This is a genomic window from Actinomadura graeca (assembly GCF_019175365.1).
GTDB classification, from domain to species: domain Bacteria; phylum Actinomycetota; class Actinomycetes; order Streptosporangiales; family Streptosporangiaceae; genus Spirillospora; species Spirillospora graeca.
Genome location: NZ_CP059572.1, coordinates 3,755,335 through 3,811,153, shown reverse-complemented (window position 1 = coordinate 3,811,153; position 55,819 = coordinate 3,755,335). Strand labels below are relative to the sequence as shown.

Here is a 55,819-nt window from a genome sequence, read left to right as displayed (position 1 = left end):
CCGGAACCTGCCCATGGTGCTCATGCAGGCGAAATGCGCCGCGAGCGAGCCCGCCATCGGCGAGGCGATCCGCGCCTGCTACGCCGAGGCGGTGGAGTACGTGCGGGAGGTGTCCGGCGCGTCCGAGGGCCAGATCCAGATGTACTTCCTGCGCGGCTTCTGGTGCGACGCCGTGACCGCCATGGCCATCGACCAGGTCGACGCCCCCTGGGCCCGCACCCTGGCCCGCGGCCTGGCCCACTACCCACCCCAAGAACACTGACCCCCGGTCCCCACCCCTCCGGGTACACCGCCCGACCGGCGGGTGCGCCGCGTCAGCCTTCGGCGCGGAGTCGTTCGAAGAGTTCCCGCAACTGGCTCCGGGTGAAGGCCAGCATGCCGCCGCCGACGTTCCGGGAGTCACGGATGAAGACCATCGTGTCGAGGACGGAGAGCTCCACGCATTCGTCGGCGCCCTGACTCGCCCTGCTCTTTCGCCAGAGCAGGGGCTCCGGGCCGGAGTGGTCCATGCGCGGCCTTCCGTCGACACGCCGACCCGGGTCCGGCCCGGATCGATGTTCCCGAGACGGCCGTCGGGCGTCGGGGTGGTCGGGGTCCAGCGGTCATGTCCATCTTAGGAGGCGTCTGACGGAGTCTCCAGGAGCGGATCGGCGCGACCCCGCCAGCGGGACAGCCCTTCGCGCGTGACGGCGATGGTGGGGTGGCCGGGGCCGAGGATCCTCAGGCGGTCCTCCAGCAGCCGCTCGAACGCCTCCACCGCCCCTGCGGCGTCGCCGTTCTCGCCGGTGAGCCGGGCGAGGTTCGCCCGTGCCGTCAGCGTCCGCGGATGATCGGCCCCGAGGATCCGGAGCTCGTCGTCCAGCAGGGCCTGGAACGCCTCCAGCGCGCCGTTCACATCTCCCGCCTTGCCCGTCCAGAAGGCGAGGTTGTTCCGTGTCGTGAGCGTCTCCACATGGTTCGGGCCCAGGATCCGCAAATGGTCCTCCAGAACGGACGCGAATGCGCGGACGGCGGTGTCCACGTCCCCCGCGCGGCCCTGCCAGCGCGCGAGGTTGCCCCGGGCTGAGAGCACCTCCGGGTGGTCGGCGTCGAAGACCCCGCGCTGGTCCTCCAGCAGTTCCTCGAAGGCCGCGACGGCGTCCGCGTGCTCTCCGGCCTCCCCCTGGTAGCGGGCGAGGTTGCAGCGGGTGGCGAGCGTCTCCGGGGCGGCGGGCCCGAGGATGCGCGTCTGATCGGCGATGAGCTCGCGGAACAGCGACAGGGCCGCGTCCGGCTCTCCCGCCTCGGCGAGGCTCCGGGCGAGGCACCTGCGCGTGGCCAGCGTTTCCGGGTGGTCGGGCCCCATGACGCCGAGTTGCTCTTCGAGGAGCAGCCGCAGCGCGGTGACGGCCTCCCGTGGACGTCCGGCCTCGCTCCTGCACCAGGACAGGTGCCGGGCGGCGATGAGCGTGTCGGGATGGCGCGGCCCGAGCGTGGCGAGAGCCGTCGAAAAGAGGTCCTCCAGGTAGCCGATGGCCGATGAGGAGCCACTGTCGCCCAGGCTCACGCCCATGCGGAACAGCACCGGGTGGGCGCCCTCGTGGAACAGGTCCCGGTGGGCGTGGGAGATCAGGGCCTCGGCGTTCGCGCGCAGCACCGAGGAGAGGTCCCCGTTCCGCTCGGTCTCGGGCCAGACCGCGAGCAGGGCGTCGGCCGCCGCGCGCACCGCCGTCCGTGTGAGGTCGTCCGGCAGCGGTTCGCGGGTGGCCCGCTGGATGAGGCCGTGCACGCGGACCGACCGCTGGCCGGATCGAGGGTCGTGGTCGGCCAGGCTCAGCCGGTGCAGGGTGCGCAGCGTGTCCCGCGCGTCCTCGGGGCTGACAGGAGCGGTGCCCCGGCGCCGCTCCAGGTAGGCGAGGGTGGCCGGGCTGCTCAGCGCGGCGGCGGGGACGCCTCCGGCGTCCAGCATGCTGACCAGTTCGAGCAGGGGCCGCGCCAGCCCGGCGGGGCGGATCCGGTCGGCGCGCTCGACGGACAGCGACCAGGTCGCCGCCACGGTCGCGTGGTGGTCGTCGGGAAGCGCGCCGACGTCCGGGACCAGGTCGAGGAGGGTTCGCCGGCGGTCTCTCAGCCGCTCCCGGTAGGCGGCGCAGTCCAGCTCCGCGTCGATCATGAACGCCGCGGCCTGGGCGAGGGCGAGGGGCAGGTGGCCGAGGTCCCCGGCCAGCCCGTCGATCTGAGCGGGCTCGTCCTCGCGTCCGTGCTGTGCGAGCTTCGCGGTCAGGTAGGCGGACGCCTCGTCGGCGGTGAACAACTCGACCTCCAGCAGTCGGCGGCCCTGACCGGTGAACGCCGCGTCACGGCGGCGGGTGGTGACCACCGTCCGGCCGCGGGACGGATGCGGGGGCCACAAGCCGCGCAGGGACGAGGGCTCCTCTACGTCGTCCAGCACCACCAGCCAGTTCTCCTCGGTCGTCTCGCACCAGGCGAGGAACCTTTCCGCCGCGCGGTCGGGATCGCCCGGACTCGCGTCCGCGAGGGCCACCCCCGCCTGGGCGTAGCCCGCGATCACCGCCTCCCTGGTGATGACCGGGATCCAGACGAGGACGCTGACGCCTCCCGTCCGCCAGGCTTCCCGGGCGAAGTGGGCGGCGATCTGCGTCTTCCCGACACCGCCGGTCCCGGTGAGGACGTGGCATCCGCCCGTGCCGTCTTCGTCGAGCATCCGGACGGCCGAGGGACGCGCCTGGTAGCAGTCGGCCTGCCGGGGGACGACACCGGACCAGAACCGCCGTGCTTCGCTGCCTGACAAGGGCGCCGCCGCCTCGGCCGCTGCTCCGGGACGTGTCCGCCGGCGGCCGCCGCGGTTCGCGTGCCGCTCCTCCCAGGCGGAGGCCCTCAACTCCTCCCACCATCCGGGTGGGCGCGGACCCGGCCCCGGGGGCACCGGCACACGCGCCTGGAGGTAGGAGACGAGGAAGCCCACCGCCCGCGGATCCGAGGGGACGCTGATCCCCGCCATCCAGTCGCTGAGCGAGCTCGGGTTCAGCCGGATCGGGGGCCGCTGCGCCCGGGCCTGGGAGATCAGGATCCGGGGGAGCGGCCGTCCGGCGGCCTCGTAGAGGGCCCGCAGCGCGCTCGCGAACCCGCCCGCCGCGTCGCCGTCGCGCCCGGTCGTCACGCCCGCCTCCGGATCCGGTCCGGACGGCCTCCGAAAGGCTCGCGTGGGGGCATCCCATCAGCCTAGACAGGGGCACCGGCCGCGCACACAGATCGCCGGAAACCGGCCACGGCACGGGAATGGGCGGACACGGCCCGGCGGTGTCGCGCGGGCCCGGTCTTGGGAGTCATCTTGGACGACATGCTCACTCTGGCGCAGGCCCTCTCCGCCGTTCTGGGCGCCGCCGGGTCCGTCTGCTCTGCGGTTATTGGGCTTCTGGGAGGGTTCGGGCGTTCTTCTGGACGGCGGGGCGAGGCGCGGGGGGATTCGCGAGTCTTGTGCGATTCCCCCCGCCCCCGCGGGCGCCGGTCCGGATGCGGCCGGTGCAGGCGGAACCACGGGACCAGGGGCTTCCGGATGCGCCCGCCCCGCCGGGGGAGGGGCCGCTGACCTCGGGTCAGCAGGTCCGCAGCAGTTCGCCCAGCGCGTCCTTCTCGGCCTGGTCGACGGTCAGGCCGTAGCGGTGCTTCACGTCGATCCAGGACCGGGCGTAGGTGCAGTAGAAGGAGGTCAGCGGCGGCTTCCACCGGGCGGGGTCCTTGTCGCCCTTGGCCTGGTTGACGTTGTCGGTGACGGTCCAGAGCTGCGAGCTGTCCAGGTCGTTGGCGAAGCGGCGCCTGCGCTCGGTCGTCCACCGGTCGGCGCCGGAGCGCCATGCCTGGGCGAGCGGGACCATGTGGTCGATGTCGAGGTCGGACGCCTTCGTCCACCGGGCGCCGTCGTAGGGGCTGGTCCACTCGCCCTCGACGGCGGCGCACTGGGCGTCGGTCCGGACGTTCTCGCCATCGCGCTTGAGGACGGTCTCGCGGGTGTTGCACGTCCCGGAGACGGTCGTCCAGTGCGGGAACTTCTGGCGGCTGTAGCCGGTCATGGAGCCCTCCTCGGCGACGATGAGGGCGGCGAGGTGCTCGGCGGCCTCGGTCGCACCGGGAGGCGCGGGCGGGTCCGCGGCGGCCGCCGGGGCGGTGAGGACGGCGCCGAGGGCGGCGGCCGCGGCGATGGGCACGAAGCGGTAGCGCATGCGGGATCTCCCAGGTCAGGGTCATGATCACCGCTAGCTTCGGGTCCGGGGCGCGGGCGCCGGGCACCGACACGGTCGGGCTTCGTGATCACTTGACCCGGCGCTGGGCCCGGGCATGCCAAGATCGCTCAGGTGCGGACCGGCCGGTCCGCGGGTGTCACCTGCGGGGCACGTAGAGGCGGATGTCGTCGATGTAGGCGGAGCCCTCGTAGTAGTTCAGGTGCGGATCGCCGATGATGAAGGAGTCGGGGTAGGCGGAGCCCTTCGGCCAGGAGTGCCCGGTGGTGTACGTCCCGGCGGGGCCCTTGTGGAGGAGCCTGCGGTCGAAGCGGCCGTCGTACTCGCCGGGCGTCTGGTTGTAGTGCCAGATCGGACGGCCGTTCTCCACGAAGTCGTGGTGGACGCGCAGTGTCGTCTGGCCGGTGTGCAGGAACGGGCCGCTCATCTCCAGCGTGTATCCGGTGCGGTCGCGTTCCACGGCGAAGCGGTAGGCGGCCTTGGGCAGGAGATGGGGTTGCAGTTCGGCGCTGGTGAGGTGGCCCTGGAACTTGCCGCCCGGCCCGTAGGGCTTGTCCATGGAGACGTTCCCGCAGGCGGACTTGATGTAGTACTCGTTGCTGATGTTGTTGTTGGCGGCCTCGCGGAACAGGTCGCCGCGCGGGAACAGCGCGTTGACGCCGTTGAAGGTGCCGTCGAAGGTGCGGTAGATCCTGCCCGTCTTCGGGTTGCAGGTCCCGGCGTTCTTCCAGCGTTCGTCGTCGCTGTAGTAGCCGTCCATGATGGCCTTGCGCCGGTAGTGGATGCCGGGGTTGCCGTGGGGCGCGGGCGTCGCGTAGTCGAGGATCGTCATGTAGTAGAAGCCGTTCTCGCGCGTCACGTTCGGGTAGTCGCAACGCGACGCTCCGGGCAGCGCGCCTTGGAACGTCCACGGGAAACGGGTCTTGCAGGGTTCCCTGGTGTAGCCGTTGTGCCTGCCGTTGTAGTCGAAGGTGCCGTGGCGTTTGCCGCCGAACTCGATGCCCCGCAGCGTCATCTCCACGCGGTAGTGGCGCGGCAGCGGGCGGGTGGGGCGGATCAGGACCCCGGCGTCCCAGCTGGGCTCGGACAGCCGTGCGGCCTTCTGGCCGTGGGGGAGACGCGCGGTCGACAGGCCGGGACGCGAGTCGGGACGGCCGTCGCGGTCCTTGTCGACGGCGGCGACCTCGGCGGTCAGCCAGCCCTTGTGCCCGAAGGCGACGCGCTTGCGGAACACGTTGAGGGTGGCGAGCTGCTTGTCGAACAGGGGCCCGCTGATCCTCTTCCACGCCTCGCCGTCGTCGTCGAACGCGTCGACGTGCCAGGGGCTGCGCGGTCCCTGCGGGTCGAGGCGCCACTTGGCCGCGTCGACGCGCAGCGGCTCGTCGAAGCCCTCGTGGTCCAGCAGGATCCAGCCCTTCGGACCGGCCCCGGCGGCGCCGGACGCGGATCCGGCGGGCCAGGCCGCGACGGCGGCCACGGTGGCGGCCGCTCCGGCGGCTGCGACGGCGGCCTTCCAGTTGGTCCTCACGACGTCCCCCTCTGCGTGGAGGCGCGCCGCACTCCGGATCGGCCCGGCCGCGCCTGCGGGACCCTACGGCCGGGGGGCGGCGCGGCACGCGGCGATGCGCCGCCGCACGCGGTGTCTTGGCCGTCGCTTGAAAGATCCTGGACGCGCGGACGTCAGGAGTCGGCGGGGACGGTGCTGATGACCTTGCCCTTGGTGTTCACGGCCAGGTAGCCGCCGTCGTACTCGTCCGTGAAGTAGATCATCATGGTGGGCCGGTCGCCGTTGAACGTCCACGCGGCCCGGACGATGACGTACCTCATCGTCGGCTTCGGCACCTTGAGCGTGCGCGCGGCCCGCTGCATCAGCGCGGGCAGGGCGTCCCAATTGAAGGAGTTGAGGTCCACTTTCGCGTCGCCCGTGGTGATGGCGATGCTCGGGCCCTTGCGGACGGCGGCGTCCGCGCCCTTCTCATAGGTGTAGTTGTCGAAGGCGGCGCGGCGCCCGGCGACGGGGGCGTCGGCGTCCGCGCGCTCCTCGTACACCGTGAACTCGGCGAACCGCCTGCTGCGCGACGCCTCCTCGAACTTCTTGATCACGCCGCGGATGGCGGCGGGCGTCAGCAGCGTCTTGGTCTCGGTGGTGCCGCCGCCACCGCCGCGCGGCCCGCCCGTGCCGCCGGTGCCGCCCGCGGGGGTCGTGCCGTTCGGACGGCCACTGGCCGCCACCCGTCCGGGCACGTCCAGGACCTTCGGCAGGACGACGATGAAGGTCGTCAGGACCGCCGCGACCGCCCCGGCGGCCAGGGTGGCGATCAGGACGGTCGTCAGCGGCGACCGGCGCCGCGGCCGCAGCGCCGGGTCGGTGATCCGGATCGGCGGCGGGAACGCGTTCGGGTTCGTCCCCGGGCCGCCGGGGAACGAGAAGCCGGGCGGTGGCGGCGGCGGGCCCTGCATCGACGGCAGGGACGGGTTCGACGGCAGGGGCGCCGACATCGACCCCGGCACAGGCGTCGGCCCCGGCATGGGCGACGCCGCGCCCTTTCCCGTGGCGGTCCCCGGGCCTGCCGCCGCGGCGGCCTGGGAGAGCAGGTGGTCGAGGTGGTCGCCCGCCGGGCGGGCGGCGGGTTCCCGCACCAGCAGCGCCTGGAGGACGGGCCCCAGCGGCCCGGCGCGGTGCGCCGGGGGGATCGGCGCCGTCATGACCGCGGCCAGCGTCGCGGCCGTGGTGGGGCGGCGCAGCGGGTTGCGGCCCTCCACGGCCACGTACAGCAGCACGCCGAGCGACCACAGGTCCGAGGCCGGGTTGCCCTCGTGCCCGTGCAGCCGCTCGGGCGCGATGTACTCCGGCGAGCCGACGAGCCCGCCGGTGGCGGTGACGCGGGACGCCTCCTCCAGCACCGCGATGCCGAAGTCGGTGAGGACGGGCGTCCCGTCCGTCCGCAGGAGGACGTTCGCGGGCTTGACGTCGCGGTGGCAGATCCCGGCGGCGTGGGCGGCCCGCAGCGCCGCGAGGATCCCGCGCCCTGCGGCGGCGGCCTCGGCGGGCGGCATCGGCCCCTGTTCCAGGCGGTCGTGCAGGGACTCCCCGCGGACGAGCTCCATGACCAGCCATGGGTGCGGCATGTCCGGCGAGTCCACGATGTGGTGGATGGTCACGACGTTGGGGTGGTGGATGCGGGCGAGGGCGCGGGCCTCGCGCATCACCCGCTCCCGCAGCATCGTCACGACGTCCGGGTCGAGCCGGGAGGTCTCGGTGTCGGCGAGCCGCACCTCCTTCAGCGCGACCTCGCGCTCCAGGGCGAGGTCGAACGCGCGCCAGACCGTGCCCATCCCACCGCTGCCGAGCCGTCCCCGCAGCTCGAAGCGGCCGTCGATCACCATCTGCCCTGAGGTCACGGGCGACAGCCTAGAACGATGGCCTGCTGGAATGCCTCATAACCACCCCAACCGGTCTTATGGCGCGCTCCAATCCGAGATTCCCGCGGAGCCCCGGACGGCACCGGAGTCACCGCGTCACGCGGCCGGGTCGATGGGCAGGCGGCGGCCCAGCGCGGTGATCAGCTCCGAGTTCAGCCGGTAGGCGGTCTTCACCTCGGCGATGATGCGCGCGCGCTCCGCCTCGTCCCACGGCGCGGTGTCGAGCAGGACCCGGTACCGGTCCTTCAGCGCCTTCGGCCGTCCCGTGAACTGGTAGAAGCGCAGGCCCTCGCCGTCGTCGAGCCCATAGGCGCCCTTGAGCCGCCGGGCGATGACCTGCCCGCCGGACAGGTCGCCGAGGTAGCGGGTGTAGTGGTGGGCGACGAAGCCCCCCGCCCAGTCGAAGCACACCTCGCGGAGCCGGTCGCAGTAGCGGCGGGTCGCCTCGTCGGCCCGGACGTGCTCGCGCCAGTCCGGCCCGTGGAAGAACTCCAGGTCGGCGTGCAGGGCGTCCAGGCGGCGGAAACCGGCGAAGTCGAACGCGCCGGCGACCTCGTCGTCGCGCATCGCGTCGGCCGCCTGTTCCAGGACGTCGTAGACGAAGGAGAGCTGCCCGACCAGCAGCGCGTACTCGTCCCTGGAGAGCCGCCCCTCGACGAGCGCGTCCATGTAGGGGGAGTGCTCGGTGTCCCGGTGGTCGGGCTGGGTGGCGGTGCGCAACCTGACCGAGAACCGCAGGCCCTCGCGGGCCTTCTCGTACATGCGCACCACCTCGGCGCGCACCTGCGCCCGCTCCGTCAGCCGCTCGCCGAAGGGGATGCGGACCGGCACCGGACGCCCGTCCACCTGGACGGAGAAGTCGATCCCGTCGGCGTCCATCCCGGTCATCACCGCGGCCGTGGCCGCCGGCTGCCCGCCGAGCGCCCGCACGATCAGCACCGAGTCCTCGGCGTGGTCGTCGTTCATGTGGCGGGCTATCGCCGCGACCACCTCGGCGGTGAACGGTTCCTGCTCCATGGCTCTCCTTCTCTAGGCGGACGGGCCGGCGGCGGGCGCCCGCCCCGAACCGACGACCGGGGCGGCGGGAGGCGCGATCTCGTAGCCGGACGGCGGGAGCAGGAGCGCCGGCAGCGGGACGTCGAGGGCGCGGCTGAGCGCCAGCAGCTCGTCGGCGTCGAACCGCCGGGGCGGGACGAAGGTCTCCGCGCGCTCGACGTCGCGGTCCGTCCACGCCGCCCCGGTGAGCGGGGTGAGCGCCTCGGCCAGCGCGGACCTCGACAGGTTGCGCAGCCGCCGCCACTGCCCGACGTTCAGGGCGACGATCTCGTTCATGGCGACGGCGCGCGGCGGCGCGGCGGGCCCGCGTCCGGCGCGGCCGCGGGGACGGCGGAACTCCCTGACGGCGGCGAGGGGTGCCGCGAGCACGATCAGGGCGGGCAGCGCCCACGGGTAGGACGAGGTCCGCGCGGTGAACCGCGCGGGCCGGTCGACGCCGGTCAGCTCCCCGGCGACCGTGTACCGGCCGAACGCGGGGCCCGGCAGCCGGGCGCGCACGGAGAACGTCCGCTCCTGCCCGGGCGCCAGCGTCCCGATCTTCGGCGCGTCCAGGATCCCGGTGGGCTCGGCGCCGCGTCCGGCCGCCAGTGTGAGCGGCGGGTCGGTGACGGGCGCGGCGCCGGTGTTGCGCACGGTGAAGGTGACCGTCCGCGTCGCGGGTCCGCCGAGCCAGGCGGGCCACGGGCCGCCGCCGGTCACCCGGATCCCCGAGACGGCGAGGTCGCGCACGGGCGCGGCGGACACGGCGCGGCGCTGCGCGGACGACAGGGACGGAACGCCCTTGACCGCCAGCGGGACCGTCCGCGCACGCCCCCCGGCGACCGGGCGCACGGAGATCACGCACGGGCAGCCGATCGGCGGCCTGACGACCGTGACCATCGCCGTGCCGCGCCCCTTGGCGTCGACGAACGTGGTCGCCGCCGCCGCGACGGCGCAGTCGGCCGAGCCGCGCGTCCCGCCGTTGCCGCACAGCTCGATCAGCACGTTGCCGGACGGCCACGCCGCCAGGTCCACGGTGACGGTGTCGCCCACGCGCGCCTCGGCGCGGTCGATCTCGACGGCCGGGCCGGGCGCCGCGAGGGAGAGCGGCGGGACGGCCAGCGCCGCCGCCAGCAGCGTCCTCATGCCCTGGCCCTGCGGCGGCGCCGCACCAGGTACGCGGCGAGGACGACGGCGAACACGACCCCCGCGAGCGGCGCCCACGGCGTCGCCCACCACCCGGTGGTCCGGACGGTCGGCCGCGCTCCCGCCGGGGAGCCGCCGGACGGGCCGTCCGCCGCGGCCGCGGGCGTCAGACGCAGCGTCGCGGTCAGCGGACCCGCCGGGTACACGCCGCGGACCCGGTCGGTGAAGGTGTAGACGTTGCCGGGCAGCAGCTCGGGGACCCGCCGCGTGGCCGGGCTGCCGAGGCCCGTGCCGAACGGGCCGCTGACACCGGCCCGCGCGGTCGCGGCGAGCCGCACGTTCCCCGTGTTGCGGATCCGGTAGGTGACGTCCACGTCACCGCCGCCGAACAGGGGCCGGTCGTGCGCGGCCTTCAGGCCCTCCACCCGCAGGGACGAGGTGAGAGCGCCGTCCACCCGCGCGTACACGCGGGCGGCGATCCGGCGGTCGACGTTGACGCGCTGCCCCTGGCCGCCGGTGGTCTGCTCGGTGACGGCGGCGATCACGCCGCCGGAGTGGTCGCCCGGCGTGGCGCCGGGCGGGACGGTCAGCGTGAACGGCAGCCCGGCGGAGCGGCCGGGCGCGACGGTGCGCGCGGGCGCGCCCGCGACGCTGATCCAGGTGCCGACGTCGGTGGCCGTGCGGTCCGCGGCGAGCAGCGCGAACGAGCCGTCCGCGGTGTTGAACGCGTCGGTGGCGTACACGCGGAAGGTCAGCTTCCGCGTGCTCATGTTCGTGACGACCACCTTGTCGCGCACCTGCTGGCCGGGCGAGACCGCGTAGACGAAGAAGTCGCGCCGCGACTGCCCCTTGGCACCGGCGGGCTTGACCGACCAGGCGAACCCGTCCGGCGAGGGCGCGGCGCCACGAGCGGCGCCACGAGGGATGCCCCCGGCGGCGACCGGCGCGGCCCCGGCGTGGGCGGAGGCCGGTACCGGGACGGCCGTGGACGCGGCCAGTGCGGTCACCGCGGCCACGACGGCGGCTCCGCGCTTTGCGTTCATCAGGAAATGACTCCGCGTACTCTCTGCGATTGAAGGGGTGGGGATGCTTCGACCATCCCCACCCCTTCCTTTGCGGCCCCGGCCCGGCGGGCTCGCCTGGCGGCTCGCCCTCAGGTCCCGGGCTTAGGACAGGGTCAGGGTGAGGGTGGCCGTGTAGTCGCCGGGCGCGGTGCCCGCCGGGACGCTGAGGTCCAGTCCGGCGCCGGCCTCGAACACGCCGCCGCTGGATCCGGCGGCCGACGACGCGAGCGTACGGGGCGCCCCGAGGGTGCCCGCCGCGCCGGGGGTGACCGTGCCCTGCGAGCCGTCGTCCACGACACGCGCGGTCGGGGACCAGGCGAGCCCGGCCGCCGGGATCGTCCCGCCCGCCGCGCGGCCGAAGTCGGTGACCTCGCCGACGAGGCTCCAGCCCGCCTGGGTGCCGCGTGCGTCGGTGACGGTCGCGGCGCGTAGCGCGCCGGTGGAGTGCTTGCCGGGCGCCACCGCGCTCAGCTCGGCGCTGTCACCGGCCAGGGCGAGGGTGAGCGCCCCGTTGGCGACCTTGGTGGACAGCTTCTGCTGTCCCGTCCCCGCGGGGGTGCCGGGGCCGGGGCCCGGGCCGGGATTCTCCCCGCCGGTGAACGTGACGGGGGTGAAGCTGTCCTGGCTGCGGTCGGGCAGGCCGTGCGCCGCCATCGTGATGACGTAGCACTGCGTCTTCAGGCAGTCGACCTGCTTGCCGTCGCCGTCGGTGTACGTGGCCTTGATGCCGGTGAAGGTGAGGTCGAAGGTGCCGTCGGCGTTCATGACGGCCTGCCCGGCGCTGGGAGTGGCCCCTTTGTGCACCCACTTGGACGCCTGGTAGGCGTTCGCGTTGGTGGCGTAGTCGGGGCCCTTCGGCCCGAACACGGCGTAGACGCCGAGGCCGTTGTTGGCGTTGGCGTTGAACCCGCTGCCGTGGACGGTGAGGGTCGCGCCCTCGGGGTCGGCCCCGGTCGCGGGGGTGACGGTGGTCGCGGGACCGGCCGCGAGCGCCGGGGCGGCGCCGAGCCCGATCGTGGTCAGCCCGGCGGCGGCGAGCAGGGCCGCGCCGCGGGCGAGCCGCACGGTCGCCCTCGTCTTGCGTCTGGACATCGGTTCCTCTCGAAAACTTAGGTAAGGCTTACCTAAGATCGGGACTGTACAGGAGTGCCGCCGCAGATCAAGAGGGGTGTCCCGGTCATGACGGGTTCCGCCGGTGGGCCCCACGGCGGCGGGCGACGTGCCGGGCGGCCGGCACGGCGAGGACGGCGGCTCCGGTCACGGCCCAGAACGGCCACGGCGATCCGGCCCGCCCGCCGGAGGGCGTCTGCTCGAACGCGCCCGCGGGGGACAGGCCGTCCGGGGACACCGCGCCCGGCGCCGCCACCGCTGAGGGCGCGCCGGACGCGGTGCTGGACGGGCCGCCGGCCGGAGCGGACCCGCCCGCCCCGCCCTGTGCGCCCGTCCCCGACCCGGAGGACGTCCCACCGCCCGTACCGGTGCCGGACGAGCCGCCCGTCCCCGCCCCGCCGCCGGAACCCGTCCCGCCCCCCGATCCGGGGCCGGAGCCCGTGAAGCGGATCGGGGTGGCGGTATCCTGGCTGCGGTCGGGGACGCCGTGCGCCGCCATGGTCATGACGTAGCACTGGGTCTTCAGGCAGTCGACCTTCCTGCCGCTGCCGTCGGTGTACTTGGCCTTCACCGAGAGGCTGACCGAGAAGCCTCCGGAGGAGCTCATCGGCGCCTGCCCGCCGCTTCCGGACGCGCCGCGGTGCACCCATCGGGCCGCGAGGTAGGCGTTGGAGTCGGTCACCCAGTCGGCGCGCCGGGGCCCGAACACGACGTAGACGCCGAAGCCGTTGTTGCGGTCGGCGTCGAAGCCGGAACCACTCACCGTGACCGTCTGCCCGGCGGGGTTCACGCCGGACGTGGGGGACACCCGCACGGCGGCGGCGTGGGCGGGTGTGGCCGCGAGCGCGAACGCGGCGAGGGCGGCGGCCGTGACAGAGGCGGGGATCGCCGCGCGCCGGAGCACCGGGGAGTTAGGCAAGTCTCACCTCTTGAAGTTAGGTAAGCCTAAGCTAATCTACATCCGGGATCCCGGTAAAGCCCCTGGTGGGCCGCACAGCTCGAAAGTTGGAAAGCCCCATGCACGTTCCTCCCCTCACCACACGCCGCGTGGCGGCGCTCGCACTGACCGCCGCCGCGGGCGCGGTGCTCGTCCCGCCCGCGGCCGCGCACGCCGCGTCCGCGCCCGCCAAGGAGGGCCGCGGCACCGGCCCGTCCGGGCAGACCCTCACCGTCTCGCGGGCGGACGGCCTGCCCGCCAAGGGCGCCACCGTCCGTGTTCGCGGGACGGGCTACAACACCGGCAAGGGCGTCTACGTCGCCCTGTGCAGGGACAACGGCGCGGGCAAGGCGCCCTCCCCCTGCGGCGGCGGCGCCGACACCACCGGGAAGGCCGGCGCGTCGCAGTGGGTCTCGTCCAACCCGCCCCCGTACGGCAAGGGCCTGGCCGTCCCGTACGGGCCCGGCGGCACCTTCGACGTGACGCTCCGGATCGGCGCCGCCCTCTCCGCCGGCGCGGACTGCGCCGAGGTGCGCTGCGCCGTCGTCACCCGCGCCGACCACACCCGCACGTCCGACCGCTCGCAGGACGTGCGGGTCCCGGTGACGTTCGGGGACGGCGGCACGCCCGCCTGGGTATGGGCGGCGTCCGGCGCGGGCGCCGTCGTGGTCGTCGCGGGCGCGGCGTTCGTGCTGCTGCGCCGCCGCAGGACGCCCGCGGGAACCGGCTCGTGACCCGTCCGTCCCGCGCCCTGGCCGCGACCCTCGCCCTGGCGTGCGCGCTGCCGCTGGCCGCCTGCGGCACCGGCACGGCCGCGGGGCCCGGCGCCGCACCCGCCGCCGGGCGCTCCGCCCGCGGCTGCGCCGCCACGGTCGCGGCGCCCAAGGGCGACCCCGTCCCCGTCAAGGACGCGCCGGAGCCGAAACTGCCGGTCACCGTGCGCTCCGCCGACGGCACCGGCGTCACCGTCCGCGACGCGCGCCGCGTCCTCGCGGTCAACCTCTACGGCTCGCTCGCCGAGATCGTGCACGGCCTCGGCCTCGGCGGCCGGCTCGTCGGCCGGGACGTCTCCACCACCTTCCCCGCCGCCCGGAGGCTGCCGCTGGTGACCGCGCAGGGCCACGACCTGTCCGCCGAGGCGATCCTGAAGCTCGACCCGTCCGTGGTGATCACGGATAGGAGCATCGGCCCGCCCGAGGTGCTCGCCCAGCTCCGCCGCTCGGGCATCCCCGTCGTGCTCGTGGACGACGAGGAGACGCTCACCGCGATCGGCCCGCACATCACCGCCGTCGCCGCCGCGCTCGGCGTGCCCGCCGCGGGACGCGAGCTGGCCGCGCGCGTGGACCGCGAGATCAGGGCCGCCGCGCGCCCGGCGTCCGGCGACCGGCCGAAGGTCGCGTTCCTGTACGTCCGGGGCAACGCGGGCGTGTACCTCGTCGGCGGGAAGGGCGCGGGGCCGGACGCCATGATCGAGGCCGCCGGCGGAGCCGACGCGGGCAGCGCCCTCGGCCTGTCCGGCTTCCGCCCGCTCACCAGCGAAGGGATGATCAACGCGGCCCCGGACGTGCTGCTCGTCCTGTCGGCCGGACTCCGGTCCGTCGGCGGGGTGGACGGGCTGCTGAGGCTGCCGGGCGTCGCGCAGACCCCCGCCGGCCGGAACCGGCGGATCGTGGACGTCGACGACGGCACCCTGCTGTCCTTCGGGTCCCGCACGGCCGAGACCATCGGCGCGCTCGCCGCCGCCGTCCACCGGGCCTGCTGATGGAGACGGCCACGAAACGCCCGCCGGGGAAGGCCGCGAGCGGGCGCGGCCGCCGGCGGCTGCCCGGGACGGCGCTGCTCCCCGGGCTGGCCCTCGCCCTGGCGGCGCTGTGCGTGGTCGCCGCCGGGACCGGCCAGGTCGACATCCCGCCCGACCAGGTCATCGGCTCCCTCCTGCACCACCTCGGGCTGGACGTCGGCCCCCGGCCCACCGCGGCGCAGGGCGACAACGCGCTGTGGATCGTCCGCTTCCCCCGGGTGGCGCTCGCGGTCGTCGTGGGCGCGTCGCTCGGCTGCTCCGGCGCCGTCATGCAGGGCGTGTTCGGCAACCCCCTCGCCGAGCCCGCCGTCATCGGCGTCTCCTGGGGCGCGGCGGTCGGCGCCGCCACCGTCATCGTGTTCGGCCTGTCCACCCTCGGCAGCTGGACGATCATGACCGCCGCGTTCGGGTGCGGCCTGGTCACCACCCTGCTCGTCTACGCGGTGTCCCGCTCGGGCGGCGGCACCGAGGTCGTGACGCTGCTGCTGACGGGCATCGCGGTCAACGCGGTCGCGAGCGCGCTGCTCGGCCTGCTGATGTTCGCCGCGGGCGACGACGCGCTGCGCGCCATCACGACCTGGAACCTCGGCAGCCTCGCGGGCGCGAACTGGAACGCCGTCGCCGCCGTGACCCCCGTCGCCGCCGCGGGGATGGCGGTCGCGCTCGCCTGCGCGCGCCGCCTCGACCTGCTGTCCCTCGGCGAGCGCACCGCCCGCCACCTGGGCGTGGACGTCGAGCGGCTGCGGTTCACCTCGATCGTCGTGATCGCGCTGATGACCTCGGCGGCCGTGGCGTTCGCGGGCGTCATCTCCTTCGTCGGGCTGGTCGTCCCGCACCTGGTCAGGCTCGTGGCGGGTCCCGGCCACCGGACGCTGATCCCCGCCGGCGCGCTCGGCGGCGCCGTCGTCCTCGTCGCCGCCGACACCGTCGCCCGCACCGCGGTCCCCTACCAGGAACTGCCCCTCGGCGTCCTCACCGCGCTGCTCGGCGGGCCGTTCTTCTTCTGGCTGCTGCGCCGCGCCCGCGGCGGGCCGGGGAACTGGTCATGATCGGCGCACGCGCCCCGCGTCCGCCGCGCCCGGCGCCGCCCGGCTCACCCGCGATCGAGGTCCGGGACCTCGGCGTCGAACGCGGCCCGCGGACCGTCCTCACCGGCCTGGACCTGGCCGTCCGCACCGGTGAGGTGCTGGCCCTCGTCGGCCCGAACGGCGCCGGTAAATCCACGCTCCTGGCGGCGGTCGGCGGGGACGTCCCGTTCACGGGCCGCGTCGTCGTGGACGGCGCGCCGCTCGGCTCGTGGAGCCACGCCGAGCTGGCGATGCGGCGGGCGATCCTCCTGCAGAAGCAGACCCTCGCGTTCCCGTTCACCGTCCGGCAGGTCGTCGCGATGGGCCGCGCCCCCTGGTCGGCGACGCCCCTCGCCGACGACGACGAGGCCGCCGTCACCGAGGCCATGCGGCGGACCGACGTGACGGAGTTCGCCGGCCGCCCCTACCCGCGGTTGTCCGGCGGCGAACAGGCGCGGGTCGCACTCGCCCGCGTCCTCGCCCAGCGCACGGGCATCCTCCTGCTGGACGAGCCCACCGCCGCCCTGGACCTGCGCCACCAGGAGATGGTGTTCGAGGTCGTCCGCCGCAGGGCCGCCTCGGGCGCCGCCGTGGTCGCCGTCGTCCACGACCTCGGCCTCGCCGCGGCCCACGCCGACCGCGTGGCGGTCCTGTCCGAAGGCCGCCTCGCCGCCTGCGGCCCCCCGGACGAGATCCTCACCGCGTCCCTGCTCACCGACGTCTACCGCCACGACGTCGAGGTGCTCCCGCACCCCCGCACGGGCCGCCCGCTGATCGTCCCCCGCAGGGAGAGGTGAACGTGGCGGCGTGATGAGGTCTCCGGTGCCACGGACCTCCGTTTCCGAAGGCGTGAGCACCGGAGACCTCGCGCTACTCGTTCAGCGGCGTGCGCCGCCCGCTATTCTCCGGCGTACCAGAAATGCTGGAGCGGCCGTCCCTGCCCGATGGCGAAGACGTGCTGCTGGTTTCCGGTGCCGAACCCCGCCGGTGTTCCCTCGACGCCGCAGCCCCACCGGTCGTGCTCGATCTCGTCGGTGCCGTGGGTGGGCGTCCACCAGAAATGTTCCAGGCAGTTCTCGTTCGTGGCGAAGGCGTGCTGCTGGTCGCCCTGAACGAACGCGGTCGGGACGAAGTCGATGCCGCACCCCCATCGGTTGTGCTCGATCTCGTCGGTGCCGTGGGTGGGCGTCCACCAGAAGTGCTCCAGGCAGTTGCCGTTCTTGGCGAAGGCGTGTTGCTGGTCCCGGTAGGTGAAGACGGCCGGGGCACTGTCGATCCGGACATCGCAGCGCCACCGGTTGTGCTCGATCTGGTCGGTGCCGTTGTCGGGCTTCCACCAGTAGTGCTGGAGGCACCGGCCGTTCTGGATGAAGGCGTGCTGCTGATCCTGGTAGGTGAAGACTGCCGGATTGCCGGTGAGGCCGAAGTCGCACCCCCAGCGGTTGTGGTCGATCTGGTCACTGCGATTGCCGGGCTTCCACCAGTAGTGCTCAAGGCACCGGCCGTTCTTGGCGAAGACGTGCTGCTGCTCGCCGTAGGCGAACCCGGCCGGGGCGCTGTCGATACCGCACCCCCACCGGTTCCGGTGGATCGTGTCCTCGCCGGCGTTCCACCAGAAGTGCTCCAGGCACCGGCGGCTCTTGGCGAAGACATGCTGCTGGTCGCCGATGACGAACGCGGTCGGGTCACTGTCGATGCCGCAACCCCACTGGTCCCGCTTCAGGCCGCTGCCGGCCGACCACCACATGTGCTCCAGGCAGCCGCCGTCCCTGGCGAACGCGTGCTGCTGGTCGCCGTAGGTGAACACGGCGGGACGGCCGCTCTTGTTGATGAGGTCGCGGCCCCAGGACTCCTGGTGCACCTTCACACGCTCGACCCGCACCTCCGAGGGCTTGGCCCTGGCCTGCCCGACGCATGTGAACGCCTGGCCGGGCTGAGGAGAACCGGCGACCGTCTTCGACAAGCAGGCGCTCAGCGCCTCCTGCCCGAACGCGTTCGGATGAATGGCCTCCTGCTGGTGGCCCTGGCTCTCCCAGGGCGCCGTGCGGAACTTCAGATAGGGCAGCCAGCGAACCCATTCCGCGTTCTCGCCGAGCAGCGGATTGGCACGGTTGTTCTCCTTGCCGGCCTGATCGGCCTCGTTGGTGCACAACTCGTGTCCCTTGAACGCCTCGGTCAGGTCCAGGAACGTCGCGTTGGTGGAGAACGCGGCGTCGCGCAGCATGTCCCTGATCCCCGGGATCAGCGTCTTGTTCGCCCATTCCGAGTCGGCGTTCATGAACGGGCAGCCGCCCTTCCGGTACCGCTCCCAGAGGAACGTCCCGCGCTGGCGCCAGCGGTACTTGTCGCTCGCCGGCAGGGCCGCCGGGTACGACTGGAGGATCAGGCGGTAGCTGTCACGGGCCTGGCCGCTCTCCTGCATCACCTTGTGGATTTCCCGCAGCGTTTCGACGACCTTGCCCCGGACCTCCGGGAGCCGGTTCCGGAACGCCTGCGCCTCGCTGACGCTGCACAGCTGTTTTCCGCGGAGGTAGGCGTCGGCGCATTTCGCGATGATGTCGCTGAACTTCAGGTCGTTGCCGCTGATGGACAGCACGATCGTGGTGATCTCGTGGGATGCGGCGGCGGCCCTCAGCTGCTCGATCTGCGGAATCTGGCCCTTGAACCGGGTGGACAGGATGTTGTCGGTCACCGCCCCCGAGCAGGCGATGTTGAGCCGGTCGCGCTCTCCCACCCCGTCGATGTCGGCGCCCTTGATCTCCGCCATTCTCGACTTGTGGCATCCGTTGCCCTTGTCGACGTCGGAGTCCTCAAGGTAGACGAGCTTCGGCTCGTGGTCGCAGCTGTCCTCCCGTCCGGACCGGCAGGAGATCGCGGCGAGGTCGGTGCCCCACGCGCTGCCGCTGGCCCCGGTGTTGGCGTTACCGGCCCAGCGTCCCGCCTCCCCCGAAATGTAACTGTCGCCCAGCGACAGGATCGCCTTCGGCTTGCCCGGCGCCGCGGCCAGCGCGGGTGCCGTGGTGGGCGCCGTCGATGCGACGGCCGTCACCAGACCGGCCGCCAGTGCGACGACCAGGGCCATCGCCGTTCTGCCGCGTCCCGGGCCCCACCGTTCACGGCGGGCTCCGGACAGATCGGTCCCCATTCGCTACCCCCTTGCGTGGTCGTTCGTCACACGCGTTGCGGGGCCGCGCGGTCGAGGATTCCCGCCGGACACGGCCACCGCACGGGAGAGGGCCCGGCGCCGTGTCCGGCGGACTTACCTGAGCACTCTGGAGTATGGGACCGCGGATCCCGGCCGCTCGACCCCGCCTGCGGGAGGGCCGCCGGTACAGCCAGCGTCACCACCGGGGGGCACCGGGGACCGCCGGTGCTGCTCAGGCCCCCGCCGGGCCCGCGCCCGTCCTCCGAAGATCGCCCACGCGGCCGGATGGGGCCATCCGGAGGGATCTGCTGGAGAGCGATGAGTTCGGGACGCGCCGGAGGTCGATACGGGTATGACTACGAGAACACTCCAGACCGCCGAGGTCGACCTGGTCTACGACGTCCACGGCCCGTCGCCCGCGGTCGGCGGCCGTCCGCCGCTGCTCATGATCGGCCAGCCCATGGACGCCAGTGGGTTCAGTGCCCTGGCGGCCCTCTTCCCCGAGCGCCCCGTGATCACCTACGACCCGCGCGGCCTGGGCCGCAGCGTCCGCAAGGACGGCCGGGTCGACCACGTGCCCGAGGTGCAGGCGGCCGACGTGCACGCCCTCATCGAGGCGCTCGGCGCGGGCCCGGTCGAGATGTTCGCCAGCAGCGGCGGCGCGGTCACCGCGCTCGCCCTGGTGACGGCCCACCCCGGCGACGTGACCACCCTGGTGGCGCACGAGCCGCCGCTGCTCCGGCTGCTGCCCGACGCGGAGGCCGCCGGACGCGCCTGGGCCGCCGTCCGGCAGGCGTACGAGGCCAAGGGCGGGGGCGCCGGGATGGCGGCGTTCATCGCGATGACGTCATGGCGGGGCGAGTTCACCGACGACTTCTTCGCCCGCCCGCCGGCCGATCCCGCCGCCTTCGGCATGCCGTCCGAAGACGACGGCACCCGCGACGACCCGCTGCTGTCCGACCGGTCGGAGGCCGTCGGCGCCTACCTGCCGGACGTCCGGGCGCTGAACGCGGCGCCGACGCGGATCGTGGTCGCGGTCGGCGAGGAGTCCCTGGACACCTTCACCGGACGCACCGCGGCGGCGACGGCCGCTCTGCTGGGCCAGTCCCCGACGGTCTTCCCGAGCCACCACGGCGGCTTCATCGGCGGAGACTCCCCCTACGCCGGGCAACCCGAAGCCTTCGCGCGCAAACTCCACCAGGTCCTCGAAGACGCCGCCGGACGTCCAGCGGACTGAAGCGGCCCCCGGCCCGGCGGAGCGGCGACCGGCGTGCCCCGGCATCGTCCGGGGGCCGGTCGGGTGGCTGCGCCGGGACGTGACGGACGTCGGCGCAGGTCGCATGCGTCATGATGGGGCGGTGGACTTCGAGCCGTACCGGGGTGAGCTGGTGGCGTACTGCTACCGGATGCTGGGCTCGTTCCACGAGGCCGAGGACCTGGCGCAGGAGACGATGCTGCGCGCGTGGAAGGCACGCGACCGGTACGACCGGACGCGCGCGTCGGTGCGGACCTGGCTGTACCGGATCGCGGCCAACGCGTGTCTGACCGCGCTGGAGGGGCGTGCGCGCCGTCCGCTGCCGTCCGGGCTCGGCGCCCCGAGCGAGGACCCCGGCGCGCCGCTCACCCCGGCGCTCGACATCCCCTGGCTGCAGCCGTTCCCGGACGGGCGGTTCGACACCGGCGTCCGGGCGGACCTGCGGCTCGCGCTGGTGGCGGCGATGCAGACACTGCCCGCGCGGCAGCGTGCCGTCCTGGTCCTGCGCGAGGTGCTGGAGTTCAGCGCCGCCGAGGTCGCCGAGCAGCTCGGGACGACCGTCCCCGCCGTCAACAGCGCCTTGCAGCGGGCCCGCGCCGCCCTCGCGGACGTGGGCGAGATCGGCCAGGTCAGTGAGCCGGACGATCCCGGGGTGCGTGCCGTCGTCGAACGGTACGCGCGGGCGTTCGAGGCGGCCGACGTCCCCGCGCTCGTCCGGCTGCTCACCGACGACGCCGTCCTGGAGATGCCGCCGGTCCCGCTCTGGTACCGGGGCGTCCGCGACTACGGCCTGTTCATGCACCGCGTGTTCGAGATGCGCGGGACGAACTGGAACGTCAGGCACCTCACCGCCAACGGGCAGCCCGCGCTCGCCGCGTACGCGCCGGACCCGGGCGGCGGTCACCGGCTGCACACGCTCCAGGTGTTCACGGTCGACGCAGGGCGCGTCGCGAGCAACGTCGTGTTCGCCGATCCCCGCGTGTTCGAGGCGTTCGGCCTGCCGCAGCACATTTCTCCGGACGATTCCCGCCGCCCGCGATGAGCCGGGGCGATGCCGCCGGCAGGTACAGGCGAGCATCGACCGAAGGGGACCGTCGTGAGCGTCATCGTCATCGAGTTCATCACCCTCGACGGCATGGCCGAACTCCCAGGTCATCGACGGTGTCCTGATCGAGGCCGTGCGGCGCGAGCGGCGCGACGTGGTCGTCACCGGCAGCCCGAGCGTCGGCGGCCTGACTTGTCGCTGCGTGCCGGACCGCATCCGGCCGCGACGGGGCTCTCCTCGGGCTTGATGAGGCGTGTGAATCTTCTCCTGACTATGATCTCACTATCAGGAGCGACCCCATGGTCAAGATCTCCATGGTGGCGCGCGGCGCGCTGGCACTGTCGCTGGCCGCCGCGTCCACGATCACCGCCGTGACCGCACTGACCAGACCCGCCACGGCCGCCGCCGACCCCAGGCCCGGAGACGCCTGCACGTCCGCCGACCTCGGCAGGAGGCATCCGTTCGTCAAGAGCGCGGTGACCGAGCCGACCATCACGCACTTCAAGGGGTACTACGTCACCGACGGCTCCACCGGCAGCCAGAGCGTCACGCTCAGCACCCAGACCGTGATCACGGTCCAGGTCGGGAGCACGTCGCAGATCACCAGCGGGTTCACCATCGGGACCCTGTTCAAGGTCGAGGCGTTCGTCAACAGCACCGTGACCAAGAGCACCGCCACCACCAACGCCCAGAGCCTGACCATCACCTGGAACTTCCTCAAGCCCGGCTACTACGGCGTCTACCAGGGGACCCGCAAGGTCACCGGCGAGTACGGCAGCCTCAACTGCGACCGGGTCGATCTGGGCGGCGGACGGTACGCCACACGCTGGGTCGCGCGTCCCGGCGGCGCCTACACGACCTTCTCCACGATCGAGGAGGGGGCCGTCCGGTGCGAGGACAAGGTGCCCGCGGGCAGCATCATGCGCAAGGCCCAGACGGTGCTCGGCTGCACCGGGACCCCGCCGCAGGACCGCGCACAGGCACCGTCCCCGGCCGTGAAGACGCCGACCGGTCCCGTGCTGGCGCCCAAGGCGCTGCCGCCGGGGTTCACCTGCCTGCCCGGCTTCTACCGGATCGCCACACCCGACCGCCTGCTGTTCTGGTGGAACATCGACGGCACCGACGAGTTCCGGCTTCGCGCCTGGGGCTCGTCCGCCCGGCCGCACTGGCAGGTCTGTGAGGGGCCGACCAGCAACGGCATGGTCGAGCACATCCTCATCACCCGCCAGAGCAGCAAATGCCTGACCTTGAGGGTCGCCGACACGCTCGGGGAGAGCGTCCGCCTCTTCGAAGAGGGATGCCGGACGGTCGACGACGGCCAGCGGTTCTACGTCTACCGGGACGTGCCCGGATCGGACCTGGTCGGCCTGCAGAACAAGTCGTCCGGCTCGATGATCGGCCAGGAGCGGGTCGCCGACAACGAGACCATGCGCCAGTACAGCACCGGCAAGGCCGACGGAACGGGAACCTACGTCCTGGAACCGATCAAGTAGCCGTGGACCGTCGCGTCCCGGATCAGAGGGGCAGGCAGCGTTTGCCTCGGACCCACTGCCCCCCTTCGGACCAACCCTCCTGGCAGTAGTACCTGTTCTGCGACCTGGCATCGACGATGAGGAAATCGTCGACCGGCCCCCATGTGCCCGAATCGCAGTCCTCCCCGAAGACGGTGGGCAGCCGCGACGCGTCCACCTTCTGGCAGGTGATGATCTCCCAGCTCCGTTCCGCCGGGGACCCGTCGGCCTGCGCCGGAGTCATGGTGAGCACGAGCGCGGCGGTGCCGAAGGCGGCGAGCAGGACGGTGGAACGACACACGATGACCCTCCATAACTCCATGTAGTCGAACAGATGCACAATGCTAATTCGCTCAAGAGTTCTTTGCCGCGCTCCACAGGTGACCCTCTGGTTCCGCCAGGCCAGTCCGATCACACCGGTCGGCTACGCAGAGTGCAGCCGATCATTCTTCCCGCAGGTGACGGCCCCGGAACGGCCTCCGCACCATGTCGCCGTGCGCCGAGAGGAGCGGTGCCCGGACCGGCCCGCCGCGTCCGATGGCAGACCATGATCACTTCATGGTCGGTTCCCCAAGGGAACGTGCTATGGCCGCTAGCCTGAAATGCTGGATAATCCGCTTTATGGACGCTCAGGAGTACGCCGTGGCCCCAGCCGAGGACATCCCCACCGAGATCCACCACGACGTCCCCACGGCCGCCCGCATCTACGGGTGGGCTCTTGGCGGTAAGGACAACTACGAGGCCGACCGGCGGTTCATGCTGGAGAACCTGCCGGAGTTCCCCGAGTTCATCGACCTCGCCCGGCAGAACCGGCTGTTCCTGTACCGGGCCGTCCGATACATGGCCGAAGAGGCCGGTATCCGGCAGTTCCTCGACATGGGGTGCGGGCTGCCGACCAATGACAACGTGCACCAGGTCGCGCGGAGGTTCGCGCCCGACACCCGCGTCGTCTACATCGACTTCGACCCGATCGTCCTCGTGCACGCCCGCGCGCTGCTGGCCGACGACGACTCGACCGCCGTGATCACCGCCGACATGTGCGACCAGGAGGCGATCCTCGCCCACCCGGACGTGGAACGTCTCATCGACTTCAACGAGCCGCTCGCCGTGCTGTTCCTGTCCGTCGGCCATCACCTGCTCGACTCCGACGACCCGCGCCGCGTCCTCGGTACCGCCATCGGCCGCGCGGTCTCCGGCAGCCACCTGGCGTTCACGCAGATCGTGTGCTCCGACCGCGAGCGCGCCGCCGAGATCGACGCCCGCTCGAACGGCGCCGGCCTGCGCTGGCGGACCCGCGACCGCGCCGAGGCCGACACGCTCATTCCGGACGGCCTGGAAGCCGTCGAGCCGGGCCTCGTGGACATCGTCCACTGGCGCCCCGACCCGCAGCAGCCGCCGCTCCCGCCCGTCCCCGCCGAGCTGCGCCCGTATGCGGGTGCGTCGAAAGTCGAACGCGACCTCACCGAGTACGGCGGCGTCCTCCGCAAGCCGTAGCGGCCACGCTGCCGACCCCGGCATCGCCGACCGTCCACTACGCGGCGATCGACGAGTGGCCGCGGTCTTGATGAAACCGACCCTGGTCAGCCAGGTGCCGCCGCAGGATCCCCGGCCGTCACCTCATACACTCCCGGCCCGACCCGCGTTGACCGTCGCAGCATCCTGGCCGCCAAGCCCGCCGACCACACCGTCGGCCCGGGCGCCGGAACGGTGCCGCCACCACCGCCAACAAGCCCGCCGCCGCCGGAGACGATTTCGGTCCGCGACCAGCGCGCTCCCTCCAAACGGGCGCCGTACGAATTCACCTCGGTCATATTCGCGCCGATCAGTTCCGCCTCGATCAAATTCGCGTGGGCCAGGTTCGCGCCGCGCATGTCGGCGTGCTGCAGGCTCGTCTGGAACAGGACCGCGCCGGTCAAATCCGTCCGGTTGAGGTTCGCGGCCGTCAGGTTCGCACGGGTGAGATCGGCGAGGTGGAGGTTCGCGTAGGTCAGGTCCGCGTGATACAGAGTCGCGTTGGGCAGAATCGCACTGACCAGGTTCAAGCCCCTCAGATTCGCGCCATTGAGGTTCGCGTCGGTCAGGTCCGCACGAGAAAGGTTCGCGACGTTCGGGTCCCCAGCGGCGAGGGCCGTGAAGCCCACGTAGCGGGGAGCCAGGTTGGCGCCGGTCAGGTCAGCGCGGTGCAGGCGGGCACCCGTCAGATCGGCGCCCATCAAGTTCGCGCCGGTCAGGTTCGCGTCGGCCAGCGCCGCGAGATCGAGTCTCGCATTGGTCAGGTTCGCGTGGGCCAGATTGGCGCGGGTGAGGTCCGCGAAGCGGAGGTTCGCATCGGTCAGGTTCGCGCCGACCAGGTTCGCGCCGGTGAGATCCACGTCGCTCAGGTTCGCGCGGGCCAGGTCGGCATAGGGGTGGACGTGGTCTCGCGTAATGCGGGACGCGATCTCATCCATGGACGGTCGCCCGTCCTCGCGTGAGTGCCTGCACACCTCGACCGTAAGCCCGCGCCCACGACCCGCACGGCATCTGGAGGGACGCGCCGCCTTTCGGTGAATGGCGTGTGGGGGGTCTGGCCTGCGCATATCAGGAGTCTGTCGGTCTTGTGTCAGCGGCTCGTCAGGAGGCTCTGGCAGCTTGCAAGTGATCCTGCCGGGCTCTTATCCGGCAGGCATACGAGACGCAAGGAATAGCCATGGGCAATGACGTCACGATCATTGGTGCGGGTCTCGGCGGACTCACGCTCGCACGCGTCCTGCACGTCCACGGGATCTTAGCCACGGTGTACGAGGCGGAGTCTTTCCCGGCGGCGCGGGCGCAGGGCGGGATGCTCGACATCCACGACTACAACGGGCAGCTCGCCGTCGAGGCGGCCGGTCTGATGGAGGAGTTCCGCGCGATCGTCCTGGAGGGCCGCCAGAGCCTGCGGGTCCTGGACCGGGACGGGACCGTCCTGCTCGACAAGCCCGACGACGGCACGGGCGGACGGCCCGAGGTGATGCGCGCCGATCTGCGGCGGGTCCTGCTCGACTCGCTCCCGCCGGGCACCGTCCGGTGGGGCCGCAAGGTCAGCGGTGCCCGTGCCCTCGGCGGGGGCCGCCACGAGGTGGAGTTCGTCGACGGGAGCACCGTCGTGACGAGCCTGCTGGTCGGCGCGGACGGCGCGTGGTCGCGGGTCCGGCCGCTGCTGTCCACCGCCACACCTGAGTTCGCGGGTCTGGCGTCCGTCGAGATCCGCCTGTCCGACGCCGACGTCCGGCACCCGGCCGCCGCGCGGGTGGTCGGCTGCGGAGGCATGATCGCGCCCGCGTCGGGCAAGGAGATCGTCGCCCACCGGGAGGGCGACGGCAGCCTGCGCACCTACGTGGTGCTGTCCAGGCCGCAGGAGTGGTTCGCCGCCATCGACTTCACCGACGCCGCCGCGGCCACCGCGCGGATCGCGGCGGAGTTCGACGGCTGGGCGGCGGAGCTCACCGCGCTGATCACCGACGGCGACACCGCGCCGGTCCTGCGTCCCCACTACGCCCTGCCGACCGCGCACCGGTGGGACCGGGTGCCGGGGGTGACCCTGCTCGGCGACGCCGCTCACGTCAAGGCGCCCAACGGGGAAGGTGCCAACCTGGCCATGCTGGACGGCGCCGAACTCGGCATCGCCCTCGCCGCGCACCCCGATGACGCCGAGGCCGCGCTCACCGAGTTCGAGCAGGGCATGTTCCCCCGCAGCGCCGATATCGCCGCCGAGGGCGACCACCGCAACGCTCTCCTCCTCGGCGACGACGCCTCCGACCACCTGATCACTATGTTCGAGCAGAACAGGGAGCGGCCCAAGACCCGCACCTCTGCTCCACCCACCGCCGACCGCGGGGGCCCTCGCCGGGCACCCGCGCAGGCCGAACGAGCCGATTCCGGAAGGTGATCTTCATGCATGACGTAGTGATCGTGGGCGCGGGCCCGGTCGGCCTGTTCCTGGCCTGCGAGCTGGGCCTCGCGGGCCGCTCCGTCCTCGTCCTTGAGCAAGAGCCGACGCCGGACTCCCTGTGGAGGGCACTCCCGCTCGGGCTGCGGGGACTGTCGCCCGCGTCGGCCGAGACGTTCTACCGGCGCGGGTTACTGCACCAGGTGCTGACCGCGTCGGGCATCGACGACTATCCCGGCGCACCGGAAAAGCTCACGTCCCCTCGTCACGTGGGCCATTTCGCCGGCATGATGCTCGATCCGGCCGACGTCGACCTCGCCGCGCTGCCGTTCCGGCTTCCCAGCCCGGCGATGGAAGGCACGATGACGAATCTCGACGCGCTGGAGACGGTGTTGTCCAAGCGCGCGGCCGAGCTGGGCGTGGAGATCAGACGCGGTGTCAAGGTCACGGCCGTCACGCAGAACGGGGAGAACGCGATCGCACACGCGGCCGGGCAGGAATACGCGGCGCGCTGGCTCGTCGGGTGTGATGGCGGGCGCAGCACGGTACGCAAACTCGCGGGATTCGACTTCGTCGGCACGGAGCCGCAATTCATCGGTTACATCATGGCCGCCACCATCGCCGACCCCGAGAAGCTGCGTCCCGGCTTCAACCGGACGCCGACGGGCATGTACGTCCAACTGCCCATAGACGGACCTCTGGCGGTGATGGAGTTCGACGGCGGCGCCTACGATCGCACGCAGCAGCCGAGCCGCGAACACCTTGAAGCCGTCCTGCGCCGCGTGTCCGGCACCGACGTGACACTGAGCGATGTCCGGCTTGCCACGACCTATACCGATCGGGCGATGCAGGCCACCACGTACCGGCAGGGACGCGTCCTGCTCGCGGGCGACGCCGCCCACATCCACTCTCCGCTCGGAGGGCTGGGACTCAACGTCGGCATCGGCGATGCCCTCAACCTGGGCTGGAAGCTCGCGGCGACCGTACGCGGGGACGCGCCGGAAGGGCTTCTCGACACCTACACCCGCGAGCGCCACCCGGTCGGCGCATGGCTGCTCGACTGGACGCGCGCCCAGGTGGCGACCATGAAGCCGGACCAGCACGGCCGGGCGGTCCAAGCGCTGATCCGCGACCTGATGGGGACCCGTGACGGGACGACCTACATGTTCGAGAAGCTGACCGGATCGTCCGTCCGCTACGACCTGGGCGGCGAGCAACCACTGGTCGGCCGTAACGTCCCGGAATTCCGTCTTCAGGACGGCACCCGCCTCGGCGAACTGATGCGGGACGGACGAGGCGTCGCCCTCGACTTCACCCCCGGCCGCCGTCTGCACGAGGCGGCCATGAAGTGGGACAAGCGGATCCGGTACGTGGCCGGACCGGCGCGCGACGACCTCGGATTCGGCGCCGTACTCGTCCGCCCCGACGGCATCGTCGCCTGGGCGGCGGGCAGCACGCTTGACGAAAAGGCGTTCGATCAGGCCGCCACCCACTGGTTCGGCAAAATCCGATGATCCGGTCGGTCCTCGGCGGCGAATAAGAGTCACCTCCAACCCGATGAAGGGGACTCTTCATGCAACATTCCTCGTGGTTCCGCAGGACCGTACGGGGCGGTGTCGCGCTGACCGCCGCTGCGGGCCTTCTCCACCTCGCCGCACCCGCCGCATCAGCGGCGGCAGCGGCGGGGCCCGCGCCGCTGGCCGCGGCGGCGCCACCCGCCTACGCCGCCGACCTGCCCAGCCTGACCACACCGCAAGTGGCCTATGACCGGACCGCCAACCAGCCGGCCAAGGGAGTGGCCGCGCGCGGCACCGACGGCGCGTTGCTGTACGCCGCCCGCTCGGGCACCGGGTTCGCCCCCTTCCAGTCGCTGGGCGGGGTCACGGTCGGCGACCCGTCCGCGGTGGTCACCTCCAGCGGCAACACCGAGCTCATCGTCCGCGGCACCGACAACCAGGTCTACGCCAACACCGTCACCCCCTCCGGCACGGTCACCGGCTACTCGCTGGTGCCCGGCCTGACCGTCACCGGGGACATCGAGTCGATCGTCCCGGCGGACGAGCCCGCGGGGAGCGTGCGGATCTTCGCCCGCGGCCCGGAAGGCGCGGTGTGGACGAACGTCCGCCGCAACGGCTCCTGGGCCGGATGGAGCAGCCTGGGCGGGTTCATCACCAGCGACATCACCGCGAGCCGCCTGTACAGCTCGATCGGCGGCAACGTCCGCATCTTCGTCCGTGGCTCCGACCACCGCGTCTACCTCAACCAGGTGAGCCCGAGCGGCTCCTCCGGCTTCACGGCGGTCGACGACATGCGCGTCACCAGCAACATCGCGATCAGGGACAGCGACGCGATCAACGGCTTCGAGATCTTCGCCCGAGGCGAGGACAACCGGGTCTACGCGCGCAACGTGCTCGTCACCGGATCGACCTGGAAGCCACTGGACGGCGTGTCGGCCACCAGCGACATCGCCGTCACCAACCGTGCCGTGTACGTCCGCGGCGGCGACAACGCCATCTACGCCAACCCGCAGAACAGCGGCAACGGCTCCTACACGGGCTTCCAGCGGGTCGAGGGGTCGGTGACCGGCAGCCCGGCCGCCTTCTCCCTCCAGCCCAACGGAGGCCCGCTCACCCAGTACCTCCTGGCCCGCCAGCCTGACAGTCGGCTGGCCTTCAACATCCGGCCCGACGTCGGCGTACCCACCGGCCCGTTCACCGGCTACACCACGATCTCCGGCCCGACCATCGACTGACACACGCCCGGCCCCGCCGTCCCGGTGACGGCGGGGTCAGGCCGCAGTCGTGAGGAGGTTGCGCAATTCCTGAGCGGCGGGAAGGTCTCTGGCCTTGTCGGGGAGTGCTTCGATGACCTTGGTCGCGATGGAGATGCGCGAGGTCGATGTGGGGCCGTTCTGCAGTGTCCTGATCGCCTTTTCGAGGCCGTCGTCGATGTAGTGCTGGCGGACGAGTTCCGTCGCGTGCATGAGTTTGAGGTTTGCCACTGCGCCGCGGACGCTTGGAGGGTAGAGCGCCAGTGCCTGAGGTATCGCGTCCTTGTACTGGCTGCTTCCTGTCCAGGTGAACGCATACGCTTGCGCCCACCGCAGCTTCGGCTCACCGAAGTTCAGTGCCGTCACCTCTTGGGTGGGGAGTCGTTCGGTGATCGCTTCGAGTTTCCGCAGGGCGATTTCGGCCTGGACGGTGTCGCCGCACTGGGCTGCCGCATAGGCGCGTGCGGCCTGCGCGCACGCCACGCCTGGCCAGGGATTCTCGCCCCCGATTTGGATGGCTTCCTTCGCCAAGGCCGTCACCACGCTGGGCGGGCGGCATGCCCATGCCCCTTCTTGTGCGGCCCGCCCTCTTACCCACGCGCGCAGTCTGACGTCGCCGGAGGCGTCGGCGGCACGACGGGCGGTGGCGGCGCAGGAGCGGGCCGCTGATGCGTTGCCGACGTCGGCCTGTGTGGTGGCCAGCAGGCTGGACAGCCCAGCACCGATGCGTAGCAGGCCGGTGCGGTCGTCTTCGGGGAGGCGCCGCTTGAGGAGTACGCCGACGGCGACGATGTCGGCGCTTATGTCGTTGATGAATGCGCCCGGAGGGCGGAGGGGGAGTTGGAGGCCGTATTCGTGGACGATGGCGTCCCACTCGTCGATGTCGAGGTGGTCGTCCAGGGCGGCTTCGATGCCCGCCAGGACCTGGTCGATGTTGGCGGGGGCCACCGCGGCGCCTGCGCTGAGGGTGGTGAACAGTTGCATGGCTGCGCGACGTCTCACTTCGTCGCTCCCTGGGTCGCCGGAAGGACTCGCCTTTACGGTACCCATGGGGGACGGGACGCCCACTTCCCAGCCGAACAGTTCTTCGCGCTGGACGCCGAAGACGTTGGCGTAGACGTCGGCCCAGTCGCGGGGGAAGTGCTGGCCCGCCTCCCACCTGGCCATCTGCCGGGCGAGGTGCTTCACCTTCTGGTACGTGGGTTCGACGCCGATGGCGCGCAGGAGGCGGCGGGCCATCTCGAATTTGCCCCATCCGCGCCTCTCGCGCTCGGCCTGGATTCGTTCGGCCCACTTGGGACGCTGCTGGACTTCCATGGCGGAACCTTCCGCTGTGATCGTGCGGACACGGGGAGTGACCATCGCCTTTCGCGATTGTGCCCCGTCCGTGCGTGATCTGCGGTGGTTTTCGCGAATGAGGGGGTGACGCTCCGTCGGCGCCGCCCCTTCGCTTGCCAGGCCGGGGCCACGAGACGGTCGTCGGACGGTGCCTCGGGCCGCAGGTCGATGGTGCGGCCGGAGCGTCACTCGTTCGAGTTGCCCGCTTCATAGAGTGGAGAAATCCCGCGACCGGTCTCATACGGTGATCCGGACGGGGAGCATGCAGACCAGCGCGCCGGGGACGTGCTCGCGCAGGGCCTCGGCCAGCAGCAGGCTCCACTGGTCGTAGAGGAAGCGGTAGCGGGGCCGGTCCGACTGGATGACGGGGACGAGCACGACGACGGAGCGGCCGTCGTGCGCCGCGGCCCGCCGGACGTGGTCCACGATGGGGCGGATCTTGGCCTCCCTCGGGCTGCCCAGGATCTCCAGCGGCACGCCCGGGTCCCAGCGGTCCCACCGCTCCCGCAGGGCGCGGGTGTGGTCCTCGTCCGAGGACACCATGACCGCGACGGTCTCCCCGCCGAGGCCCAGCGCGACGCCGAGGACGCCGCTGATCGTCGCGCCGAACTCCGCCAGCGGCACCAGGACCAGCCGCCCGGCGGTGGGCGGCCTCGGGCGTCCGGCCGGGATCTCGCCGACCCGCAGCTCCCGCCCGATCCGGTCGTAGTAGTGCCGGATCCGGGCGAACAGCAGGATCAGCAGCGGCATCACGATGACGACCACCCAGGCGCCCTCGTCGAACTTGGTGATCAGCAGCACCGCGGTCGCGACGGCGGTGAGCACCGCGCCGGTGCCGTTGACCAGCGCCTTCCCGGCCCAGCCGCGCGCGCGCAGCCGCGTCCAGTGCAGGACGAGCCCGGTCTGGCTGATCGTGAAGCCGGTGAACACGCCGATGGCGAACAGGGGCAGGAGCCGCTGGGTGCGGGCGTCCACCGCGACCAGGAGCGCGGCCGCGGCGGCGGCGACCGCCAGCACCCCGTACCGGTGGACGGGGCGTTCGCCGCGCAGGGCGAACAGGTGCGGCAGCCTGCGGTCCCGGGCCAGGAGGCTGAGCAGGACGGGCAGGCCGCCGAAGCTGGTGTTGGCGGCCAGCGTCAGCGCGACCGCGACGATGACGCTGGCCGCCTGGTACGGCCAGCCGCTGCCGATGGCGCCCGCCGTGAGCTGGGCGAGGATCGTGACGCCCTCGCGTGGGAGGACGGTGTCGCGGCGGATGAGCAGCGCGATGCCGATGAGCATCACCGCCAGCAGCGCGCCGAGCATCAGCTCGGTCCGCTGTGCGCGGGCGACCCTCGGCTCCCGGAACATCGGCACGCCGTTGGCGATGGCCTCCACGCCGGTCAGCGCGGTGCAGCCGGACGAGAACGCCTTGAGGATCAGCATCACGCCCAGCGCCTCGTGCCCGTGCGGCGCCACCGCCGTCCCGACGCCCGCGACGGGATGCCCCCGGGCGAGGCCGACCACCACGACGATGAGGATCGTCACGACGAACAGGCCGGTCGGCAGCATCAGGACGCGGGCGCTGTCGGCGATGCCGTGCAGGTTCACGGCCGTCAGCACGAGCAGGACCACCAGCGTGGTCTCCAGCAGGTAGGGCAGCAGCGACGGGAACGCCGAGGCCAGGGCGGCGGCGCCCGCCGCCAGGCTGACCGCGACGGTGAGGACGTAGTCGACGATCAGGGCCGCGGCGGCGAGCATCCCGACACGCGGGCCGACGTCGTCCTTCGCCACCGCGTAGGAGCCCCCGCCGTCGGGGTGCACGGCGATGACCTGCCGGTACGACACCACCAGCACGGCCAGCAGCCCGGCGATGACGAGCGTGACGGGCAGCGTGAGCCGCACCGCCGAGGCGCCCGCGGTGACGAGCACCAGCGCGATCGCCTCGGGGCCGTACGCGACGGAGCTGAGCGCGTCCAGGGAGAGCGCGACCAGCCCCTGGACGCTGGTCAGGCGGCTCCTGTCGCCCTCGCCGTGGCGCAACTGGAGCCTCGCCCGGCGGCGTCCGGCCAGCGGGCCCCGCGCCGACACCACCGCGCGGGACGGGTCGAACGGCCGCCCGGCGTCGGGCCGTCCGGCGCCGGCCTCGGAACCGCCGCCGTCAGCCTTCGACAAAGTTGACGTCCGTTCCCTTGGCCTGCTCCTCGTCGGTCATGCGCATGCGGAAGAACCGGTCGATGACCTTGCCGATGACGTAGGTGACGGCGAACGCGTACGCCGCGACGGCCAGGACGGCGACGACCTGCTTGCCGAGGACGGAGACGGAGCCGCCGTAGAACAGGCCGGGCGAGCCCTGGTCCCAGCCGGTGGCGAGGAACCCCAGGGACACGATGCCGACGATCCCGCCCGCGCCGTGGATGCCGGTGACGTCCAGGGTGTCGTCGTATCCGGCGACGAGCTTCAGCTCGACGGCGTAGGTGCACACGATGGCTGCGACGACGCCGATCGCGAAGGCGCCCTCGGCGCTGACGAACGCGCACGACGGGGTGATGGCGACGAGCCCGGCGAGCGCACCGCTGGCCGATCCCAGCTGGGTGAGGTGGCGGGTGCGGAGCCATTCCAGCAGCCGCCAGGTCAGCATGCCCGAGCATCCGGCGATCATCGTGCTGACGAACGCGCGGGTGGCGAGGGCGCCGTCGTTGAGCGCCGACCCGGCGTTGAAGCCGAACCAGCCGAACCACAGCAGCCCGAGCCCGAGCAGGACGAACGGGACGTTGCCGGGCCGGGGGCCCTCCCTGCGGCGGAACGCGACGCCGGGGCCGAGGACGAGGGCCATGGCGAGGCCGGAGATGCCGGAGTTCAGCTCGACGACCAGGCCGCCCGCGAAGTCCATCACGCCCCACTCGTTCAGCCATCCCGAGGAGGAGAACACCCAGTGCGCGACGGGCACGTACACCAGCGTCACCCACACGATGACGAACAGGATCCAGGGGCCGAAGCGGGCGCGCCCGGCGATGGAGCCGCTGATCAGAGCGACGGTGATGATGGCGAAGGTGAGCTGGAAGCAGGCGTAGATCTGCTCGGGGATCGCGCCCCGGAGGGCGTCGGGGGAGACGTGGCCGAGACGCCAGTCGCCCCAGCCGATGAGCCCGGCGTCCCCGGCGTCCTTGCCGAACGCCATTCCGTACCCGTACAGGAACCACAGCAGGGTGACCAGGCTGATGCAGATGAAGCTCATGTAGAGCATCGTCAGCATGTTCTTGGAGCGGACCATCCCGCCATAGAAGAAGGCGAGACCGGGCGTCATCAGCAGCACCATCGCCGTGCTGGTCATCAGCCATGCGGAATCACCGGTGTTCAGTCCGGCCGACATTTCAGACCTTTCGGTCGTTTCTCGCCTTCTGCGCCTCCACCAATACCGGGCGGAGCATTCCCCGATCCCCGCCGGACCGTCCCGGCACCGGGCAAAAATCGCACTTCGGGTTCTTGGTCGATAATTGGCGGAACGCGATTTTGCGCCTTCCTTCGCCGGGAATTGTGCAGGGTGTCATGACCACCCGGACGGCCCCGCGAACGCGCGGCCGCCCATCGCCGCAGGGGAGCGCACGATGGCGACGGCAACGGTGGACGTCGCGGCTCCGGACCGCGACAGGCCGTCCGAGCGCCCCGGCCTGAGGGACACCCTGCTGACCGTCCCGCGCGGCGTCGCCCAGGTGGAGTTCCAGCCGAACTACTGGACCGGGCTCCTGTTCGTCATCGCGCTGTTCGTCGGCGGCTGGCAGTTCGGCGTCTTCGGCCTGCTCGGCACGGTCGTCGCCACCGTCACCGCGTACCTGCTCGGCGTCCCCTGGAACCGGGTGTCGATCGGGCTCGAAGGGTTCAACGGGACGCTCGTCGGCGTCGCGCTCGTCCTCTACCTGGACGTCCGGTGGATGACGGCCGCGCTGGTCATCGGCGCCGCCGTGGCCGCCGCCGTGGTCGGCTCGGCGCTGAACACGGCACTGACGCCCTACAACCTGCCCGGCCTGACCGCGCCCTTCTGCATCGTCACGCTGATCATGGTGATCGGCGCGCCGTCCTACGACCGGGTGTGGGCCGAGCACGCCAACACCGCCGCACCCTCGGCCACCGACCCCGGCACGGCGATGTCCTGGCACGACTTCTGGCACGGCGCCTTCAACGGGATCGGCCAGGTCTTCTTCCAGGACACGTGGTACGTGGGCCTGATCTTCCTGGCCGGGCTGGCGGTGTCGAGCCGCCTCGTCGCGGCGACGGCCCTGGTGTCGAGCGTGATCGGGCTGCTGGTCGGCTGGTGGCTCGGGGTCCCGGCCGCCGATCTCGGCGCCGGGCTGTACGGCTACAACTCCGTGCTGACCGGGATCGCGCTCACCGGGACGTTCCTCGCGCTGAGCCGGGCCGGCGTGATCTACGCGGTGATCGGGGCGGCGACCGCCGCGGCCCTGACCGCCGGTATCTCCAACCTGTTCACCGTGGTCGGCGGCCACACCCTGACCTGGCCTTTCGTGCTGGTCGCCTGGGTGTTCCTGGCCGCCGTCCCGAACTTCTCCAGGCTCCGGCGGGCCGGTTGAGCACCGTGCGCCGCCGCCAGGAAGGACCCCGATGAACCTGTCACCACGGGAGATCGACAAGCTGATGGTCTTCGTCGTCTCGGAGATGGCCGAGCGGCGCCGCGAGCGCGGGCTGAAGCTCAACTACGGCGAGACGGTGGCGCTGATCAGCGCCGCGATCGTCGAGGCGGCCCGGGACGGCAAGACCGTCGCCGACTGCATGGAGCTGGGCAAGCACGTGGTGGGGCCGAACGACGTGCTCCCCGGAGTGCGCGGGATGCTCAAGCTCATCCAGGTCGAGGCCGCCTTCGACGACGGGACCAAGCTGGTCTCCTGCCACGACCCGGTCGGCGGCGGCAAGTGACCTCACCGCCGCGGGGGCCGGGGCCGCCGGACCGCGCCGTCCTGACGGCCGGCGGCCACGAGTGCCCGGCCGGGGACGGCGGGACGCCGCGTCCCGGACGCGCCCTCGCCGCCGCCCTCCAGGACCGTCCGCGCGCCGTCGTGGTGCCGATGACGCTGGGCCGCGACCCCGGGCTCACGGCCGCCGCCGCGCAGACGATGGCGTGGGCGGCGCGGGACCGGGAGCCCGGCGCGCTGCTGCTCGCCCGGCCGCTCGGCACGGTGACGCACCTGGTGGGCTGGCTCCGCGCGGCCGTCGTGCGGGCGCTGCGCGGCGGTGACGGCGGGCGGGCGGCGCTCCTGGTGGCCCCGGCGGGACGGCCCGAGGACGACGCGGAGCTGTTCAAGGTGGCGCGCCTCGTCTGGCGGCACCTGCGGGCGCCCTGGGTGGAGGTCGCGTTCGGCGACGGGGAGCCGGGGGTGCCGGACGGCGCGGACCGCTGCCGCCGCCTGGGCGCCCGGGAGGTGGTGCTCGTGCCCGCCTCGCTCGTCCCGCCCCCGGTGTGGCCCGGCGCGCTGACCGCCGGGCCGCTGCTCGGCCCGGCGGCGCTCGCGGCCCTGGTCAGGGCACGCGCGGCCGAGGCGGAGCTGCGCTGGGGCCGGGACGGCGACGACGGCCTGGCCGCGGCGGGGCACCGCCACGGCCACGGTCACGAGCACGGCCACGGCCACCGCCACGGTCACGAGCACGGGCACGGCCACGGGCACGGGCACCCACACGAGCCCGCCCACGACCACTTCGCGGGGATCACGGAAACGAGCCTGAGGGAGGCGGCCGTCCATGGCCGATGACGTCTACATATTCGCGGCGGGCCCGATCGAGCTGAACGCCGGGCAGCGCAGGACGCGGCTGACCGTCCACAACACCGGCGACCGGGCCGTCCAGATCGGCTCGCACTTCCACTTCTTCGAGGTCAACCGGGCCATGAGCTTCGACCGGGAGAAGGCGTTCGGCATGCGGCTGGACATCCCGGCGGGCACCGCCGTCCGCTTCGAGGCCGGTGACACCAAGGAGGTGAAGCTGGTCGAGTACGGGGGCGGGCTGCGCATCGTCGGGTTCGGCGGGCTGCTCAACGGGAGCGTCCGGTCCAGTGCCGCCAAGGCCGAGGCGCTGGCGAGGATGCGCGCCCGGGGCTATCTCGACGAGCCGGAGGAGCAGGAGAAGGAGAAGGCCGCCACCGGCCGGACCGCCGCCGCGTCCCGGACGTCGGCATCTCGGACGTCCGCGTCCCGCACTTCGGCGGGCAAGTCGGCTGCGGGCAAGACGTCCGCGGGCAAGACGTCCGAGGGCAGGCATGCCGCGAGCAGGAGCCGCTCCGGGGGGACCACCACCGGCAGGAAGAAGCCCGCGAAACGCCCGGCCTCCTCGCGGGCCGGCACGTCCCGGTCGAAGAAGGGCTGACGGCGATGACGACGACGATCCCTCGCAAGCAGTACGCGAGCATGTACGGCCCCACCGTGGGCGACCGGATCCGCCTGGGCGACACCAACCTGGTCGTCGAGGTGGAGAAGGACCACACCGAAGGGCACTACGGCGACGAGTCCCAGTACGGCGGGGGGAAGACGGCCCGGGACGGCATGTCGTCCGACCCGGCCTCGCGCAACGCCACCACCGCCCTCGACACGGTGATCACCAACGCGGTGATCATCGATCCGGTGCTGGGCATCGTCAAGGGCGACATCGGCATCAAGGACGGCAGGATCGCCGGGATCGGCAAGTCCGGCAACACCCACACCCAGAACGGGGTGGACCGGCGGCTGATCATCGGCGTCGGCACCGAGGTGATCTCCGGGGAGAACCTCATCGCGACCGCCGGGGCGATCGACACCCACGTCCACTTCATCGCCCCGCAGCAGGCGCAGAACGCGCTCAGCAACGGGATCACGACGCTGGTCGGCGGCGGCACGGGCCCGGCGGACGGCTCGCGCGGCACCACCTGCACGCCCGGCCCGTGGAACATCGCCCGGATCCTCCAGGCGTACGAGGACATCCCGATCAACATCGCCGTCTACGGCAAGGGCAACAACAGCCTGCCGGGGCCGCTGGACGAGCAGCTGCGGGCGGGCGCCGCCGGGCTGAAGGTGCACGAGGACTGGGGCTCGACCCCGGAGGTCATCGACTGCGCGCTGCGCGTCGCCGACGACCACGACGTCCAGGTGACCATCCACACCGACACCCTGAACGAGGCCGGGTTCGTCGAGGACACGATCAGCGCGATCAACGGCCGGGCGATCCACACCTACCACTCCGAGGGCGCCGGCGGCGGTCACGCGCCGGACATCCTGCGCATCACCGGGGAGCCGAACGCGCTGCCCGCGTCCACGAACCCGACGCTGCCCTACACGGCGAACTCGGCGGACGAGCTGCTGGACATGACCATGGTCTGCCACCACCTCAGCTACGACGTCCCCGAGGACCTGTCGTTCGCCGAGAGCCGCGTCCGGACCGAGACCATCGCGGCGGAGACCGTCCTGCACGACCTCGGCGTCATCAGCATCATCGGCTCGGACTCGCAGGCGATGGGACGGGTCGGGGAGTCGTTCACCCGGGCGTTCCAGGTCGCGCACCACTGCAAGGACCAGCGCGGCGCGCTGCCCGAGGACTCCTCGCGCAACGACAACCACCGCGTGATGCGCTACATCGCCAAGCTGACGATCAACCCGGCCCGCGCGAGCGGGATGGCCGACACGATCGGCTCGCTGGAGGACGGCAAGCTCGCCGACGTCGTGCTCTGGCAGCCGCACTCCTTCGGAGCGAAGCCGTTCATGGTGGTCAAGGGCGGGCTGATCAGCTGGGCGCAGATGGGCGACCCGAACGCCTCGCTGCCCACGCCGCAGCCGGTCTACCTGCGGCCGACGTACGGGGCCTTCGGCAAGGCGCTGAAGGAGACCTGCGTGACGTTCATGTCGGACGCGGGGATCGCGGCGGGCATCCCGGAGCGGCTGGGGCTGGAGCGGCTCATCCGACCCGTCCGGCAGTGCCGCACCGTGGACAAGCGGCACATGCTGCACAACTCGACGGTCGCCGACATCGAGGTCGATCCCGAGACCTACCGGGTCACCGTGAACGGGGAGACGGCCACCATCGATCCCGCGACGACGCTGCCGCTGAACCGGCTGTTCTTCATCGCATGACCGGAGCCGCGCCGCCGTCCCGTCCCGGCGACACCGACGGCGAGGGGGACCTTGAGGCGCTGCTGGGGCAGCTCCAGCTCACCGACTCGGGCTTCCCCAGCGGGCTGTACACGCTGTCGCACGGGCTGGAGGGGTACACCCAGCTCCGCAGGGTGACGGCGGACGGCCTGGGCGCCCTGGTCACCGACCTCGTGCGCGCCGCGGGGACGGGCGACGCGGCGGCGCTGGCGCTGGCGCACCGCGCGGTGCTGGCGGGCGACTGGAAGGCGGTCGTGGACGCCGACCGCAGGCTCTACGCCGTCAAGCTGAACCGGGAGCAGCGGAGGGCGTCGGTCCGGACCGGGCGGCAGGTCCTGGACACCGCCGAGGAGGCGTTCGCGTCCGAGCCGGCCGCCCGGCTCGCGAACCTCGTGACGCGCCGCGTCACCCCCGGCAACCACGCGGTCGCCGTGGGGGCCGTCCACGCGGGGCTCGGGGTGCCCGCCGAGCACGCCGTGGCGGGTGACCTGTTCGCGTTCGCGGCGGGCTGCGCGGCGGCGGCCGTCCGGCTGGGACGCGTCGACTTCCGGCGGGCGCAGGGGCTGCTGCGCGAGGTGCGCCCGGAGATCGTCCTGGCGGTGCGGCGTGCGCTGGCCGCGCGGGACCCGCGCGACCTGCACGCCTCCACGCCGGTGGCGGACGCCGTGTCGGCCGCGCACGAGCGGGCCGAGGCCCGCCTGTTCTTCACCTGAGGGGGCACGATGGAACCAGAGCAGGTCTTCAAGATCGGCGTCGGCGGGCCGGTGGGGTCGGGCAAGACGGCGCTCATCGAGGCGCTCGTCCCGCTGCTGGTCGAGCGCGGGCACAGCCCCGGCGTCATCACCAACGACATCTACACGCAGGAGGACGCCGAGCACGTCCGCAGGACGCTCGCCGGGGTCCTGGACGGGGAGCGCGTCACCGGCGTCGAGACCGGGTCGTGCCCGCACACGGCCGTCCGGGACGACCCGACGATGAACCTCGCCGCGGCGGCCGAGATGCTCGACCGCTTCCCCGACATCGACGTGCTGCTGTTCGAGAGCGGCGGCGACAACCTGACGCTGACCTTCAGCCCGGCGCTCGCCGACGTGTACGTCTTCGTCCTGGACACGGCGGAGGGCGAGAAGATGCCGCGCAAGCGCGGCCCCGGCACCACCGACTCCGACCTGCTGGTCATCAACAAGATCGACATCGCGCCGTACGTGCGGACCGACCTGGCCGTCATGGAGCGGGACGCGCACCGGGTGCGCGGCGAGGGCCGCGTCATCCTCACCGACTGCCTCGCCGGGACCGGCATCGCCGACGTCGCGGACTTCGTCCTGGCCCGCCGGGAGGCGATGTGCTCGCCGACCGGGTGAGGGACGACCCGACACCGAAGGACGACCGGACACCGGAGGACGACCCGACGCCGCGGGACGTTCCCGCGCCGGGTGACGAGCCCGCGCTGGCGCGGTGCACGCCGGAGTGGCTGCCCGCGGCCGTGGCACGGCACGCCGCCGTGCCCGAGACGCTGCCGGTGGGGGCGCCCGGCAAACTCGGCGTCCTGGACCTGCGGTTCGAGGAGCACGGCGGGCGGACGGAGCTGACCGGGCACTACCAGACCGCGCCGCTGCACATCCCGCGCCCCCTGTACCCCGACCCCGAGCAGCCCGGTATGCCCTACGTGATGCTCATGTCGTCCGGGGGAGGCGTCCTCCAAGGCGATCGCTGCCGCGCCGACCTGGACTGCGGCGCCGGGACGACCGTGCACGTCACGACGCAGACCGCCACGCGGCTCTACCGGATGGAGCAGGACTACGCCACCCAGCTCGTCGGCATCACCGCCGGGCCCGGCGCCTACGCCGAGTACCTGCCGAGGGCGACGATCCCCTTCGCGGGCTCGCGGTTCTACCAGCGGACGACCGTCACCGCCGACCCGGAGTCGACCGTGGTCGTCGGGGAGAAGCTGATGGCGGGACGGCTGGCGCGCGGAGAACGGCACGCCTACACCGTCTACTGCACGGACCTGGAGGTCCGGGCGCCGGACGGCCGCCTGCTGTTCGCGGACCCGGTCCGGCTCGTCCCGGACGAGCGCGGGGTGTCCGGCCCCGGGGTAATGGCCGACTTCGGGGTCATGGCGTCCCTGTACGTGGTCACCGCGGCGAAGCCCGCGCAGCAGGTGGCCGACACGATGCACGACGCGCTCGCAGGGGCGGGCCTGCTCGCCGGGGCGGACCCGCTCGCCGGGACGGGCCTGCTGGCCGGGGCGAGCGTGCTGCCCGGCGACGTGGGCGCGTGGGCCCGGCTGTTCGGCGCCCGGTCGCCCGAGGTGGAGGCCGCGTTCTTCCAGATCTGGGACGCCGTCCGGCGGCTGCTGCTGGGCGGGCCCGCACCGGACCTTCACGGATAGGGACCATCATGGCCGGGAGACTGCACGACCGCGAGCGGGCGGAGGCCACCGCGCTGCATCCGCACGCCGGGCGTCCGCCGAAGCCGGGGCTGGGGCCGCGGGTCCTCGCCGAGATCGCCGCCGGGGGCGCCGCGGGCGCGCTCGCGCGTCACCTGCTGACCAAGGCGATCCCGAGCTCCGCGGACGGCTTCCCGTGGAACACCTTCACCGTCAACATGCTCGGCTGCCTGTTCATGGGGATCCTGACCACGTACCTGCTCGGCGGCAGGCCGCACGCGTTCGCGCGGCCGCTCGCCGTGACCGGGTACCTCGGCGGGTTCACCACGTTCTCGCACCTCATCGACGACGTCTACACGCTCGGGGACGAGGGCCGGGCGGGGCTCGGCGCCGGGTACGCGGCGGCCAGCGTCGTCCTCGGGTGGGTCGCGGTCGCCGCCGGGCTCGTCCTCGGACGCAGGCTCCCCCACCGCGACCCGGGGGAGGGCCACTCCGGGGGGACGGCATGACCACGACGGCCGTGATCCTCCTCGTGCCGGCCGGTGGCGCGCTGGGCGCCGTGCTCCGCTACGTCATCGACGGGTACGTCAAGGCGTTCGCGGGCACGGCGTTCCCCTGGGGCACGCTCACCGTCAACGTCCTCGGCGCGGCGGCCCTCGGCGCCCTGCACGGCGCCGGCACCGGGAAGCTGACCGAGGCGCTGCTCGGCACCGGCCTGTGCGGCGCGCTGACCACCTTCAGCACCTTCGAGCTGGACACCGTCCACCTGATCCAGGACGGCTCGTACGCCAAGGCCGCCGTCAACGCGGTCGGCAGCCTTCTCCTCGGGCTCCTCGCGTTCCTCGCGCTCCATGCCCTTCTCCACCGGCTGGCGTGACGGACAGGACGACCTTCCCCCGGGCGTGGCCCCGCTCGATGTAGCGGACCGCGTCGGCCGCCTCCGCCAGCGGGAACCCCCGGTCGAGGACCGTGGTGAGCCGTCCCGACGCGGCGAGGTCGGCGAGGTCGAGGAGGTCCTGCCTGCGCCACGCCGTCGGGACGACGCGGATCCGCTGCCGGACGAACCGGTCCAGCATCGCGCCGCGGGCCATCCTCCCGACGGCGCCGAACACGGCGCCGGGAGAGCCGCCCGCGTTGAGCAGTAGCGTGCCCGCAGGCGTGAGCGCCCGGCGCAGCCGTCCGAGCGGATGGTTGCCGACGTTGTCGAGGATCACGTCGTAGCGCCCGGCCGCTCGCACGCACTCGTCCGCGGTGAAGTCGGTTTCGGTGTGGTCGACGGCGTGCGCGGCGCCGATCGAGCGGACCAGGTCGAGATTGCGCGTCCCGCACACCCCGGTCACCTCCGCGCCCAGCGCTGCCGCGATCTGGACGGCGTAGGTGCCGACGCCCCCGGCCGCCCCGTTCACCAGCACCCGCTGCCCGGACGTCACCGCGCCGACGTCGCGCACGGCGCGGAGCGCGGTCGTCCCCGCGATCGGCAGTGCCGCCGCCTCGGCGAAGGAGAGGCCCTCCGGCCTGGGCACGACCAGCTCCGCCTTCGCCCGTGCGAACTCGGCGAACGCGCCGGGGCAGAACCCGAACACCTCGTCGCCCGGCCGCACGCCGCCCACGCCCGGCCCGACCTCCTCGACGCACCCCGCCGCGTCGAGCCCGGCCACCGGGTTCTTCGGCCTGGTCAGCCCCATGCCGCCCATCATCAGCCGCGCGACGTAGGGGTCGCCGCGCAGGAGGTGCCACTCGTAGGGGTTGACCGCGGCGGCGTGGACGCGGACGACGACCTCGCCCGTCCCGGGCCGCGGCCGGTCCACGTCCGCCGGCCGCAGGACGTCCGGCGGCCCGAACCTCTCCTGGACGATCGCCTTCACCGTGTCACCTCGCCCGTGCCGTGGCCCGCCGGGCGGCGGGCCTCCCGCGGATCGCCCGCCCGGCGGCTCTGATGGTCCATGGGTCGATGGTGGCGGCGGGACCCGGCGCGGGTCATCGGCATATGAGCCGGGGCCGGGCCGTCCCAAGGTCCGGCCGGGAGCCGTACTTTCGGACGAGGCCGCCCGCGAAGGCCCACGCGGGGCGGGGTGTCAGCCTCCCGAGCCGGCCTTGACGCGGTTCGTCTCGTAGGCCCACATCGCGATCTCCACGCGGTTCCTGGCGCCGAGCTTCGCCATCAGGCTGGTGATGTGCGTCTTCACGGTGCTGAGGGTGATGTGCAGTTCGGCGGCCACCTCGCTGTTCGTCCGTCCGCGGGCGACGGCGGCGAGGACCTGCTCCTCCCGCCCGGTGAGCGCGTCGGCGGGCCGCGCCGCGGGAGCGGCGGGACCGGTGGCGGCGAAGGCCGACAGCAGCCGCGCGGTGACGCTCGGGGCGATGAGCGCGTCGCCCGCGGCCGCGGCGCGGACCGCCTGGGAGAGCAGCGCGGGCCCGGCGTCCTTCAGCAGGAACCCGCGGGCGCCCGCCTTGAGCGCCGCGTAGACGTGCTCGTCGAGGTCGAAGGTCGTGATGACGACGACCGCGAGGGGGTCGGGGACGGACGGCCCGGCGAGCGCCCGGGTCGCCTCGATGCCGTCCATGCCGGGCATCCGGATGTCGAGCAGGCACACGTCGGGGCGCAGCCGCCGCGCCAGCTCCACGGCCCGGCGCCCGTCGGCGGCCTCGCCGACGACCTCGATGTCCGGCTGGACGTCGAGCAGCATCCGCAGCCCGGTGCGGACGATCTCCTGGTCATCGGCGAGGACCACCCGGATGCTCATGTCTCCCGCCCGGCGCGGGGCAGCACGGCCGTCACCGTCCAGCCGCGGCCGGGACCCGGCCCGGCGTCGCACGTGCCGCCCAGCAGGCCCGCCCGCTCCCTCATGCCGACGAGCCCGTACCCCGCGGCCGCGGCCGGACGCGAGTCGCCGGGCCCGCCGTCGTCGTCGCCGTCGCAGGGCTCGCCGTCGTCGCTGACGCGCAGCCGCACCGCCGTGTCGTCGGCGGTGACGCGGACGTCGATGCGGGTCGCGTGGCGGGCGTGCCGCCGCGCGTTGGTGACGGCCTCCTGAACGAGCCGGCAGGCCGCCGCCGCGACGGACGGCGGCAGGCCGTCGACGTCGCCGGAGATCCCCACCTCCACCGCGGGGGCGGAGCCCGCCGCGCTCGCGAGCCGCCGGAGGTCGGTGACGCGCGGGCCGTGCACCGGGCCGTTCCGGGGGGTGTGGGGGGTCGACCCCCCACAAGAGACAGGCTCGGCGGAGAGACCGGGCGGGGCCGGCGGGTCAGAGGGCTGGTCACGGCGCAGGACGCGGACGATCGCGCGCATCTCCGCGAGCGTCCGCGTCGCCTCCGCCTCGATCACGCTCAGCGCGTCGGTCGCGGCGCCCGGATGCGTCTCGGCGGTCGCGAGGCCCGCCTGCGCGCGGATCGCGATGGCCGTGACGTGGTGGGCGACGGTGTCGTGGAGGTCGCGGGCGAGACGCTGCCGTTCGAGCAGCTTGACCTGCTCCATCTCGCGCTGGAGGGCCCTGGCCCGGTAGCGGGCCGCGCCGCCCGCGGCCATGGCCGCGCACAGGATGGCGAAGGCGCCGAACATGGCGGCGGGATCCGTGCCGTCCACGGCCGTGGACACCGCGACCTTGCCGAGGATGATCGCCGCTCCGGCCGCGGCCTCGCGTCCCGATCCCCAGCGGAACAGCGCGTATGCCGGGAGCAGCAGGAACGCCATCGTGTTCAGGGTCGGCGGCTCCCCGGTGGTGAGCAGCCCGGCGAGCCCGCAGAGGCCGAACGCGATGGCGACCATGAGCAGCGGCCTCGTCCGCCGCCACAGCAGGGTGGGCACCAGGGCGACGGTCAGGAGGATCGACAGCGTCCGCCACGGGACGTCAGGACGCAGGGTCCCCTCCAGGACGGCGGCCGGCACCAGCACGCCGACGAGCGCCCAGTCCCGCCACACGCGGGCGGGGGCGCCGGGAGGGCGCGGCTCGTCCCACAGGGAACGCGGAAGGGCGGGCACCCGGCCATCGTACGAGCGCCCGGACCGGCCGGTCCACCTCGGAAACGGCGGTCACCGGGGACGGGCCCGCGGTCACCGGCGACGGATCCGGAAGGGCGCGGGGATGGGACGGTAGCGATCTTGACAGCGAAGATCAAGTCTTGTCGCCGGTCCTTTTCTCGTATATAACATGAGCATAACGACGACGGTATTCATGCAGTCTCCCCGCGGCGAGTTCCCACTCCGGCCGTGTCCAATGATTGGTTCCCCGGTTTCTCCGCGCATGGATTCGTGCGAACGAAGAGGTGCCCATGGCCGAACCCGCCCATGTCCTGGACGCCCGCGGCCGTCCCCTCGGTCAGCTGCGCATATCCGTCACCGACCGCTGTAACCTGCGTTGCCAGTACTGCATGCCCGAAGAGGAATACAACTGGCTCTCCAGGGCCGCACTTCTCACGTTCGACGAATACGCCCGGCTGGCCGGGGTCTTCGTGGGCCTCGGCGTCGCGAAGGTGCGGCTGACCGGCGGTGAGCCGCTGCTGCGCCAGGGCCTGCCCGAGCTCGTGCGGGCGCTCGCGGACCTGCCCGGCGTCGCCGACCTCGCCCTCACCACCAACGGCGTCCTGCTCCGCAGGCACGCGGCCGCGCTGCGCGCCGCCGGGCTCGACCGGCTGACGGTGAGCCTGGACACCCTGCGCGCCGACCGCTTCCGCGCGCTGGCGCGGCGGGGCGGCCACGACGCGGTGATCGACGGCATCCGGGCGGCGGCCGAGGCGGGCTTCACCGGCACGAAGATCGACACGGTGGTGATGCGCGGGACCAACGAGGACGAGCTGGCCGCGCTGATCGGGTTCGGCCGGGCGGCGGGCGCCGAGGTCCGGTTCATCGAGTACATGGACGTCGGCGGCGCGACCCACTGGCGCCAGGACCTCGTCGTCGGCCGCGCCGCGATGCTGGCGGCGCTGACCTCGGCGTTCGGGCCGGTCACCGAGCTGCCGAAGCACGACCGCGCCCCGGCCGACCGGTTCGCGCTGCCCGACGGCACCGTCTTCGGGATCATCTCCTCGACGACCGAGCCGTTCTGCGCGACCTGCGACCGCAGCCGGCTGACCGCCGACGGGACCTGGTACCGGTGCCTGTACGCCACGTCCGGCACCGACTTGCGCGGCCCGCTGCGCGACGGCGCGTCCACCGCGGAGCTGGCCGGGATCGTCACGCGGATCTGGGGGGAGCGGGCCGACCGGGGCGCCGTCGACCGTCTCGGGCAGCGCGACCGCGTCCCGTTCGTCAGTCTCCAGACATTGAAGGACGACCCGCGCCTGGAAATGCACACGCGCGGCGGCTGACGGCCGCCTGCGAAACGGTCGCCTGTGAATTGGAGAGAGCCGATGCTGGACGAAGCCGGGCCGCTCACCCATCTCGACCAGGCGGGCAACGCCCGAATGGTCGACGTGGCGCAGAAGGAGATCACCTCCCGGGAGGCGACGGCGTCCGGGACGGTCGTCATGAGCCCCGCGACACTGGCCGCCATCAGTTCCGGCGCGACACCGAAAGGGGACGTCTTCAGCGTCGCCCGCATCGCGGGGATCATGGCCGCGAAAAGGACGCACGAACTCATCCCGCTCTGCCATCCGCTCGCGCTCGACGCGGTCTCGGTGGTGATCGTGGCGAATCCGCCCGACCGCGTCCTGATCACCGCGCGGGTCGGCGTCACCGCGCGCACGGGGGTGGAGATGGAGGCGCTCACCGCCGTCTCGGTGGCGGCGCTGACCGTCTACGACATGTGCAAGGCGCTCGACAGGTCGATGCGGATCGAGCGGATCCGGCTCGACGAGAAGTCCGGCGGCCGCAGCGGCCACTACCGGCGGGACTAGGGCGGGCGAGGGACATGCAGATCCGCGTGCTGTACTTCGGAATCGTCCGGGAGCGCATCGCGAACACGCGCGAGGAGCCGGTGACCCTGCCCGCCGGGTCGTCGCTGCGGGACCTCATGGGCGCGCTGTGCGCCGCGCATCCCGGGCTGGCGCCGATGTCGGCGCACCTCAGGCTGGCCGTCAACGAGGACATCGCCGGGCCCGCGCACCGGCTCGCCGACGGCGACGTCGTCGCCCTGATCCCGCCTGTGGCGGGCGGCGCCGACCCCTACTGCCGCATCACCGACCGGCCGATCGTGCTGGACGAGGTGCTCGGCGCCGTGTCGGGCCCCGGCCAGGGCGGCAGCGTCGTGTTCACCGGGTACGTCCGGGACAACAGCGGCGGGAAGCCGGTGACCGAACTGGAGTACGAGGCGTACGGCACGATGGCGCACAAGACCCTGGCCGCCATCATCCGCGCCTGCGAGGACGCGGCGCCGGGCGTCCGGGTCGCGGTGGCGCACCGGACCGGCCGGCTGAAGGTGGGCGAGGTGGTCGTCGTCATCGCCGCGTCCGCGCCCCACCGCGGCGAGGCGTTCCAGGCCGCCCGCGACTGCGCCGAGCGGCTGAAGGCCGAGGTGCCGATCTGGAAGAAGGAGATCGGCCCGGACGGCGAGGTGTGGGTCGAGGCGCCCGACCTCACCGGCCTGGGGGATCACTCCGGCGGCCCCGGCTGAGGCGTCCCGCCCGGCGCGGCGCAGGTCGCGACCGGGCGGCGGGGGTCCTTGGTCCAGTGGCTCCACGACCCCGGGTACAGGGCCGCGGCGACGCCCGCGACGGCGAGCGCCAGCACGGTGTGGGTCGCGCTGATCCCGGACCCGCAGTACACGGCGACGGGGTGCGCACCGGCGCCCAGGCGGTGCAGGCGCGCGCGGATCTCGTCGGCGGGGAGGAACGTGCCCTGCCCGGTCACCCACTCGCCGGTCGGAGCGCTCACGGCGCCCGGGATGTGCCCTCCGGCGCCGTCGCCCGGGCCGCCGCCGCGGTACCGCTCGGCCGGACGGGCGTCGAGCAGCACGCCCGCCCGCGCGATCCGGGCGGCGCCGTCCGCGTCCACCACCGGCATCCCCCCGGGCGCCGCGGTGAAGTCGCCGTGCCGGGGGCCGGTGGCCGGGCCCGTCTCGACCGGCGCCCCGTGGCCGCGCCACGCGGCGAACCCGCCGTCGAGCACGCGGACCGTCCGGTGCCCTGCGTGGCGCAGCAACCACCACGCCCTGGCCGCGCCGGTCGAGTCCGCGCCGTCGTAGACGACGACCGGGCCGTCCGCGCGCACCCCGTGGCGGCGCATCGCCGCGCCGAACTCCGTGGGCGCGGGAACCGGCCTGCGCCCCGCGTCGCCGGAAGGGCCGCAGAGTTCGCCGTACAGGTCAACGTAGGACGCCCCGGGGATGTGCCCCGCGAGGAACGCGGGCCCACCGGGCGGCGCCCCGAATTCCCACCGGACGTCGAGCAGCGTCGGCGGGGAAGGCGTGGCCATCAGCGCGATGAGCTCCGGGACGTCGATCAGGGGACCTCGCGGCATACCGTCGCCTTTCCCATCCGGTCAGCGCTTTTCGCGGAACGGCTTGTGACGCATCTCCGGCCCGTTTAAGATGATCACCGGCATTTCCTGTGACGTCAAGGCCGCGTCTCGCCCCCCGCCTTTGCCCGGCGCGGACCGACAATTCCCGGAGCACGATTCCCCGATTTTGGAGCCGGTATGGCAGACCTGCGTGTTTCGGTCGCCGTGATGGCGCATCCGCGACGGATCGAGGCGGCGCGGCGCCTGCGCGACTCCCATCCGGAACTGGGCGTGCGGATCGCCGTCGACCCCGAGCCGGACGCGCCCCCGGCGACGCTGCGGACCTCGCTGCGGGCCTGGAAGGCGATCGCCGACGACGCCACGCACCACCTGGTCGTGCAGGACGACGCCGTGCTGTGCCAGGACTTCCCGTCCCGTCTCGCGGCCGTCGTGGAGTCCCGCCCGGAGGCCCCGCTCGCGCTGTTCACCGACTGGGGGTCGCGGACCGCCCACATGGCGCGGCTGGCGGCCCTGGCCGGGGCGTCGTGGGCGGAGGCCGTCGACGTGGTGGCACCGGCGCACTCGATGGTGCTGCTCGCCGGGCTCGCCCGGGAGTTCGCCGCCCACGCCGAGGCCGCCGCCGCGTCCGGCGCGGCCGACGACGCGGTGGTGCTGGGGGAGTTCCTGGCCGGCCGTGGCCTGACCGTGCACGCCTGCGTGCCGAACATCGTCGATCACAGCTGCGTCCCGAGCCTGCTCGGGCACGACCTGCTCATGGGGGTCCGGCGGTCGGTGTGCTTCGCCGACGGCGACGACGGCGCGCCCGCGCCGTGGTGGTCGTCCGAGGCGTTCGGCGGCCTCCGCGTGACCCCGCACTTCTCGACACGCCAAGGCGGCGCGGTCTGCCACGTCCGCGACGGCGACGGTGACCGGCAGGCGCATCCGGCCCTGGACTGGCTCGCCTCACGCGGTATCGGACGCCACGACCTGGCCGCCTGGTTCGGCCGTGACCACGCGGACTCGCCTTCCGCCGCCGAGGTCACCCAGGCGATCAGCCCCGTCCTCGCGTTCGACCTCTGGCAGACGGCGTTCCTCTACGGCCTCTGCCTCCCGGCGCGGGGACCCGGCGGGCCGGAGGAGCCGCCCGCACCCGGCGGGCACGCCGCCCGCGCCCTCGCCACGCTGGTGCCGGGGGTGGTGAGGCGCGTCCTGCCGGAGGCGGCCTCGCACAGGCTCGCGCGGGCCGCCGCGCCGCTGCTCGGGAACGCGATGGAGCGGGGCCGCCGCACCGACGCCGGCCCCGGCGTCCGCTGGTCGCCATGCTGACCGCCCCGGAGCACGACGGACGGGACGGGCAGAACGGGCCGGACGGCCGGGACGGGCAGAACGGGCGGGGCGCGCAGAAGGGCCGGCCGATGGAACACGTCCACCTCGGGCGCAGCGGGATGGTCGTCAGCCGGCTGTGCCTGGGCACGCTGGGCTTCGGGCCGAGGACGTCCGAACCCGACGCCCACACCATGATGGACCTCGCCCACGAGCACGGCGTCAACTTCTTCGACACCGCCGACTCCTACGGCGGCGACGGCGCGCGCGGCCGCACCGAGGAGATCATCGGCGACTGGTTCATGCGGGGCGTCGGCCGCCGCGACCGCACCGTCCTCGCCACGAAGGTGTACGGCGCGATGGGCGGGTGGCCGAACGAGGAACGGCTGTCCGCGCTGCACATCAAGCGCGCCTGCGACGCGTCGCTGCGGCGGCTCCGCACCGACCGGATCGAGCTGTACCAGCTCCACCACGTCGACCGGCGGACGCCCTGGGAGGAGATCTGGGAGGCGCTGTCCGACCTCCGCGCGCAGGGCAAGATCCTCTACGTCGGGACGTCCAACCACGCGGCCTGGCACCTGGTCAAGGCGCAGGAGCGGGCGAGCCGGCTCGGGCTGCTCGGGCTGGTCAGCGAGCAGCCGCCGTACAGCCTCGCGCAGCGCACGGCCGAGCTGGAGGTGCTGCCCGCGTGCCAGGACTACGGGATCGGCGTGCTGCCGTGGAGCCCGCTGCACCGCGGGCTGCTGTCGGGCGTCCTGCGCCGCGCCGACGGGGTCCGCAGCCGCGGCGCCCGCGCGCGGCGGGCCCTGGAGGGGATGCGCGACCGCGTCGAGGCGTACGAGGCGTTCTGCGCGGAGCTCGGCGAGGACCCGGCGGCGGTCGCGCTGGCCTGGCTGCTGCACCAGCCCGCGGTGACCGCCCCGGTCATCGGGCCGCGCACCGCCGAGCAGCTCGTCTCCGCGCTGCACGCCCGCGACGTGCGGCTGGACACCGCGGCGCTGGCCCGGCTGGACGCCATCTTCCCCGGTCCCGGGGGCGCGGCGCCCGAGGCGTACGCGTGGTGAGCGTCAGGCCGCGTACCGCCAGGAGACCTCGTAGCCGACGAGCATGTCCCAGCGGGCCGCGTTGGCGGGATCGAGGCCGAGGCAGGGAAGCTGCGTCCGGTACTCCCGGACGGCCCGGTCCTTCCTCGCGCGGGCGTCCGGTGGCAGCCGGTGCGCCTCGCGCGTCAGCCGCGCCGGGTCGAGGCCGCCCCCGGTCAGCTGGCCGGCGAGCCAGTAGTCGATGTCGAGGTACGGGCGCGGGTCCTCGCCCGTCACCCAGGACGGCCAGCCGTACTTGATGGCGTACGGGAGGTCGGCGTACAGCCGCACCTTGGCCTGCGGCCCGGACGGCGCCGCCCGCCGGGCGAGGCCGTTCAGCAGGGTGTCGCGCACCGTGACGTGGTCGGGGTGGCCTCCGATCCCCGCGGGGATCCAGATCTCGTCGGCGGACGCCAGGTGGGGCTCCAGCCGGGAGAACAGCGCCCCCTGGTCGACGGGACCGTCGCGGTACTGGTCGTCCAGCTCGTCGCAGCGCGTCCACGCGCAGCCGAGCACGTCCAGTGCGCGGTCGTCCTCGGCGAGGCGCTCGCGGTGGCGCTCCCGCGAGCTGCGCGCCCCGCTCAGGCGGTCGTAGTGGGTCAGCGTGACGCCGTCGGGAGGCGGGCCGGCGAAGACGGTGACGACCCGCGTCCCCGCCCGCATCAGTTGCGCGGACGCGGAGAACGCGGCGTCGTCCAGGTGCGGCGAGAACACGACAGGGGAGGGCACCGGGTGAATATAGATGATCGAGCATTATCAATGATGAGAAATGGTGACATCCGGGTACGGGATAGTCGTTTGATCACCTCCGGGCGTGCCATCAATTCCCTGGACCGCCGTCCGAAACGGTCGGTAACGTCATCGATCATGATCGACAGGACAACGGGGCCGGGGGGCCTGGAGATCTTCGGCGGGGCGCCCGCCATCGTGGCCAGCGGCCTCTCCAAAAGCGTCACCGTGACCGTCGCCGAACGCGGACTGCGCGGCGCGCTGCGCTCGGTCGTCCGCCCGGAGCGCGTGCGCCGCGACATCGTGCGGGACGTCTCCCTGACGGTCCGCGCCGGTGAGCTGGTCGCCCTGCTCGGCCCGAACGGGGCGGGCAAGTCGACGCTGGTGAAGATGTTCACCGGCATCCTCGTGCCGAGCGGCGGGACGCTGCGCGTCAACGGCCTCGTCCCGCACCGCGACCGCGCCGGGCTCGCCCGCGGGATCGGCGCGGTCTTCGGCCAGCGGACGCAGCTGTGGTGGGACCTTCCCGCGCGGGAGTCCCTCGACATCCTGCGCGACATCTACGGCATTCCCGGCCCCGACCACCGGCGGCGGCTCGCGGAGTTCGACGAGATCCTCGCGCTGCGCGACTTCTGGGACACGCCCGTCCGTCACCTGTCCCTGGGGCAGCGGGTCCGCTGCGACCTGGCGGCCTCGCTCGTCCACGACCCGCGGACGGTGTTCCTCGACGAGCCGACGATCGGCATGGACGTCGTGGTGAAGGAGCAGGTCCGGGAGTTCCTGCGGCACCAGGCGCTCGCGCGGGGCCGCACCGTCGTCCTCACCACCCACGACACCGCCGACGTCGCGCACCTGTGCGAGCGGCTCGTCCTGGTCGACCGGGGCCGGGTCCGGTTCGACGGCACCCTCGCGAACCTGCGCGCGGCGCACGGCGGCTCCGTCACGGTGCGGGCGGTGTTCGCCGCCCCCGTCGGCCCCGTCGAGATCGAGGGCACGGACGTGGTCGAGCGGACGGACCTGCGGCTGACCCTCGTCCCGAGGCCGGGCGTCGACCACCGGCGGGTCGTCCGCGACCTGGTGGGCCGGACGCCGGTCGCCGACCTGCGGGTCGACGAGGACGACGTCGAGTCCCTGATCCGCAACGCCTACCGGGACGGCCGCCCGGTCACCGCGGGCGGGCGGCCCGGCACCGGCGCGCCGGGCCGGTAGCGCCCATGGCCGCCCCCACGCCGCGGGCATGGCGGCTGCTCCGCGTCCCGGCGCTCGGTGAGCTGGCCCGCCGCGGCGGCGTCCTCACCGCCGCCGTCATGTGCGTCATGCAGGTCGTCCTCACCTTCCTGCTGTGGCGCGCCGTGTACGCCGGGGAGACCGTCGTCGCGGGGCTGGACGCCCGGCAGGCCGTCGGCTACGCCGTCCTCGCGCTCCTCGTCCAGCGGATCCGGTGGGGGTCGCGGCTCTACTCGCGGGAGTCGCTGTTCGCGCTGGTCCGCGACGGCCGGATCGCCTACTGGTACCTCCGTCCGATCGACCCGAGGCGCTACCACCTCCTGAAGTCCCTCGGTGAGATCGCCTACTGGGGGACGTGGTCGGCGGCGGGCTTCGTGCTGGCGCTCGCGTCGGGGATCCTCTCCCCGCCCGCGGACGCGGCCGGCGGGGCCGCCGCGGCGGCGGCGCTGGTCCTCGGCCAGGTCATCGCCTACCAGGTCACCGTGTGCGTCGAGCTGTTGTGCTTCTGGACCACCGCCAACGCCAACGCCCTGCGCGTCTACGCGTTCAGCCAGGATCTGCTGTCCGGCGCCTTCGTGCCGCTGTGGTACTTCCCCGGCTGGCTGCTCGCCACGGCCCAGGTCCTGCCGTTCCAGACCATCGTGAACGTCCCGGTCTCGCTCTACGTGGGACGGATCCCCGCCGCCGACGCGCCGGAGCAGCTCGTCCTCCAGTGCGCCTGGTGCTGTGTCCTCGGCGGCCTGGCGCGGTTCATGTGGTGGCGCGCCGGACGGCGGATCGAGGTGCAGGGCGGATGAGCCGGGACGCCGCACCACGCCTGGGGTTCCGCCGCGCCCTCCGCGTCGTCGTCGCGGTGACCGCGCTGAACCTGCGCGCCCGCCTCGCCTACCGGGGGGAGTTCCTGCTCGCCCTCCTCAACGGCGTCCTGTGGCAGGGCGCGGTCCTGCTGTTCATGACCGTGCTCGTCTCCCGCTTCTCCACGCTGGGCGGCTGGACGAGCCGCGAGGTGCTGTTCCTCGCCGGGTTCCGGCTGCTCGCGCACGCCGTCTACGTGTGCGTGTTCCTGAACGTCAGCTACCTGCCGCAGCTCGTCCGCGAGGGACGCGTCGACGCCTTCCTGATGCGGCCGATGCCGCTGCTCACCCAGGTCCTGCTGAACGGCTTCAACGTCAACGCGCTGGGGGACCTGCTCGTCGCGGGCACGCTGTTCACCGTCGCCGTCGACGCCGCCGACCCGGACTGGAACCCGTGGCGGCTCGGCTTCCTCGCCGCGGCGCTCGCCGGGGCGGTGCTGCTGGAGGCCGCCGTCCAGCTCACCGTCTCCTCGTTCGCGTTCCGGCAGGCCGAGACGCTGACGCTGGCGGCCTGGCTGGACGAGCTCATGGCCTCGTTCGGCAACTACCCTCTGACGATCTTCCCGACGGCGCTGCGCGTGCTGTTCGCCGGTGTCGTCCCGATCGCCTACATCGCCTACCTGCCGTCCCAGGTGATCCTCGGCAGGGCCGGTGGCCTGTCACCGGGCTCCCTGCTCGCCTACGCCTCGCCCCTGGTGGGCGTGGCGGCCTTCCTCGCCGCGCGCCGCCTCTGGTACTCGGCGGCCCGGCGGTACGAGGGCGTGGGCGGTTGAGCCCCGTATATCCGACGAGCACTGGAACGACCGACGAGGAAGGAGTGGACCCCATGCCGACGCCCACGCCCCCCGGGCGGCCTCCGGAGGGACCCGGCATCCGGATGTCCGCGGTGGTCATGACACATCCGGCGCGTCTCGCGGCCGCCGAGCGGCTCGTCGCGGCGTATCCCGGGCTCGGCCTGCGGATCGTCTGCGACCCGTCGCCGGGGACGCCGGGCGGGACCCTCCGCACGTCCCGCCTGGCCTGGTCGGACGTCGCGCCGGGCGCCACCCACCACCTCGTCGTCCAGGACGACTCGATCCTGCACCCCGACTTCCCCGCCCTGCTCGCCCCGGCGGTGGCCGCGATGCCCGAGCACGCCCTCTCGTTCTTCACCGAATGGGGGTCGCGGACCTCCAACGCCCTCCGCCTCGCGGCCCTGGCCGGTGCCGGGTGGGCCGAGGTCGTCGACACGTACATGCCCGCCCAGGTGCTCGTCCTCCCGGCCGGGGCCGCCGTCCGGTTCGACGCCCACGCCGCCGCCTCCGGGCACACCGAGGACGACATGGCCCTGCTGCCCTTCCTCCGCTCGGAGGGCCTGCGGGCGCTGGTCTCCGTCCCGAACCTCGTCGAGCACGCCGAGTCACCGAGCCTGGCGGGGAACGACGAGCCCCACGGGATCCGCCGCGCGGCCTGCTACCCGCCCGGCCCGGTGGACGCCCTCGGCGCGGCGGTCCTGGGCGGGCTGACCTGCGTCCCGTACTTCTCGTGGTTCAGCGGCCACGCCCGCTACCAGGAACGCGACGACACCGGATCCGACCTGTGGAAGGCGGGGCCCGCGCGGGAGCTGCTGCGCGACCGGGGCATGGGCGACCGGCGCATCGCCTCGTTCCTCGCGCGGGCCCGCGCCCAGCGGGCGGAATCCGCGTTCCTCACCCGGCATCTCGCGGAGGAGCAGGTCAGCGCGCTCGCGACGACCGCCTGCGCGCTCGGGGCGGTGGCCGCGGGCCTGGCACCCGGCGGCCTGTGCCTCGACTCGCCCGCGGCCACCGGGTCCCTCGCCACCCTCGCGCCCGGCGGCCTGCGCCGGTGCCTGTCCCGGGAGGCGCTCGCCGAGGTCGCGCGGCGGCTCGCGCCGCTGGTGGCCGAGTGGACGCGCATCGGAGCCGAAGAGGCGGACGCGCGCTAGC

Annotated in this window: 52 protein-coding genes and 1 pseudogene (1 of these 53 cut by a window edge); 31 read left to right on the top strand and 22 right to left on the bottom strand. The window is 73.1% G+C overall.

The annotated features are described in order from the left end of the window. Positions 1-262, top strand: partial view of a TetR/AcrR family transcriptional regulator gene (locus AGRA3207_RS16745; protein WP_231335570.1) — the 3' portion only. The gene continues 311 nt to the left of window position 1, outside the view; the window shows 262 of its 573 coding nt (coding positions 312-573); the start codon falls outside the window, past its left edge; its stop codon occupies positions 260-262. Between the two features lie 52 nt (positions 263-314). On the opposite strand, the gene AGRA3207_RS16740 is transcribed toward AGRA3207_RS16745, so the two are convergent. The 11 genes and pseudogenes from AGRA3207_RS16740 to AGRA3207_RS16690 all read right to left on the bottom strand — a co-directional run bounded on the left by AGRA3207_RS16740 (position 315) and on the right by AGRA3207_RS16690 (position 12,935). After that, positions 315-509, bottom strand: a complete 195-nt coding sequence (locus tag AGRA3207_RS16740) for a DUF397 domain-containing protein (RefSeq protein WP_231335569.1) — start codon at positions 507-509, stop codon at positions 315-317. Between the two features lie 104 nt (positions 510-613). After that, the gene (locus AGRA3207_RS16735) at positions 614-3,160 is read right to left on the bottom strand and encodes a tetratricopeptide repeat protein (RefSeq protein WP_231335568.1); all 2,547 of its coding nucleotides are present in this window, start codon (positions 3,158-3,160) and stop codon (positions 614-616) included. Between the two features lie 436 nt (positions 3,161-3,596). Then, positions 3,597-4,220: an HNH endonuclease family protein gene (locus AGRA3207_RS16730; RefSeq protein ID WP_231335567.1), complete on the bottom strand. Its 624-nt coding sequence runs from the start codon at positions 4,218-4,220 to the stop codon at positions 3,597-3,599. Positions 4,221-4,377: 157 nt separating this feature from the next. Further along, the gene (locus AGRA3207_RS16725; RefSeq protein ID WP_231335566.1) at positions 4,378-5,766 is read right to left on the bottom strand and encodes a hypothetical protein; all 1,389 of its coding nucleotides are present in this window, start codon (positions 5,764-5,766) and stop codon (positions 4,378-4,380) included. Positions 5,767-5,918: 152 nt separating this feature from the next. Further along, positions 5,919-7,640 (bottom strand): serine/threonine-protein kinase, encoded by a 1,722-nt coding sequence (locus AGRA3207_RS16720; protein ID WP_231335565.1) that lies wholly within the window; start codon positions 7,638-7,640, stop codon positions 5,919-5,921. A 117-nt stretch (positions 7,641-7,757) separates the two neighbouring features. Beyond that, positions 7,758-8,423, bottom strand: a complete 666-nt coding sequence (locus AGRA3207_RS16715; RefSeq protein ID WP_231336309.1) for a biliverdin-producing heme oxygenase — start codon at positions 8,421-8,423, stop codon at positions 7,758-7,760. Then, positions 8,397-8,678, bottom strand: a pseudogene (locus tag AGRA3207_RS16710) (DUF2470 domain-containing protein); the annotation flags it as partial. The gene AGRA3207_RS16715 and the pseudogene AGRA3207_RS16710, both read right to left, overlap by 27 nt. Positions 8,679-8,690: 12 nt before the next feature. Further along, complete coding sequence (locus tag AGRA3207_RS16705; protein WP_231335564.1) at positions 8,691-9,842, bottom strand: hypothetical protein; 1,152 nt, start codon at positions 9,840-9,842, stop codon at positions 8,691-8,693. Next, positions 9,839-10,885, bottom strand: a complete 1,047-nt coding sequence (locus AGRA3207_RS16700) for a WxL protein peptidoglycan domain-containing protein (RefSeq protein WP_231335563.1) — start codon at positions 10,883-10,885, stop codon at positions 9,839-9,841. The genes AGRA3207_RS16705 and AGRA3207_RS16700 overlap by 4 nt, the downstream gene beginning before the upstream one ends. 123 nt (positions 10,886-11,008) lie before the next feature. Beyond that, entirely contained in the window at positions 11,009-11,998 is a 990-nt protein-coding gene (locus AGRA3207_RS16695; protein ID WP_231335562.1) for a WxL domain-containing protein, read from the bottom strand. An 85-nt stretch (positions 11,999-12,083) separates the two neighbouring features. Then, the gene (locus AGRA3207_RS16690) at positions 12,084-12,935 is read right to left on the bottom strand and encodes a hypothetical protein (RefSeq protein ID WP_231335561.1); all 852 of its coding nucleotides are present in this window, start codon (positions 12,933-12,935) and stop codon (positions 12,084-12,086) included. A gap of 98 nt (positions 12,936-13,033) precedes the next feature. Here AGRA3207_RS16690 and AGRA3207_RS16685 point away from each other — a divergent pair, with 98 nt between their 5' ends. The 4 genes from AGRA3207_RS16685 to AGRA3207_RS16670 are packed head-to-tail and all read left to right on the top strand — an operon-like array spanning position 13,034 to position 16,618. Then, the gene (locus AGRA3207_RS16685; RefSeq protein ID WP_231335560.1) at positions 13,034-13,687 is read left to right on the top strand and encodes a hypothetical protein; all 654 of its coding nucleotides are present in this window, start codon (positions 13,034-13,036) and stop codon (positions 13,685-13,687) included. After that, entirely contained in the window at positions 13,684-14,715 is a 1,032-nt protein-coding gene (locus AGRA3207_RS16680; RefSeq protein ID WP_231335559.1) for a heme/hemin ABC transporter substrate-binding protein, read from the top strand. The genes AGRA3207_RS16685 and AGRA3207_RS16680 overlap by 4 nt, the downstream gene beginning before the upstream one ends. Beyond that, positions 14,715-15,803 carry a FecCD family ABC transporter permease gene (locus tag AGRA3207_RS16675; protein WP_231335557.1) on the top strand — a complete coding sequence of 363 codons (1,089 nt, stop codon included), beginning with the start codon at positions 14,715-14,717 and terminating at the stop codon, positions 15,801-15,803. Before AGRA3207_RS16680 ends, AGRA3207_RS16675 begins: the two co-directional genes overlap by 1 nt. Further along, on the top strand, positions 15,800-16,618 hold the full coding sequence (locus AGRA3207_RS16670; RefSeq protein ID WP_231335556.1) for a heme ABC transporter ATP-binding protein: 819 nt from the start codon (positions 15,800-15,802) through the stop codon (positions 16,616-16,618). Before AGRA3207_RS16675 ends, AGRA3207_RS16670 begins: the two co-directional genes overlap by 4 nt. A gap of 101 nt (positions 16,619-16,719) precedes the next feature. Here the strand turns inward: AGRA3207_RS16670 and AGRA3207_RS16665 are convergent, their stop codons facing one another. Then, positions 16,720-18,966 (bottom strand): hypothetical protein, encoded by a 2,247-nt coding sequence (locus AGRA3207_RS16665; RefSeq protein ID WP_231335555.1) that lies wholly within the window; start codon positions 18,964-18,966, stop codon positions 16,720-16,722. Between the two features lie 352 nt (positions 18,967-19,318). Between AGRA3207_RS16665 and AGRA3207_RS16660 the strand changes: the two genes are divergently transcribed. The 3 genes from AGRA3207_RS16660 (at position 19,319) to AGRA3207_RS16650 (ending at position 22,759) form a co-directional block, all read left to right on the top strand. After that, a complete protein-coding gene (locus AGRA3207_RS16660) occupies positions 19,319-20,203 on the top strand; it encodes an alpha/beta fold hydrolase (RefSeq protein WP_231335554.1) in 885 nt (294 codons plus the stop codon). A 121-nt stretch (positions 20,204-20,324) separates the two neighbouring features. Then, complete coding sequence (locus AGRA3207_RS16655; protein WP_231335553.1) at positions 20,325-21,263, top strand: RNA polymerase subunit sigma-70; 939 nt, start codon at positions 20,325-20,327, stop codon at positions 21,261-21,263. A 302-nt stretch (positions 21,264-21,565) separates the two neighbouring features. After that, entirely contained in the window at positions 21,566-22,759 is a 1,194-nt protein-coding gene (locus AGRA3207_RS16650) for a hypothetical protein (RefSeq protein WP_231335552.1), read from the top strand. 22 nt (positions 22,760-22,781) lie between these two features. Here AGRA3207_RS16650 and AGRA3207_RS16645 read toward each other — a convergent pair whose 3' ends face one another. Further along, positions 22,782-23,099, bottom strand: a complete 318-nt coding sequence (locus tag AGRA3207_RS16645; RefSeq protein ID WP_231335551.1) for a hypothetical protein — start codon at positions 23,097-23,099, stop codon at positions 22,782-22,784. A 299-nt stretch (positions 23,100-23,398) separates the two neighbouring features. Between AGRA3207_RS16645 and AGRA3207_RS16640 the strand changes: the two genes are divergently transcribed. Continuing rightward, a complete protein-coding gene (locus AGRA3207_RS16640) occupies positions 23,399-24,271 on the top strand; it encodes an SAM-dependent methyltransferase (RefSeq protein WP_231335550.1) in 873 nt (290 codons plus the stop codon). A gap of 86 nt (positions 24,272-24,357) precedes the next feature. Here AGRA3207_RS16640 and AGRA3207_RS16635 read toward each other — a convergent pair whose 3' ends face one another. Continuing rightward, positions 24,358-25,227 carry a pentapeptide repeat-containing protein gene (locus AGRA3207_RS16635; protein WP_231335549.1) on the bottom strand — a complete coding sequence of 290 codons (870 nt, stop codon included), beginning with the start codon at positions 25,225-25,227 and terminating at the stop codon, positions 24,358-24,360. 239 nt (positions 25,228-25,466) lie between these two features. Here AGRA3207_RS16635 and AGRA3207_RS16630 point away from each other — a divergent pair, with 239 nt between their 5' ends. Genes AGRA3207_RS16630 through AGRA3207_RS16620 form a run of 3 tightly spaced genes read left to right on the top strand, consistent with a single transcriptional unit; the run spans position 25,467 to position 29,439 of the window. Next, positions 25,467-26,687 carry an FAD-dependent oxidoreductase gene (locus AGRA3207_RS16630; RefSeq protein WP_231335548.1) on the top strand — a complete coding sequence of 407 codons (1,221 nt, stop codon included), beginning with the start codon at positions 25,467-25,469 and terminating at the stop codon, positions 26,685-26,687. Positions 26,688-26,692: 5 nt separating this feature from the next. Further along, positions 26,693-28,201 carry an FAD-dependent monooxygenase gene (locus AGRA3207_RS16625; RefSeq protein WP_231335547.1) on the top strand — a complete coding sequence of 503 codons (1,509 nt, stop codon included), beginning with the start codon at positions 26,693-26,695 and terminating at the stop codon, positions 28,199-28,201. A 59-nt stretch (positions 28,202-28,260) separates the two neighbouring features. Next, entirely contained in the window at positions 28,261-29,439 is a 1,179-nt protein-coding gene (locus tag AGRA3207_RS16620) for a DUF8189 domain-containing protein (RefSeq protein WP_231335546.1), read from the top strand. Positions 29,440-29,475: 36 nt separating this feature from the next. Here the strand turns inward: AGRA3207_RS16620 and AGRA3207_RS16615 are convergent, their stop codons facing one another. From AGRA3207_RS16615 to AGRA3207_RS16605, 3 genes are all read right to left on the bottom strand, one after another. Continuing rightward, complete coding sequence (locus tag AGRA3207_RS16615; RefSeq protein WP_231335545.1) at positions 29,476-30,774, bottom strand: helix-turn-helix domain-containing protein; 1,299 nt, start codon at positions 30,772-30,774, stop codon at positions 29,476-29,478. 258 nt (positions 30,775-31,032) lie between these two features. Next, positions 31,033-32,949, bottom strand: a complete 1,917-nt coding sequence (locus AGRA3207_RS16610) for an APC family permease (protein WP_231335544.1) — start codon at positions 32,947-32,949, stop codon at positions 31,033-31,035. Then, on the bottom strand, positions 32,936-34,147 hold the full coding sequence (locus AGRA3207_RS16605) for an ammonium transporter (protein ID WP_231335542.1): 1,212 nt from the start codon (positions 34,145-34,147) through the stop codon (positions 32,936-32,938). The genes AGRA3207_RS16610 and AGRA3207_RS16605 overlap by 14 nt, the downstream gene beginning before the upstream one ends. A gap of 235 nt (positions 34,148-34,382) precedes the next feature. Here AGRA3207_RS16605 and AGRA3207_RS16600 point away from each other — a divergent pair, with 235 nt between their 5' ends. The 10 genes from AGRA3207_RS16600 to crcB are packed head-to-tail and all read left to right on the top strand — an operon-like array spanning position 34,383 to position 42,160. Beyond that, positions 34,383-35,363, top strand: coding sequence for an urea transporter (locus AGRA3207_RS16600; RefSeq protein WP_231335541.1), 981 nt, complete (start codon positions 34,383-34,385; stop codon positions 35,361-35,363). A 31-nt stretch (positions 35,364-35,394) separates the two neighbouring features. Continuing rightward, positions 35,395-35,706, top strand: coding sequence for an urease subunit gamma (locus AGRA3207_RS16595; protein WP_231335539.1), 312 nt, complete (start codon positions 35,395-35,397; stop codon positions 35,704-35,706). Next, a complete protein-coding gene (locus AGRA3207_RS16590) occupies positions 35,703-36,536 on the top strand; it encodes a sirohydrochlorin chelatase (protein ID WP_231335538.1) in 834 nt (277 codons plus the stop codon). Before AGRA3207_RS16595 ends, AGRA3207_RS16590 begins: the two co-directional genes overlap by 4 nt. After that, entirely contained in the window at positions 36,526-37,146 is a 621-nt protein-coding gene (locus AGRA3207_RS40480; RefSeq protein ID WP_476692280.1) for an urease subunit beta, read from the top strand. Before AGRA3207_RS16590 ends, AGRA3207_RS40480 begins: the two co-directional genes overlap by 11 nt. 5 nt (positions 37,147-37,151) lie before the next feature. Further along, positions 37,152-38,879, top strand: coding sequence for an urease subunit alpha (gene ureC / locus AGRA3207_RS16580; protein ID WP_231335537.1), 1,728 nt, complete (start codon positions 37,152-37,154; stop codon positions 38,877-38,879). After that, positions 38,876-39,610 carry an urease accessory protein UreF gene (locus AGRA3207_RS16575; protein WP_231335536.1) on the top strand — a complete coding sequence of 245 codons (735 nt, stop codon included), beginning with the start codon at positions 38,876-38,878 and terminating at the stop codon, positions 39,608-39,610. The genes ureC and AGRA3207_RS16575 overlap by 4 nt, the downstream gene beginning before the upstream one ends. Before the next feature lie 9 nt (positions 39,611-39,619). After that, positions 39,620-40,255: an urease accessory protein UreG gene (gene ureG / locus AGRA3207_RS16570; protein WP_231335535.1), complete on the top strand. Its 636-nt coding sequence runs from the start codon at positions 39,620-39,622 to the stop codon at positions 40,253-40,255. Continuing rightward, entirely contained in the window at positions 40,237-41,286 is a 1,050-nt protein-coding gene (locus AGRA3207_RS16565) for an urease accessory protein UreD (RefSeq protein ID WP_231335534.1), read from the top strand. The genes ureG and AGRA3207_RS16565 overlap by 19 nt, the downstream gene beginning before the upstream one ends. A gap of 8 nt (positions 41,287-41,294) precedes the next feature. Then, positions 41,295-41,792 carry a fluoride efflux transporter FluC gene (locus tag AGRA3207_RS16560; RefSeq protein WP_231335533.1) on the top strand — a complete coding sequence of 166 codons (498 nt, stop codon included), beginning with the start codon at positions 41,295-41,297 and terminating at the stop codon, positions 41,790-41,792. Continuing rightward, the gene (gene crcB, locus AGRA3207_RS16555) at positions 41,789-42,160 is read left to right on the top strand and encodes a fluoride efflux transporter CrcB (RefSeq protein ID WP_231335532.1); all 372 of its coding nucleotides are present in this window, start codon (positions 41,789-41,791) and stop codon (positions 42,158-42,160) included. Before AGRA3207_RS16560 ends, crcB begins: the two co-directional genes overlap by 4 nt. Here the strand turns inward: crcB and AGRA3207_RS16550 are convergent. The 3 genes from AGRA3207_RS16550 to AGRA3207_RS16540 all read right to left on the bottom strand — a co-directional run bounded on the left by AGRA3207_RS16550 (position 42,084) and on the right by AGRA3207_RS16540 (position 45,265). Further along, on the bottom strand, positions 42,084-43,148 hold the full coding sequence (locus AGRA3207_RS16550; RefSeq protein WP_231335531.1) for an NAD(P)-dependent alcohol dehydrogenase: 1,065 nt from the start codon (positions 43,146-43,148) through the stop codon (positions 42,084-42,086). The genes crcB and AGRA3207_RS16550 overlap by 77 nt on opposite strands. 210 nt (positions 43,149-43,358) lie before the next feature. Next, positions 43,359-44,027 carry a response regulator transcription factor gene (locus AGRA3207_RS16545; RefSeq protein ID WP_231335530.1) on the bottom strand — a complete coding sequence of 223 codons (669 nt, stop codon included), beginning with the start codon at positions 44,025-44,027 and terminating at the stop codon, positions 43,359-43,361. Next, positions 44,024-45,265 carry a sensor histidine kinase gene (locus AGRA3207_RS16540; protein WP_231335529.1) on the bottom strand — a complete coding sequence of 414 codons (1,242 nt, stop codon included), beginning with the start codon at positions 45,263-45,265 and terminating at the stop codon, positions 44,024-44,026. Before AGRA3207_RS16540 ends, AGRA3207_RS16545 begins: the two co-directional genes overlap by 4 nt. 290 nt (positions 45,266-45,555) lie before the next feature. On the opposite strand from AGRA3207_RS16540, the gene moaA reads away from it, so the two are divergent. Genes moaA through AGRA3207_RS16525 form a run of 3 tightly spaced genes read left to right on the top strand, consistent with a single transcriptional unit; the run spans position 45,556 to position 47,834 of the window. Further along, positions 45,556-46,590 carry a GTP 3',8-cyclase MoaA gene (gene moaA / locus AGRA3207_RS16535; RefSeq protein WP_231335528.1) on the top strand — a complete coding sequence of 345 codons (1,035 nt, stop codon included), beginning with the start codon at positions 45,556-45,558 and terminating at the stop codon, positions 46,588-46,590. 42 nt (positions 46,591-46,632) lie between these two features. Next, a complete protein-coding gene (gene moaC / locus AGRA3207_RS16530; RefSeq protein ID WP_231335527.1) occupies positions 46,633-47,118 on the top strand; it encodes a cyclic pyranopterin monophosphate synthase MoaC in 486 nt (161 codons plus the stop codon). A 14-nt stretch (positions 47,119-47,132) separates the two neighbouring features. Continuing rightward, the gene (locus tag AGRA3207_RS16525) at positions 47,133-47,834 is read left to right on the top strand and encodes a molybdenum cofactor biosynthesis protein (RefSeq protein ID WP_231335526.1); all 702 of its coding nucleotides are present in this window, start codon (positions 47,133-47,135) and stop codon (positions 47,832-47,834) included. Here the strand turns inward: AGRA3207_RS16525 and AGRA3207_RS16520 are convergent. Then, positions 47,813-48,679: a sulfurtransferase gene (locus tag AGRA3207_RS16520; protein WP_231335525.1), complete on the bottom strand. Its 867-nt coding sequence runs from the start codon at positions 48,677-48,679 to the stop codon at positions 47,813-47,815. The two genes, AGRA3207_RS16525 and AGRA3207_RS16520, sit on opposite strands and share 22 nt — an antisense overlap. Positions 48,680-48,856: 177 nt before the next feature. Here AGRA3207_RS16520 and AGRA3207_RS16515 point away from each other — a divergent pair, with 177 nt between their 5' ends. After that, positions 48,857-49,984, top strand: coding sequence for a hypothetical protein (locus AGRA3207_RS16515; protein ID WP_231335524.1), 1,128 nt, complete (start codon positions 48,857-48,859; stop codon positions 49,982-49,984). Next, on the top strand, positions 49,978-51,045 hold the full coding sequence (locus AGRA3207_RS16510; RefSeq protein ID WP_338028283.1) for an aldo/keto reductase: 1,068 nt from the start codon (positions 49,978-49,980) through the stop codon (positions 51,043-51,045). The genes AGRA3207_RS16515 and AGRA3207_RS16510 overlap by 7 nt, the downstream gene beginning before the upstream one ends. A gap of 3 nt (positions 51,046-51,048) precedes the next feature. On the opposite strand, the gene AGRA3207_RS16505 is transcribed toward AGRA3207_RS16510, so the two are convergent. After that, complete coding sequence (locus AGRA3207_RS16505; protein WP_231335523.1) at positions 51,049-51,792, bottom strand: PIG-L deacetylase family protein; 744 nt, start codon at positions 51,790-51,792, stop codon at positions 51,049-51,051. 138 nt (positions 51,793-51,930) lie between these two features. Between AGRA3207_RS16505 and AGRA3207_RS16500 the strand changes: the two genes are divergently transcribed. From AGRA3207_RS16500 to AGRA3207_RS16485, 4 genes are read left to right on the top strand one after another with little or no spacing between them, the layout of a single operon-like run. Further along, a complete protein-coding gene (locus AGRA3207_RS16500; RefSeq protein ID WP_231335522.1) occupies positions 51,931-53,001 on the top strand; it encodes an ABC transporter ATP-binding protein in 1,071 nt (356 codons plus the stop codon). Between the two features lie 5 nt (positions 53,002-53,006). Then, complete coding sequence (locus AGRA3207_RS16495) at positions 53,007-53,816, top strand: ABC transporter permease (RefSeq protein ID WP_231335521.1); 810 nt, start codon at positions 53,007-53,009, stop codon at positions 53,814-53,816. Continuing rightward, the gene (locus tag AGRA3207_RS16490) at positions 53,813-54,646 is read left to right on the top strand and encodes an ABC transporter permease (protein ID WP_231335520.1); all 834 of its coding nucleotides are present in this window, start codon (positions 53,813-53,815) and stop codon (positions 54,644-54,646) included. Before AGRA3207_RS16495 ends, AGRA3207_RS16490 begins: the two co-directional genes overlap by 4 nt. A 53-nt stretch (positions 54,647-54,699) precedes the next feature. After that, entirely contained in the window at positions 54,700-55,818 is a 1,119-nt protein-coding gene (locus AGRA3207_RS16485; RefSeq protein ID WP_231335519.1) for a hypothetical protein, read from the top strand. The last annotated feature ends 1 nt before the right edge of the window (position 55,819 follow it).

Excerpts from the sequence above, each read along its gene's own strand:
- AGRA3207_RS16740 (WP_231335569.1), bottom strand. The coding sequence starts at position 509 with ATGGACCACTCCGGCCCGGAGCCCCTGCTCTGGCGAAAGAGCAGGGCG.
- AGRA3207_RS16730 (WP_231335567.1), bottom strand. The coding sequence starts at position 4,220 with ATGCGCTACCGCTTCGTGCCCATCGCCGCGGCCGCCGCCCTCGGCGCC.
- AGRA3207_RS16715 (WP_231336309.1), bottom strand. The coding sequence starts at position 8,423 with ATGTACGAGAAGGCCCGCGAGGGCCTGCGGTTCTCGGTCAGGTTGCGC.
- AGRA3207_RS16705 (WP_231335564.1), bottom strand. The coding sequence starts at position 9,842 with ATGAGGACGCTGCTGGCGGCGGCGCTGGCCGTCCCGCCGCTCTCCCTC.
- AGRA3207_RS16700 (WP_231335563.1), bottom strand. The coding sequence starts at position 10,885 with ATGAACGCAAAGCGCGGAGCCGCCGTCGTGGCCGCGGTGACCGCACTG.
- AGRA3207_RS16695 (WP_231335562.1), bottom strand. The coding sequence starts at position 11,998 with ATGTCCAGACGCAAGACGAGGGCGACCGTGCGGCTCGCCCGCGGCGCG.
- AGRA3207_RS16685 (WP_231335560.1), top strand. The coding sequence starts at position 13,034 with ATGCACGTTCCTCCCCTCACCACACGCCGCGTGGCGGCGCTCGCACTG.
- AGRA3207_RS16675 (WP_231335557.1), top strand. The coding sequence starts at position 14,715 with ATGGAGACGGCCACGAAACGCCCGCCGGGGAAGGCCGCGAGCGGGCGC.
- AGRA3207_RS16670 (WP_231335556.1), top strand. The coding sequence starts at position 15,800 with ATGATCGGCGCACGCGCCCCGCGTCCGCCGCGCCCGGCGCCGCCCGGC.
- AGRA3207_RS16665 (WP_231335555.1), bottom strand. The coding sequence starts at position 18,966 with ATGGGGACCGATCTGTCCGGAGCCCGCCGTGAACGGTGGGGCCCGGGA.
- AGRA3207_RS16660 (WP_231335554.1), top strand. The coding sequence starts at position 19,319 with ATGACTACGAGAACACTCCAGACCGCCGAGGTCGACCTGGTCTACGAC.
- AGRA3207_RS16650 (WP_231335552.1), top strand. The coding sequence starts at position 21,566 with ATGGTCAAGATCTCCATGGTGGCGCGCGGCGCGCTGGCACTGTCGCTG.
- AGRA3207_RS16645 (WP_231335551.1), bottom strand. The coding sequence starts at position 23,099 with ATGGAGTTATGGAGGGTCATCGTGTGTCGTTCCACCGTCCTGCTCGCC.
- AGRA3207_RS16640 (WP_231335550.1), top strand. The coding sequence starts at position 23,399 with ATGGACGCTCAGGAGTACGCCGTGGCCCCAGCCGAGGACATCCCCACC.
- AGRA3207_RS16635 (WP_231335549.1), bottom strand. The coding sequence starts at position 25,227 with ATGGATGAGATCGCGTCCCGCATTACGCGAGACCACGTCCACCCCTAT.
- AGRA3207_RS16630 (WP_231335548.1), top strand. The coding sequence starts at position 25,467 with ATGGGCAATGACGTCACGATCATTGGTGCGGGTCTCGGCGGACTCACG.
- AGRA3207_RS16625 (WP_231335547.1), top strand. The coding sequence starts at position 26,693 with ATGCATGACGTAGTGATCGTGGGCGCGGGCCCGGTCGGCCTGTTCCTG.
- AGRA3207_RS16620 (WP_231335546.1), top strand. The coding sequence starts at position 28,261 with ATGCAACATTCCTCGTGGTTCCGCAGGACCGTACGGGGCGGTGTCGCG.
- AGRA3207_RS16615 (WP_231335545.1), bottom strand. The coding sequence starts at position 30,774 with ATGGAAGTCCAGCAGCGTCCCAAGTGGGCCGAACGAATCCAGGCCGAG.
- AGRA3207_RS16605 (WP_231335542.1), bottom strand. The coding sequence starts at position 34,147 with ATGTCGGCCGGACTGAACACCGGTGATTCCGCATGGCTGATGACCAGC.
- AGRA3207_RS16600 (WP_231335541.1), top strand. The coding sequence starts at position 34,383 with ATGGCGACGGCAACGGTGGACGTCGCGGCTCCGGACCGCGACAGGCCG.
- AGRA3207_RS16595 (WP_231335539.1), top strand. The coding sequence starts at position 35,395 with ATGAACCTGTCACCACGGGAGATCGACAAGCTGATGGTCTTCGTCGTC.
- AGRA3207_RS40480 (WP_476692280.1), top strand. The coding sequence starts at position 36,526 with ATGGCCGATGACGTCTACATATTCGCGGCGGGCCCGATCGAGCTGAAC.
- ureC (WP_231335537.1), top strand. The coding sequence starts at position 37,152 with ATGACGACGACGATCCCTCGCAAGCAGTACGCGAGCATGTACGGCCCC.
- AGRA3207_RS16575 (WP_231335536.1), top strand. The coding sequence starts at position 38,876 with ATGACCGGAGCCGCGCCGCCGTCCCGTCCCGGCGACACCGACGGCGAG.
- ureG (WP_231335535.1), top strand. The coding sequence starts at position 39,620 with ATGGAACCAGAGCAGGTCTTCAAGATCGGCGTCGGCGGGCCGGTGGGG.
- AGRA3207_RS16560 (WP_231335533.1), top strand. The coding sequence starts at position 41,295 with ATGGCCGGGAGACTGCACGACCGCGAGCGGGCGGAGGCCACCGCGCTG.
- crcB (WP_231335532.1), top strand. The coding sequence starts at position 41,789 with ATGACCACGACGGCCGTGATCCTCCTCGTGCCGGCCGGTGGCGCGCTG.
- AGRA3207_RS16545 (WP_231335530.1), bottom strand. The coding sequence starts at position 44,027 with ATGAGCATCCGGGTGGTCCTCGCCGATGACCAGGAGATCGTCCGCACC.
- moaA (WP_231335528.1), top strand. The coding sequence starts at position 45,556 with ATGGCCGAACCCGCCCATGTCCTGGACGCCCGCGGCCGTCCCCTCGGT.
- moaC (WP_231335527.1), top strand. The coding sequence starts at position 46,633 with ATGCTGGACGAAGCCGGGCCGCTCACCCATCTCGACCAGGCGGGCAAC.
- AGRA3207_RS16525 (WP_231335526.1), top strand. The coding sequence starts at position 47,133 with ATGCAGATCCGCGTGCTGTACTTCGGAATCGTCCGGGAGCGCATCGCG.
- AGRA3207_RS16520 (WP_231335525.1), bottom strand. The coding sequence starts at position 48,679 with ATGCCGCGAGGTCCCCTGATCGACGTCCCGGAGCTCATCGCGCTGATG.
- AGRA3207_RS16515 (WP_231335524.1), top strand. The coding sequence starts at position 48,857 with ATGGCAGACCTGCGTGTTTCGGTCGCCGTGATGGCGCATCCGCGACGG.
- AGRA3207_RS16510 (WP_338028283.1), top strand. The coding sequence starts at position 49,978 with ATGCTGACCGCCCCGGAGCACGACGGACGGGACGGGCAGAACGGGCCG.
- AGRA3207_RS16500 (WP_231335522.1), top strand. The coding sequence starts at position 51,931 with ATGATCGACAGGACAACGGGGCCGGGGGGCCTGGAGATCTTCGGCGGG.
- AGRA3207_RS16495 (WP_231335521.1), top strand. The coding sequence starts at position 53,007 with ATGGCCGCCCCCACGCCGCGGGCATGGCGGCTGCTCCGCGTCCCGGCG.
- AGRA3207_RS16490 (WP_231335520.1), top strand. The coding sequence starts at position 53,813 with ATGAGCCGGGACGCCGCACCACGCCTGGGGTTCCGCCGCGCCCTCCGC.
- AGRA3207_RS16485 (WP_231335519.1), top strand. The coding sequence starts at position 54,700 with ATGCCGACGCCCACGCCCCCCGGGCGGCCTCCGGAGGGACCCGGCATC.